A 55,901-nucleotide genomic window follows, 5' to 3' on the forward strand; every position below is an offset into this window, starting at 1 on the left:
TGAAGGTGATCGGCTATACCGATCTGCCGGGTCGCCTGCCGACCCAGTCTTCTCAGCTGTACGGCACCAACCTCGTCAACCTGCTGAAGCTGCTTTGCAAAGAGAAAGACGGCAACATCACCGTCGATTTTGACGACGTGGTGGTGCGCGGTGTGACCGTGGTGCGTGAAGGTGAAATTACCTGGCCTGCGCCGCCGATTCAGGTTTCGGCCCAGCCTCAGGCAGCGCCTAAAGCGGCGCCTGAGCCAAAAGAACCTGCCAAACCGGCTTCCCCGTGGCGCAAATACGCGATCATGGCGCTGGTGATTATTCTCTTCGGCTGGCTGGCTGACGTCGCGCCGAAAGAGTTCCTCGGCCACTTTACCGTCTTCGCGCTCTCCTGCGTCGTGGGCTACTACGTGGTGTGGAACGTCTCCCATGCGCTGCATACGCCGCTGATGTCGGTAACCAACGCCATCTCCGGGATCATCGTGGTGGGGGCGTTACTGCAGATTGGCCACGGCGGCTGGATCAGCTTCCTGAGCTTTATCGCGGTGCTGATCGCCAGTATCAATATTTTCGGTGGTTTCACCGTGACTCAGCGCATGCTGAAAATGTTTCGTAAAGGCTAAGGGGTAGCATATGTCTGGAGGATTAGTGACAGCCGCATACATTGTTGCTGCAATCCTGTTTATTTTCAGTCTGGCGGGGCTTTCCAAACACGAAACGTCTCAGCAGGGGAATAACTTTGGTATCGCCGGGATGGCGATTGCGCTGATTGCCACCATCTTCGGGCCGGATACTGGCAACGTAGCGTGGATCCTGGTGGCGATGATCATCGGCGGTGCGATTGGTATTCGCCTGGCGAAACGCGTTGAAATGACCGAGATGCCGGAGCTGGTGGCGATTCTGCACAGCTTTGTGGGGCTGGCCGCGGTGCTGGTGGGCTTCAACAGCTACCTTTACCACACGCCGGGTCTGGAACCGATTCTGGTGAATATTCACCTGACGGAAGTGTTCCTCGGTATCTTCATCGGTGCGGTCACCTTCACCGGCTCCATTGTCGCGTTCGGCAAGCTGCGCGGGAAGATTTCCTCTAAGCCGCTGATGCTGCCAAACCGTCATAAGCTGAACCTGGCTGCGCTGGTGGTGTCGTTTGTGCTGCTGGTGGTCTTCGTGCGTACCGAAAGCGTCGGTCTGCAGGTGCTGGCGTTGCTGGTGATGACCATCATCGCGCTGGCCTTTGGCTGGCATCTGGTGGCGTCGATCGGTGGTGCGGATATGCCAGTGGTGGTCTCCATGCTGAACTCCTACTCCGGTTGGGCGGCGGCGGCGGCGGGCTTTATGCTGAGTAACGACCTGCTGATCGTTACCGGTGCGCTGGTGGGTTCTTCGGGTGCGATCCTGTCTTACATCATGTGTAAGGCGATGAACCGCTCGTTCATCAGCGTCATTGCCGGTGGCTTTGGTTCTGACGGCTCGTCTACCGGTTCCGATGAGGAAGTGGGTGAGCACCGTGAGATCAGCGCGGAAGATACCGCCGAGATGCTGAAAAACTCGCACTCGGTCATTATCACCCCGGGCTACGGCATGGCGGTGGCGCAGGCGCAGTATCCGGTGGCGGAAATCACCGAGAAGCTGCGCGCGCGCGGCATCAAGGTTCGCTTTGGTATTCACCCGGTGGCGGGGCGTCTGCCAGGCCACATGAACGTGCTGCTGGCGGAGGCGAAAGTGCCTTACGACATCGTGCTGGAGATGGACGAGATCAACGATGATTTCGCCGACACCGACACCGTGCTGGTCATTGGCGCAAACGACACCGTTAACCCGGCGGCGCAGGACGATCCACGTAGCCCAATCGCCGGGATGCCGGTTCTGGAAGTGTGGAAGGCGCAGAACGTGATCGTGTTTAAACGTTCAATGAATACCGGCTATGCCGGGGTGCAGAACCCGCTGTTCTTCAAAGAGAACACCCACATGCTGTTTGGCGATGCCAAAGCCAGCGTGGATGCGATTCTGAAAGCGCTGTAAGTTGCGTTGAAACGAAAAACCGCCGAATCCGGCGGTTTTTTTATTGCCGGGTGGCGCTCACGCTTACCCGGCCTACGGTTTTGTAGGCCCGGCAAGCTTGCGCCGCCGGGCGTTAGGGGTCAATCGTCTTCCGGATCGTCGAGCTCAACCGGCGTCTGGTACTCATCCGGCTTGATAACCAGCAGGTCGCAGCGTAGATGGTCGATCACCTGCTCGGCGGTATTGCCGAGGAAGGCGGCAGAAATACCGGTACGGCCAATGGTACCCAGCACCACAATCCCCGCCTGCAGGTGTTCAGCCAGGTCCGGGATCACCTCTTCAGGCAGCCCTTTTTCCACGTGGGTCATTTTCTCATCGATGCTGAATTTCTGGCGCAGCGCTTTCATGGCCAGCAGATGCTGACCGCGGATCGCGTCGTTGTACACGCTCGGGTCAAATTCCGGCAGTTCAATGGCAATGTTAATCGGGGTGACCGGATAGGCGCCAACCAGATGCACTTCGGTATGATTGACCTGATCGGCAAGCTGGATAGTCTCCTTCACCAGCTTCTCGTTCAGCGAATTGTGGTAATCCTCTTCGCTGGCGAGGTTTACCGCCACAACGGCTTTCCCGCCTTCAGGCCAAGGCTGGTCTTTCACCATCCAGACCGGGCAAGGGCATTTACGCAGCAAATGCCAGTCGGTCGGGGTGAAGATCACGGATTCCAGCTTGTCGTGCTGGTGCGCCATCTTCAGCAGCAGATCGTGCCCACCGGCAACGACTTCCTGAATGATGGCTTCGAAAGGTCGGTTGTGCCAGACCACTTTAATATCAATGGGCACACCCGCTTCCAGGTAATACTTCGCCTGTTCGCGGATCCACGCGGTACGCTGGCTGATGACGCCCTGACGCATAGCGGTGCGCTCGTCAGGCGACAGAAGGGTGGTCATCTCATACGAGAAGTCATAGATCGGCAAAAACGCTTTGATTTTGCCACCAATCCGTTGATGTAAATACACAGCACGTCGTAATGCTGGCTGATCGTCCTGATTCGGATCGATTGCTACCAGCATGTTTTGATACTTGGCCATACAGGTCTCCTTACTACTGTCACCACAGTCTGTAATTAAAAGAGTAACCTATATATCCTGAATGAAACAGAGGGGAGGTTTTGCCAGATCAATAATTCATGAAAATTTATCAGAGGAAAAGCACCGTGGTCGTTACCGCAACAAACGCAATAAACAGCAGCACCATCACCGCTATCGCAAAGGTCGTGGAATCCTGAACGTAGGTTTTTTCCTCCCCCTTCATTGGGCCGACAAGCATGATCCAGATGAAGATAAAGGTCACGGAGGCAATCACGACTGAAACGAAAAACAAACTTTCTCTCAATTCATAACCTCAACGAGAACCTTTTGGGTGCTGTGTGGGGACGTGCTACGGTGAAAAGGTCAGATAAAGGACGGGGTGACAGGCCAGACCGCTAAATCAGGAAAATTTATCGGTCTGGCTGTATACGTATGGCGTTTACGCCACGTTGCGGGCGTGCCCGGCAAGAACGGCCAGCGCTTCACCGTTTTCAATAGTGATGTATTTACCCTTAACGGCCAGCATCCCGCTTTTCTGGAAACGACCCAGCAGACGGCTGATGGTTTCCACGGTCAGACCCAGGTAGTTACCGATATCGCCACGCGTCATGGTCAGACGGAATTCACGCGGCGAGAAGCCACGCTCGGCGAAGCGGCGGGAGAGGTTGTAGATAAACGCGGCCAGGCGCTCTTCTGCGTTCTTTTTAGAAAGCAGCAGAATCATGTCCTGATCGCCTTTGATCTCACCGCTCATCAGACGCATCATCTGCTGACGCAGGTTAGGCATCTTGCCGGACAGATCGTCCAGGGTTTCAAACGGAATTTCGCAAACCATCGAGGTTTCGAGTGCCTGAGCAAAGCTCGGGTGATGGCCCGTACCGATGGCATCAAAGCCTACCAGGTCACCTGCCAGATGGAAGCCGGTGATCTGCTCATCACCCTGCTCGGTGATGGTGTAGCTCTTGATGGTGCCAGAACGGATAGCATAGAGCGATTTCAGTTCGTCTCCCGCTTTAAACAGCGTCTGCCCTTTCTGAATAGGCTTTTTACGCTCGATGATATTATCAAGCTGATCGAGTTCATGCTCATTCAGGGTAAACGGGATACAGAGCTGGCTGATGCTGCAATCCTGGCAATGGATAGCACAACCGCCAGACTGAATGCGTCGTATAATTCGCTTTTCCGGGATCATAGGTTTGCTCAAGCCTTAATTGATATTGGTCAATTTTAACATCTTTTTGGTAAGTACGTAAGCCTGACAAACCCTCAATAAGGACAAGAGACGACAATGCGTCGCCATCTTCTTGAAATTCCACAGCTTGATTATGGATTTTTAGCCTAACCGGTAGAAAATTAAGCACAAAAAGCCTGGGAACTAGAGCAAAAGATACCCTTCGTGACGCAGTAACCACTCTTTTCGCTGCACGCCACCGGCATAGCCGGTCAGGGTACCGTTGCGGCCAATGACGCGATGGCAGGGCACCACGATGCTGACCGGATTAGAGCCGTTCGCGGCGCCTACGGCACGTGCGGCCCCAGCGCGACCTAACTGCTCCGCGAGCTGGCCGTAATGCATGACCTGTCCGCAGGGAATGGCCCGCAGCGCCTGCCACACTTCGCGCTGAAAAGGGGTGCCAGCCGTGGCGGTGGGCAGCGTGTCGATGATGCTGAGATCGCCTTCGAAGTACGCCGCTAGCTTGTCGCTCAGTCCACCCGGATTGGTGGCGCGGATACGTTCATACCCCTGTGAGCGGTAGTGAATCGCAAGCAGTTCTTCCATGCGGTCGCTGTGCTCTTCCCACTCAACGGCGCGCAGGCAAAACTGCTCGTCCGCGATCACCCACAGCGGGCCAAGCGGCGTCGCAATCTTGTCTTCGAGTAATCTCAGCATCCTCATTCCTTTAGTTCAGCCTCGGGTAAATCCCCGGTCCAATCGGCAGGCCGACAAGATACCATGCCACCAGCATCACCAGCCATACCCCTAAAAAGATAAGCGGGTAGGGTAAAACCAGCGAATAGTAGGTACCCAGTTTGGCCTCGGGTTTATAGCGCTGGAGGAAGCCCAAAAACAGCGGAACAAACGGCGAAACCGGCGCCAGCGGAATAACCGAGGAGTCGGCAATGCGGAACAGGATCTGGGCAAACGCCGGGTGGAATCCCAGCATCATAAACATCGGCACGAAGATCGGGGCCAGAATCGACCAGATGGCGGAGCCGCTGGCGATAAACATGCACAGCAGCGACGAAAGCAGCGCCAGGCCGACAAACGCCGGTACGCCGCTTAACCCGGCCGCCTCCAGCGCGTCGGTCAGGCCCACGGCCATAAACTTGCCCATGTTGCTCCAGTTAAACATCGCCACAAACTGGGCCAGCGGGAACACCATCACGATAAAGCCCGCCATCTCTTTCATCGGCTCGATCATCAGCTGCGGCAGATCGCCCTGGCGGCGAATTTTACCGGTGGCGATACCGTAGGCGAGCGAGACGACAAAGAAAAACAGAATAATCAGCGGCACGATGCCCTGAATAAACGGCGAGGGCAGGACGGTATGTTTAACCGGATCGCGCAATATGCCGTTTTCCGGCACCACCATCAGCGCCACCGCGGCAATAAACGCCAGCGAGACAATCCCCGCTACGCGCAGGCCGAAGCGCTGCTCTTTGCTCAGGGTTTCCAGCTTTTCATCACTGCGGCCTTCCCATTTACCCAGCCGCGGCTCGACGATCTTATCGGTAATCAGCCCGCCGACAATCGTCAGGACAATCACCGAGCTTGCCATAAAGTACCAGTTGTCGATCACGCTGACGTGCATGGCCGCATCAATGGTTTTCGCCGCCTCCGTACTGATGCCCGAGAGCAACACGTCGGTGGTCACGATCAGCAGGTTAGCGGTAAAACCGCAGCCCACCCCCGCAATCGCGGACAGCAGACCCGCCACGGGATGGCGCCCGACGGCGAGGAAGATCAGCGCCCCCATCGGCGGCATGATCACCAGCGCGGCGTCGGAGGAGATATGGCTGAAGAAGGCGATAAACAGCACCATGTAGCTCGCGTAGCGCGCGCTGACGTGAGAAGCCATCTTCACCATCAATGCAGGCAACAGGCCGACGCGTTCAGCCAGACCGGCGCCCAGCACCAGCGCCAGAATGGCACCGAGCGGGGCGAATCCACTGAAGTTTTTAATCACGTTGGGTAAAAACCAGTGCAGCCCTTCAATGCTCAGCAGGTTTTTCACCGCCACCAGGCTGCCGTCGGCCGGGCTGCGCACGCTGACGTCAAAGGCGGAGAGCACGGCGGTGGCGACCATCAAAATCACAATCAGATAGATAAAAAGCAGGAAAGGGTGCGGCACTTTATTGCCGATCCTTTCAACCCAGCCATAGAGCTTACCGGATGGGGAATGCGAAGGTATGGATGACATACTCATGGGCGTTCCTCGGGACTGTTGTGTTGTTGTGTTGTGTTTTTTTATTTTAAAGGTGACGGTGTCACGCCTCGTGGGATCGGACACACGTACGGTTTTTCTTCTATTTGTTGTTCGAACTCTTCACGGCATTTTTTCAGCAGCGCGGCGTCCTGAAGCAGATTGAGCGCGGTCGCGCCCATCACTTTCCCGGCCAGCAGCATGCCTTTGTGGGCAATAGAGGTTCGCCCCTGAGATACCAGTTGCCAGGTATGCAGCGGCGTGCCGACGGTAAAGCAGGGGCTGAAGCACTGGGCGACCGGCATTTTCCAGCTGACGTCACCCACGTCGGTTGAACCCGCCAGTACGTTGTCGGTGACGGCATAAGGCGCGACTTCATCCACCAGCAGCGTCGCCTGATGACGACGGGCAAAGGCTTTACCCGCTTCGCCACCCGTGGCGGCAATATTTTTCAGGCTGTTTTGCAAATCGTTGGGCGTCAGCGTGGCGCGGATCTCGCGGGCAAACTCTCGCTCTTCGTCGGTCCACTCCGGCGTGCCGTAGTGCTGCAGGGCACGATACATCGCCGCCTCAAGCGTGCGGTTCGGCAGGTAGCTGGAGCAGGCTTTATCAAAGCGGCATTCGACGGTGGTTTCGGTCATCATCGCCGCGCCCTGGGCAATTTTCTCGATGCGCTCGTAGATCTGTTGCGCATCCGCCATCTCCGGGGCGCGGATCAGGTACAGCACCTCGGCCTGCGCCTGCACGACGTTGGGCGAAATCCCGCCGGTATCGGTAATGGCGTAATGGACGCGCGCTTTCTCGATAATGTGTTCGTTAAGGAAGTTGGTGCCGGTGGTCATCAGCGTCACGGCGTCCAGCGCGCTGCGTCCCAGGTGAGGGGAGTTGGCCGCGTGCGCCGCCACGCCGTGAAAACGCCAGGCGGCCTGAATATTCGCCAGCGTGCTGACGTTAAACATCCCGGCAAAGGCTTCCGGGTGCCAGGTGACGGCGGCATCGACATCATCAAACAGCCCTTCGCGCACCATAAAGGTTTTCCCGGAGCCGCCTTCTTCACCGGGACAGCCGTAAAAACGCACCGTTCCGCTGCCACCGTGCTGCTCCAGCCAGCTTTTCACCGCCACCGCGCCCGCAAGTGCTGCGGTGCCTAAGAGGTTATGCCCGCAGCCGTGGCCGTTAGCCCCCGGCGTGGCGGTTTGCGCGGTCGCGCAGTGTGCCTGCTGGCTTAACCCGGCCAGCGCGTCGTACTCGCCCAGCAGGGCGATAACCGGTTTTCCGCTGCCGAAGCTGGCGATAAAGGCATTTGGAATACCGCCTGCCTCGCGGGTCAGCGTGAAGCCTTCGGCTTCCAGCTCGCTGGCCAGCCGTTCGGCGGACCAGACCTCTTCAAAGCGGGTTTCGGGGCGATCCCAGATCGCGTCGGCAATATCGGTTAACATCCGACATCGCGTATCGATCGCATCGGCAATAAAAGCGTAGTTCTCCTGCATTACACACCTCGCGTCCACGGGAAATTCAGCGCAGTTCGCGCCAGCGTTTCGATGGCGACAGGCATCACCTGCTCATCGAAGTCGAATTTTTCGTTGTGATGTCCGGCGCTCAAATCCGTGCCAAACACCATATAGGACGCCATGCCGCCGTTCTGCTGCACGCGGGCCATCATCAGCGTGGCGTCTTCGGATCCGGCCGGGGCTTTCACCTTATCGATGGCGTGAACAACCCCGGAAACCTGGCTCGCCTGTTCGCGCAGATAATCAACCCAGGCCGGCGTCGGCGCGCTGGAGGTGGCTGCCCCCATCAGGCGCATCTCCGCGCTCACGCCGTAGAGCGCCGCCGCGCCGGTAATCACCGCCTGCGCGCGTTCAAAGACATACTGATTAATCGCTTCGCTTTCACCGCGGGTTTCAACCTTCATCAGCGCATTCGCGGGGACCACGTTGCGTCCGCTGCCCGCCTGCATCACGCCGACGTTCACCCGGGATGCGCCGTCGCTGTGTGGGGCGATGCTGTGCAGGGCGAGGGCGGCCTGCGCGGCGGCGAGCAGAGCGTTACGACCGTCCTCCGGTTTACCGCCCGCGTGTGCGGCCACGCCGGTGAAGCTCACGTCGAACTTGGTGGTGGCCATAAAGTTATCGCTGCCGCAGATTACCGTACCGGCGGGGACGCCAGTACCAATATGGATAGCCGTGAAATAGTCCACGTCATCCAGCGCCCCGGCGGCAACCATGGCGCGCGCGCCGCGCGTTCCTTCTTCGGCAGGCTGGAAGATCAGCTTGATGGTGCCGTTCAGCCGGGCTTCATTCTGCTTAAGCACCTGTGCCAGCCCCAGACCAATGGTGGTGTGGCCGTCGTGTGCGCAGGCGTGCATCATTCCCGGATTGCAGGAGGCAAACCCGTCGCGGAACGGGCGATGGCTGTCGTCGAGCGCTTCGCTTAAATCAAGGGCGTCCATGTCAACGCGAAACGCCAGGGTTGGGCCAGGGCGGCCGGTATTCAGGGTGGCAACAATGCCGGTAAAGCCGCCTTCAAACGGCGCCAGCCATTTCTCAGGCGCGCCTTGCTTGCGCGCGCGGGCAAATTCTCGCGCCAGGGTCGCGTCATCGGGCAGCCCCATCCGGCTTTCGGCATCGACGACGTCGCGCCCCATCGCCAGCGCGTAACCCAGCGAGTCCAGGGTCTCCGCGACTTTCGCGGCGGTACGAAACTCTACCCAGCCGGATTCCGCAAAATGGTGAAAATCGCGACGCCACGCGCTCAACTGCGGGGTTAACGTCTGGATGTAGTGCGCCAGTGTGTCCATATCTGTTCCTGTCATCATTAAAATATGTGAACTGCTTCACGCTGTGATAGTTTTTACTTATCACTAACCGATTTTTCACAGTTTTAACCGTTCAGGAATTACCCTCGCACATCCCTTTCCAGTAAAGTAGATGACAGTTTCTTTACTCTGATAAACAACGGTTATCGGTCGGGCTATGTCATTTCAGGTTAAATTCCATCATCTCCGGGCGTTTGTTGAAGTTGCTCGTCAGGGCAGCATTCGCGGTGCCAGCAGGACGCTGAATCTTTCCCAGCCGGCATTGACCAAATCCATCAAAGAGCTGGAGGAGGGCATGGCGGCGCAGCTTTTCGTGCGCAGGAGTAAGGGCGTCGCGTTGACCGAATGCGGCGAGGGCTTTTACCAGCGCGCCCGCCTAATTCTGGAAGAGCTGCGCGCGGCGCAGGATGACATTCGTCAGCGGCAGGGGGAACAGGCCGGGCAGATCAACATCGGGATGGGGGCCAGCGTTTCGCGCAGCCTGATGCCCGCCGTCATCACCCGCTTTCATGCCCAACATCCGCAGGTCAAAGTGCGGATAATGGAAGGACAGCTGGTGTCGATGATTAACGAATTACGGCAGGGCGAACTGGACTTCACCATCAACACCTATTATCAGGGACCTTACGACCAGGAATTTACGTTTGAAAAACTCTTCGAGAAGCCGTTTGCGGTATTTTGTCGCGAAGGGCATCCGGCAACAGGGGCAACGTCGATTAATGAACTTCTGCATTATAACTGGACAATGCCGACGCCGCGGGGAAGTTATTATAAGCAGTTAGAAGAGGTATTTAGCCATCGCTCGCAAATACCGCGAATTGGTGTGGTCTGTGAAACCTTTTCCTCCTGTATTAGCCTGGTTGCGCAAAGTGATTTTCTAAGCATATTGCCGCAGGAGCTAGGGTGTGACCCGCTGCTGGCGCACCGCCTGGTCATGCTGCCGGTTATCGAATCGCTTCCAAAAGCAGCATATTATTTAATTCAGCGCCGCGATTCACGTCAGACGCCCCTGGCTGAATCATTAATTACACAGTTCAGGCGGGAAGCGAGGAAAATAATCGTGGCGTGAAAGTGAGATAATAAAAAAACAGGATCTGCCCGACATCAGACAGATCCTCCAGTACACACAGCAGTGCGTCCTTTCGCCAATCCTGAGTATTATATCCATGAAGCAGGTATATTTAGGTATAACACCTTTCCCGCAAAATGAAAGGATATTGAGTGTTTGATTTTACGAAAATTTAACACAAATCACTTATTTCATCTTTGCTGAAATTTTAGTTAAGTCATATTTAACTTTATTTTATAAATACTATATATATTCATCAGGTTAATATTTGTTGCGCATGACGGCCTGTAACGGTGATTGAGGCCTGTCTCGGGCGCAGGTATAGTACCGTCCTCAGTTGTAGCCGGAGGATATCCATGAACCCTGACGACAAATCCTTTTTTCTTGACGCCATGGAAGATGTCCAGCCGCTGAAGCGTGGCCCGGATATTCACTGGCAGCCCAGCCGCAATACGCGGACGCGCCAGGAGGTGGATAGTGAACAGCTGGATAACTTCCTGACGCTGGATTTTCTAGACCTTCTTCCCCTGGAAGAACCGCTGGCGTTCCAGCGCGAAGGGGTGCAGCAGGGCGTTATCGATAAGCTGCGCTCGGGTAAATATGCCCGCCAGGCCAGTTTAAACCTCCTGCGCCAGCCTGCCGAACGCTGCCGTCAGATGCTCTATTCTTTTATCTGCCAGGCCAGACGTGACGGGTTACGTAACCTGATTATTATTCACGGGAAAGGGCGGGAGCAGAACTCACATCCTAATGTGGTGCGCAGCTATCTGGCGCGCTGGTTAACCGAGTTCGAGGATGTACAGGCCTTCTGCGTGGCGCTGCCGCATCACGGCGGCAGCGGGGCATGCTACGTTTCACTGCGTAAATCTGATGAAGCAAAACAGGAGAACTGGGAGCGGCACGCCAAGCGCAGCCGCTAGCGGGCGATATTCTCGCCCGCCTGAAACTCAGAAGGTTTCCCAGTTGCTGTCGGTGGCGGCGTTTGCGGTTGCCGGGCGCAACAGCTGGGGCGTCTTCACGCTGGCCGGGCGCGGGGTGACCGCTTTTTCTTTTCCGTTCAGACGAAACGCGGCTACCGCCTGGCGCAGCTGTTCGGACTGATCTTCCAGCGCCGCTGCCGCCGTGGCGGACTCCTGCACCAACGCGGCGTTTTGCTGCGTCACGCTGTCCATCTGCGAAACGGCCAGGCTCACCTGCTCAATGCCGCGGCTCTGCTCGTCAGAGGCAGAGGAAATCTCGCCCATGATATCGGTCACGCGGGTCACGGCGGCGACGATTTCCTTCATGGTGGTGCCGGCCTCGCTAACCTGCTCAGAACCGGTATTCACGCGGCTGACGGAGTTTTCAATAAGTCCTTTGATCTCTTTCGCCGCCTGCGCGCTGCGGCTCGCCAGCGTACGGACCTCGCCCGCGACAACCGCAAAGCCACGCCCCTGTTCCCCGGCGCGTGCCGCTTCCACCGCGGCGTTAAGCGCCAGAATGTTCGTCTGGAACGCAATGCTGTCGATCACGCTGGTAATATGCGCAATTTGCTGCGAACTGTCGGCGATTTCGTTCATGGTGCGAACCACGTTATCCACGACGTGACCGCCGCGCGCGGCCGTTTCAGAGGCGTTTTTCGCCAGCAGCGTGGCCTGACGGGCGTTATCGGAGTTCTGTTTAACCGTCGCGGTCAGCTCTTCCATGCTGGCGGCGGTCTCTTCGAGCGAGGCGGCCTGCTGCTCGGTGCGGGCGGAAAGATCGTTACTTCCTGCGGCAATTTCGCCTGCGCCGGTGTAGATGGAATCGGTGCTTCCGCGCACGGCGCTGACGGTGGTTACCAGCGACTGCTGCATTTCATGCAGGCCTGCGGCCAGTTGACCCATCTCATTGCGGCCCGAGATAGCGATATCCTGCGTCAGGTCGCCCCCTGCAATGGCGCGAATATGGTTCATAATGGAGTGGAGTGGTTTTAACAGCAGGTGCTGTAAACCCTGCCAGATGACCACCAGTACCGCGATAACGGCCAGCAGAATGGCCGCCAGCGTCCACTGCATCTGCGTAAAGCTGCTCTGGTTCTCTTCGGTTGCGGCCTTCAGCAGGGTGTTGTTTTCGGCGCGCCAGCGGTTATAGACCGCTTCCATATCGTCCTGCGCCTGCTGCGCGTCCAGATCGCCATAGGCCTGATAGTTATCGGCGCGCAGATACTCAATCGATAAACGCATGACTTCGTGCATCTGGTTCCAGGATTTCTGCATCTCGTCGGTCAATGCCGCCTCCTGGCCCTTAACCTGCGGCAGTTTCTGCCACTCTTTGTTATAGGCTTCGGCTTTTGCCAGCGAGTCGCTTGCGGTGCCCAGCAGTTTATTGATCGCCGCAAGGGAAGCCGGGTCACGCTGGTTTTTCAGGTAGCGGATCGCCACGCGGGTGACGGTGACGCGCGTTTTCACCAGCGTGTTCACGCTGTCGCTCAGGCTTTCCTGCTGGGCGTTGAGCACGCCGGAGTTCTGGAAGTTATGGCGATCGTTGCTGACGGCAGAGTAGAACAACCCTCCCGTGACAACTTGCAGCAGACAGAATATGGTGAGGGCAAAGATAATACCGGTAATCACGTGCAGATTTTTCAGCATAGCGGTCGTCCGTTAGAGAAGATGCAGGGTTACTTCATTACTATCGTCGTAGAGAATGTAAACTTTAATTAACTCGCGCTTAACTAAAGGCTCCCAGAGGGAACCTGTTGTAAATCCGGATCATTTTTATGAGGAAGGTCAACATGAGCAGCATTGATAAAAGCGGGACATACGCGCTTGGGACGCGGACGGTGAAACGGTTGGGCTACGGCGCGATGCAGCTGGCCGGGCCGGGCGTCTTTGGGCCGCCGAAGGATAAGCAGGCCGCGCTGGACGTGTTACGCGAGGCCGTGGCGGCGGGGGTGAACCACATTGATACCAGTGATTTTTATGGCCCTCATGTCACCAACCAGCTGATCCGCGAGGCGCTTCATCCTTATCGGGACGATCTGACGATCGTCACCAAGATTGGTGCCCGTCGCAACGACAAAGGCGCCTGGCTGCCGGCCTTTTCCGCGCAGGAGCTGACGCAGGCGGTGCATGACAACCTGCGTAATCTGCAGCTGGACGTGCTGGACGTGGTGAATCTGCGGATCATGTTTAGCGCACACGGGCCGGCGGAAGGGTCGATTGCTGAACCGCTCTCCACCCTGGCAGAATTACAGCGGCAGGGTCTGGTGCGGCATATTGGCCTGAGCAACGTCACGGCCACCCAGGTCGCGGAAGCGCAGAAGATGGTGCCGGTGGTGTGCGTGCAGAACATGTACAACATTGTGAACCGGGGTGATGATGCGCTGGTGGATCTGCTCGCGCAGCAGGGGATTGCGTATGTGCCGTTCTTCCCACTGGGCGGCTTTACGCCGCTGCAATCGTCCGGGCTGAAGGCTGTGGCGGATTCACTGGGCGTCACGGCAATGCAGGTTGCGCTGGCATGGCTGCTGCAGCGTTCCCCGAATATCCTGCTGATCCCGGGCACCTCTTCCGTGGCGCATCTGCGGCAAAACCTCGCGGCGGGGGACCTGCAGCTGCCGCCTGACGCCCTGGAAACATTGAATACGCTGATGGACTGATCGTCACAGGCGCAAAGCCCGACATGTGCTTCCGGGCTTTGCGCGTTTTAAATCTTCTGACACTTCAACGCGTTTGGGTTCGCTTCCGGAAATGACCTTGATCCCTGGCCATAATCCGTAATACTGTATTTATATACAGTATCTGGCGAGAAAGGCATTATGGACACTCTCTTTTCTTATCATCCAAACCAATCTATTGAATTACCGTTGTTTGCAGAGCGTGTAGCCTGTGGTTTCCCCAGTCCGGCTCAGGATTATGTGGAGGATCGTCTCGATCTTAACCGGCTGGCAGTAAGACATCCCAGTGCGACCTATTTTATCAAGGTGAGTGGAGACTCCATGATTGGGGCGGGGATCGGCGACGGTGATCTGCTGGTGGTCGATCGTTCGTTAAATGCCGAACATGGGGACATCGTTGTGGCGTCGGTCGCCGGTGAGTTTACGGTGAAGGAGCTACAGACGCGCCCGGCTCTGAGACTTCTGCCGCATAATGCCCGCTATCAGCCGATTACCTTTCATTCCGAAGAGGAACTGCAGATCTTCGGCGTCGTTACCCACACGCTTAAAACGCATAAACATGTTCGCGCTGGTTGATGTGAACAGCTTCTATGCCTCCTGCGAGAAGGTATTCCGCCCCGATCTGGAGGGGAAGCCCATCGTGGTGGTGTCCAACAACGACGGCTGCATTATTTCACTGTCGCGGGAGGCAAAGCAGTTCGGCATAAAAATGGGTGAGCCCTATTTTAAATTCAAAGAAAAACGGTTTCCGGAACGGGTTTACGTCTTCAGTTCAAACTATGCGCTGTATGCCGACCTCAGCAGTCGGGTGATGCAGACGCTGACCGATCTCGCTCCGGCCATAGAAATTTACTCGATCGACGAGGCGTTCGTGAACGTTTCAGGGATCGGTAACTGCCTTGCACTGGAAGCGTTCGGACACCAGATGCGCACGCAGGTCTTTAAAAATACGGGCTTAACCGTTGGCGTCGGCATTGCCCCGACAAAAACGCTGGCGAAGCTGGCCAACTATGCGGCGAAACGCTGGGCCAGTACCGGCGGCGTGGTCGATCTGTCGGGCCGCGAGCGGCAGCGTAAACTGCTGGCAAAGGTTCCGGTAGAGGAGGTATGGGGCGTAGGGCGGCGCATCACGAAAAAACTGAACGCGATGGGGATTACCACGGCGCTGGAGCTGGCGGAGGCCTCCTCGTGGGTCATTCGCAAACATTTTAACGTGGTGCTGGAGCGTACGGCGCGCGAGCTTCGTGGCGAGCCCTGCCTTGACCTGGAAGAGTACACCCCCACGAAGCAGCAAATCATCTGTAGCCGTTCGTTTGGTCATCGCATTACGCAATATGAAGAGATGCACCAGGCGATTTGCGCCTATGCGGAACGCGCCGCAGAGAAACTGCGCGGCGAGCATCAATACTGTCGTTTTATCAGCGTGTTTGTGCGCACCAGCCCGCATGCGGACAACGAAATTTATTACGGTAATCAGGCTTCGGTCACCCTGATGACGCCCACCAATGACTCGCGGGATATCATCCGTGCCGCCACGGAGGCGCTGGGGCGGATATGGCTCGACGGGTATCGCTATATGAAGGCCGGGGTCATGCTGGCGGACTTTTTCAGCAGCGGTGTCGCTCAGCTTAATCTGTTTGACGACAATCGCCTGCGCGCCAACAGCGCGGCGCTGATGGAGATGATCGACAGCGTCAATCACTCCGGCAAAGGGAAGATATGGTTCGCCGGGCAGGGGATTGAGAAACCGTGGGCGATGAAGCGAGAGATGTTGTCACCGGCCTATACGACGCGGTACGCGGATTTACCGGTGGCGAGGTAAAAGGCGGTTATTTTGTGGCGTTGTGGGTCGCGATCTCAGGCAGTAATTGCTCAATCACGCTGACGACCTTTCTGACGCGCTGCGGAATAAAGCGGGCATCAGGATAAACGGCATAGAGGAAGCGATCGGGTAACCGCCAGTCGGGCAGCACCGGTACCAGCGTGCCCGCCTGCAGAGCCCTGGCCACGAGCGGTCGCTGCATGCCGCCGATACCGATGCCTGACTCCAGCGCCTGCAGCAGCGCCTCACTGGTGTTGGCACGGAAAACGGTATTCACGTTGACCTCGACCGTTTCCTCGTCAGACATCAGGCGCAGGGGCGCATCCAGCGGAATGCCGCTGAACCGTACGTGTGGCAGCGTCGCCAGTTCGCTGACCGCGTGTACCGCCTGAAAACCGGGAGCGGCAAACAGTGCAGCTTCAATACGCCCCAGCACGCGAGCCGCGTGCGCCTGCGGAGGCTCGCTGCTCAGCCGTATCGCGACATCCACGCCCTCCGCCACCAGATCGGCAAGGTGGTCATCCAGGGAAAGCATCAGCTGCAGTTCGGGATGCAGGCGCTGTAGCGCCAGCAGATGCGGCAAAATGATCTGCCCCAGGCCGCTCGGCAACTGGACATGGACGCGTCCCTGAACGCTATGATCGACAGGATGTAAACGCCTCTCCGCTTCCCCCATGGCGTCCAGCACGAGCTGCATATCACGCCGGTAGCGTTCCCCTTGTTCGGTCAGCTTCATCGTACGCGTCGTACGGTGCAGCAGTACCACACCCAGCGATTCCTCAAGCGCCGCGATCTGTTGACTGACGGCGGACTGCTTAATACCGGTCTGACGGGCAGCCGCTGAAAACGAGCCCGCTTCAGCGACGCGCAGAAAAGTAGAAATGGCATTGAGCTTATTATTCATTTAATGATTTTGCTTATAAGTGCCATCGGTTTCATGGGATATCTCCAGAAAAAATAATATATCACACTGCGTCTGTCACCCTTTCCGGAGAAATACCATGAATAATAGGCAGCAACACAACGTCGCCCTGGTCGCGGGCGCCAGCGGCATTGTCGGCAGACAGATGGTCAACACGCTCCTGCACCATCAGTGGCAGGTGATCGGCCTTAGCCGCCATGCCGGGTCGCATCCTGACGGCATTCCGATGGTCAAGATCGATTTACTGGATGAAAAGGACAGCGCCCGGGCGCTGCGCTCCCTGGACGGTACCACCCATCTCTTTTACAGCGCCTGGGCGAACGCGGCGAACTGGGAAGACATGGTTGAGCCGAACGTCACCATGCTGCGTAATCTGGTCAGCATCCTCGAAAAAACGGCACCTTTGCAGACGGTAAGCCTGATGCAGGGGTACAAGGTCTACGGCGCGCATCTGGGACCGTTTAAAACCCCGGCGCGCGAAAGCGATCCCGGCGTACCGGGTGCCGAATTTAACGCCGCGCAGCTTGCGTGGCTCAGCCAGTTTCAGCGGGGAAAGCGCTGGCACTGGAATGCCATCAGGCCGGGCGTGGTAGGGAGTGCGGTACCGGGCAATGCGATGAACCTTGCGCTGAGCATTGCCCTGTACGCCTCCCTGTGCAAGGCGCTGGGTTTACCGTTGCGTTTTCCCGGTTCGGAACAGACCTGGCACAGTATCGTTGACTATACCGACGCCGGGCTGCTGGCCGACGCCACTCTGTGGGCCGCCGCGTCACCTGCGGCACAGAATCAGGCGTTCAACGTGAATAATGGCGATATCTGGCGCTGGAGCGAGCTCTGGCCGCGCATCGCACACTGGTTTGACCTGGACTCTGCACCGCCGGTGAGGCTGTCATTTCATCAGCTGTTTACGGACTATCGCGGCGTATGGCGCGAGCTTGCCGGAGAGCGGCTGGTGGAAGCGGATATTCTGCAGCTGAGCGACGGGCGGTTTGCCGATTTTGTCTTTAGCTGGAACTACGACATGTTTGGTGACGGGAGCAAGCTGCGCAGGGCGGGCTTTACGCAAATGCAGGCGACCGATGAGATGTTTTTCCGCCTGTTTGCGCAACTGAGAGCCGCGCGGATTATTCCCTGAGAACACAGGGCGTCCTGATAACCGTCAGGACGCCGAGGACTTACTCAACCGTTAATGCATCGACAACCTCGGCCACGCTTTTCACGCTGTGGATATTCCCGATCCCCGTGCCGAGCGCGATATACCCTTCATCGGTATTATTTTCCAGCATGCCCAGGCGCAGGCCCCGTAATCCGCCCATCGCCTTGCCCAGCGCTTCGTTGCTTGCGCCCGCTTTATCCATCGCCGCCAGTTTTTCCGCCAGCTTGCCGGGAAGAGAACGATAGTAGTGGGGGACGGTGCGGAAAAGCAGCAGGTCCAGGCCGTTGGCGGCAACAATTTTCTCTTTGACCCCCTGCGGCACGCGGCTTTCTTCGGTACTGATAAAGACCGAACCGGCAAACACGCCTTCCGCCCCCAATGCATGCGCCGCTCTGGCGGTGCGATTATCGGTAATACCGCCCGCGGCCATCACCGGGACGTGCTTCACGGCGTCGGCAATCAGCGGCACGATGGAAAAGGTCCCCAGCGCCGTCGCGGGTAACGTCCCACCCTCGTCAAAACCGGTGGCGACGATGATGTCTGCCCCCATCTCTTCAGCCAGAAGGGTGTTTTCCGGCGTGGGATTGATGTCGCGGTAGATAATGGCAATACCCGCCTCTTTTAACTCACTAAACAGCGCGGGAATAATGCTGCCTTCCCCGTAGCCCGTATACACCACGGCCCTGACGCCTTCCTCTTTTACCACCTTAAGAATTGGCCCGGTCCAGACGTCATTAACGGCGGTGGGGATCAGGTTGACGCCGAAGGGTTTTTCGGTCAGCCGTTTGGTTTTACGAATTTCTTCCCGCATTTTTTCGGCGGTTGCTTCCGGCGTGGAGACCGCGGTATCGGCGGTTAACCCTGCGTTGGGACCCAGCACGCCGAGTCCTCCGGCATTGCTGACCGCGGCCACTAAACGGGCATCAGTAAGCCAGGATAACGGTCCCTGAATAACGGGCTTTTCGATACCCAGGATCTGACAGATACGGTTATTTTTCATAGCAGACTCTCCCTTACGTTTGAATGAGGGAGAGTGTAGAGAGTAAGATTGTTAGGAAAAATAGCCAGAAAGATTCATCACTGTTATAAGATCAATAACAATCATTTTCTCCCGCTCGCGGCAAGACATCCCTTATGCAAATAAACCTCTTTGAATCTATTCGGATTTTTATTGAAATTGTCGACTCGGGGAGCCTTACCCAGGCGGCAGAGAATCTGCAGGTCCATCGACCGGCAGTGACCAAAGCGCTGCAGCTTCTGGAACAACACAGCGGCACGCGGCTGCTGCAGCGCACAACGCGTCGGATTAGCCTGACGCCGGATGGGGAAGCGTTTTATCGCCGCAGTAAACCCCTGCTGGCGCAGGCGGATGAATTACTGGAGTCGTTTGGTACGGACCGTGCAATACACGGCCAGCTGCGAGTCGATATGCCTGTCTCTTTTGCAACGCTGCGGGTGATACCCAATCTGCCTGATTTTTATCGCCAGCATCCCGAGATCGAGATCATTCTGAGCAGCTCTGACCGCCGTCGGGATATGCTGCGGGATGGCCTGGACTGCGTGCTGCGGGTGGGCGAGCTGGACGATGGCGACTATATCGCGCGTAAAGTCGGGAACATTAAAATCACGACCTGTGCCAGCCCGGCCTGGCTGGCAAAACACGGTACGCCAGAAACGCTGGAGGATTTACGCAAGCATCAGGCCATCAACTGGATTAACAACAGCAGCAGGCACATTCAGCCGTGGACGTTTACCACGCCAGAGGGCGTCGCGGAGATCGCGCTACCCGGTAAGCTGGTGGTGGATAACTCCGAGGCCTACATCGCGGCAGGCCTGGCCGGGCTTGGGGTAATGCAGGGGATGAATCTCTTTCTCCAGCCTTACATTGACCGCGGCCTGCTGGTTGAGGTCTTGCCAGCCTATCGCTCGCCGGACCGCAAACTGTCACTGCTCTACCCACACCGCCATCTCTCCCGCAAGGTGCGGGTATTTACCGAGTGGCTGGAGAGTCTGGTGTGAAAGCGGCCAGCTCATGGCATAGCGCACCAATCTGCTCCACGGCATTGAGCAGGCGGGGCGTCGGTTCGTTTGCACAGTTTAGCCGCAGAAAGTGCGTGAGTTCTGCGCCAGGAGAAAACAGGGGACCGGGGCTGACGCCAATACCCCGCGCCAGCGCGCGACGATGCACCTCCAGCGCGTTGACTTGCGGAGGAAGTTCGACCCACAGCAGAAAACCAGCTGCGGGGACGTTTACGCGGGTACCGGGGGGGAAACTGGCCCCGACCTGCGCCACGACGGCGTCTATTCCCTCTGCGATCCGCCGCTTTAGCCGCCGCAGGTGACGGTCGTAGTCGCCGCTTGCCAGCATCTCGCTCGTCGCGGCTTCCAGTAGCGGCGCACCTGCCCACTCTCCGGCCATGCGGGCCTGCAAGACCTGCGTGTAATAGCGTCCGGCGGCAATCCAGCCGATTCGCCACCCCGGCGCAAGCGTTTTTGACAGGGAGCTGCAGTAAATCACATTCCCGCTCTGGTCGAAGGCTTTGCAGGCCGGAGGACGTTGCCCGTCACCGACCAGGTCACCGTAAACGTCGTCCTCAATCAGAGGAATACCGGCTTCTTCAAGCAAAGCAACCAGTTCCTGCTTGCGCGCGACGGGCATGCTGGCACCCAATGGGTTTTGCACGGTGGGCGAGGCCAGAACGGCCGCAGGACGGTGGCAGCGGATGGCGTCAGCCAGCGGTTCCAGTAACAGGCCTTCAGCAGGATCGGTGGGGATTTCTAAGGCCTTCAGGCCTAAATCCTCCAGCAGCAGGAGCGTGCCGAAGTAGGCGGGCTGCTCAATCGCCACCACATCACCTGGCTGACACACGGCCCGCAGGGCCAGGCGCAGCGCCTGTGTCGCGCCCGCGGTGATAATAAGATCGTCCGCGCCGAAGCGGGCTCCCCACTGCGCAGCGCGCGCGGCAATCTTACTTCGCAAGTCTGCTCTTCCCGGAGGCAGGCTGTAGCTCTGCCCATGCGCGTCCAGACGACGACCCGCGGAGTGCAACGCCCGCTGCAGCGCCTCCCCGGGCAGCCACGCGGGATCGGGCAGGGCGGCGCCCAGCGGGACAAGACGGGCTTCTGCACTGCTGAACAGCGAGCGGGCCACGGCGGACAGGGTGACGGGGACCGGGCCTGCCGGGGAACGCGCGGGCTCCGCACGCTGAGGCTGGCTGATCTGGCGAATGTAATAACCCGAACGCGGACGCGCAACGATCAGCCCCTCGGCCTCAAGGCAGCGAAGGGCCTCCAGCGCTGTCGGAAGGCTAACGTGCTCGCGCTCGGCCAGTTTTCGCGCGGAGATCATCCGGTCACCGGCTCGCAATGCTCCTGAAGAGAGCGTGAGGCGTAGACTCTCAGCAATCCGGCGATAGTGTGGTGAGGAGTTGGACGGGGCAGACATGGGTATCTGTTCAGGCTAATTTTCGATAAAACTGACTATACAGCCAATGATGCGCGCCATCTATAGTGTCCGGCATGTTCAGGACAAGGAGGCAATATGCACAGCGATAATTTCGACATTTCCTCGTATTTCAAACGCATAAACTACACCGGACCGGCGGCGGCCGATACGACCACCCTGCATGCGCTGATGCGTCATCAGCTCTTTTCCGTTCCCTTTGAAAATCTGGACGTGCAGGCGGGTAAAATTGTCTCGCTGGCGCCAGACGACATTGCCGATAAGGTGTTAAAGAAAGGGCGCGGCGGCTACTGCTATGAGGTGAACGGGCTTTTCGCCATGGCGCTGGAGGCACTCGGTATTCCTTACCGTTTCGTGGCGGCGCGTCCGATGTTCTACCCGGCACGGCGGCCAAAAACCCATATGGCGTTAATCGCTGAAGTGGAGAGCAGGCAGTGGCTTTGCGATCTCGGGTTCGGCAGCTACGGCATCCGCGCGCCAATGGCGCTGGACACGCTTGACGTGGATATCCCCCAGGATTTCGACACGTTTCGCCTGAGCCGCAGCGCAGAGGGTGAGTATCTGCTCGAGGCGAAGGTGGAAGGCGAATGGGCCCGACAATACGGCTTCGATCTCACGCCTCAGGAGTGGATTGATTTCGTCCCGGCCAACTACCTGAACTCCACGCACCCGGATGCGATCTTTGTGCAGAAGCGGGTGGTGGTGCAGCACAGCCCGGAAGGACGCCAGATTTTACTGGGCGATATGCTGAAAACCATCACGGCGAACGGCACTGAAACGCGGCGGCTGGCGGAGGATGAAATCCGCCATGTCCTGACAGACCGTTTTGCGCTCACCGCCGCGTAATCGGAGAAAAATGGGGACTCAGCCCGGCCCGTCGACTTCGGCTTTGCGCTGAGCCCCCCACTGTAACAGCAGGCTAAACGACGCGGGTAACACGGTCAGCGTCACCAGCGTCGCAGCCAGCAGCCCGCCGATGATGGCATAGGCCATTGGGCCCCAGAAGACCTGGTGAGAGATGGGGATCATCCCCAAAATGGCGGCACAGGCGGTCAGACAGATGGGTCTGGCCCTGTGCTCCGCGGCCGCCATAATCGCGGCATCATTTGCCATCCCCTGAGCAAGATTGCTGTCAACCTCGCTAATCAATATTACCGCGTTACGCACGATCATCCCCGCCAGGGCGATAACGCCCAGCAGCGCGACAAACCCCATCGGCGTTCCGCCAGGCAGCATAGCCAGCACGATCCCCGGTAAACCAAACGGGGCCATCAGGAGCGCCAGCAGCATCTGGGAATATCGCCGCAGCTGAAGCATCAGCAGCAACAGCATGATGACCAGCGTTACCGGAAGAACGGTAAAGACGGAGCTGTTCCCCTTATCCGATTCGGCAACCGCGCCGCCTTCTTCAATGCTGTAACCTGCGGGCAGGCTCGCGCGCAGTTTATCCACCGTCGGACGCAGCGCGGCGGATACCGCTTCAGCCCTCAGCCCCGGGGCGAGGTCGGTTTGCACCGTGATAAAGGGCACACGCTGCCGACGCCAGATGACCGGATCGTCCACGCCCCAAACCGGCGTTGCGACGGCGCTGAGCGGAATTTTGTTACCGTCATTCCCCTGAATCGTGAGTGAGGAGAGGGTGGCGGTGCTCTGGCGCGCGCTGTCCTCGGCCCTGAGCACCACGTCGACAAGACGGTCATTATCTCTTATGGACGTGACAACGCTGCCGGACCAGACGGTATTCAGCGTGCGGGCGAGGCTTTCTGACGATATTCCCGCCGCTCTGGCCGCCGTCTGATTTACCTCAAGGGTAATGACTCTCTCCGGCTCTCCGGCCGTCTGGTTAACGTCGCGTGAGAACGGGGAGCGGCCAATCGCGTCCGTGAGACGGTTCGCAAGCGCCCGAACCTGCAGATAATCCGGCCCGCTCACCCGGTATTTGATGGGCCAGCCGACGGGAGGCCCCAGCTCAAGAGGCGACACGCGCGTGATGATGTCGCTAAATTGCGTCGCCAGGATCGTGTTGAGCTGTGCGTGCAGACGATCCCGCGCCGCAAGATCCTTCGCGACCACAACCATCTGGGCGATATTTTCATTTTCCAGCAGCACGTCCATCGGCAGATAAAAACGGATGGCACCCGACCCGACGTAGGTCGAAAAGCGATCGATATTGCTGTTGTCGGCCAGCGCTTTTTCCAGCTTTTCCACCTCTCTGAGCGTTTCCGGCTGCGACGCGTTGGCCGGAAGCGTCAGGCTGACCAGCAACTCGGGCCGGTCCGAGGCGGGGAAAAACTCGCCCTGCATAAACGTCGTGCCATACGCTGACAGCCCCAGCGCGGCAAGCGCAATCAGTACGGTAGCGAGCCGGTGGCGGAGCGCCAGGCGTAAAAGCCGTCCATACCCGCGCGCGATCCTTCCCGGTCCTGCCGCGTGATGTCTGACTTTTTCCGGCAGCAGCCACGTGCCCGTTAGCGGCGAAAACAGGATCGCGACGGCCCAGGAACAGAGCAGGGCGATGAGCACCACCGCAAACAGGGAGAAGCAGTATTCACCGGCGCTGGAGGCCGCAAAACCAACGGGAATAAAACCGGCAATCATGACCAGAGTACCGGTGAGCATCGGGAAGGCCGTCGTTTTGAATGCATAGGAGGCCGCGTGTCTACGGGAATCCCCCGCTTCCAGCCGGGAGACCATCGTTTCGACGGCGATCATGGCGTCATCCACCAGCAGGCCCAGGGCAATGATCAGCGCCCCGAGCGAGATACGCTGAAGGCCAATACCGGCGAGCATCATGCCGACAAACGTCATGGCAAGCACCAGCGGAATGGCCGTCGCCACCACCAGTCCGGCCCGCAAACCCAGCGAGACAAATGAAACCGCCAGCACGATAACAACGGCTTCGATAAGTACCCGGATAAACCCGCTTACCGCGTCACTGACCACCGCTGACTGATCGGCGACTTTCACCATCTCGATACCGTGCGGCAGCCCGGCGCTGAGAGTCGCCATTTTTGCGTTCAGCGCAGCACCGAAACGCAGCATGTTGCCTGTCGGCGCCATCGACACCGCCAGACCGATAGCCGGTTTGCCGTTCACCCGGTAGGCCGGGGCCGGTGGCTCAGCGATTTCCCGAGTGACGGTGGCAATGTCGGTCAGCGGAATATAGCGATTGTTAACGTGCAGCGTGACGGCGCGTAAACTCTCTTCGGTGGTGAGCGCCCCGCTGACTTTTATCGCCATGTTCTCCTGCCCGGTACGCATCGTTCCTGCCGGGACAACGGCGTTTTGCGCCCGGAGGGCGTCGGCAACGTCCTGAATATCCAGCCCCATACCGGCCAGGCGCGCCGGAGAAAAGGCGAGAACCCACTGCTCCTGCTGTTCGCCCAGAAGGGTGGTTTTGCCCATATCCGGCAGAGACATGAGCTCGCGCCGTATTGTCTCTGCGCGATCCCGCACCTCCCGCAGCGTAAAACCTTCGGGAATAAAGGCGTAAATTGTGCCGAACGTGTCGTCAAACTCGTCATCCACGGCAGGACCCTGCACCCCTTCGGGCAGGGACGGCGCGATGTCCTGCATTTTTTTGCGAACCTGATACCAGATATCGGGCACGCTTTGCGGGGGCGTATCATCACGGAGGTTGACGTGGATAACGGTGCGTCCGGCACGGGTTTCACTTTCGAGATAGTCCAGCCAGGGCGTTTCCTGCAGCTTTTTTTCAAGCGTATCGGTCAGCAGGCGGGTGGTATCCGTCACGGAGGCTCCCGGCCACTGTGCGGAGACGACGGCCGTTTTAATGGTGAATGCCGGATCTTCGTTACGCGGCAGCTTTTCATAGCAGAACACGCCCATCGCAATCACCAGCAGCATGAAAAAGCTGACCATCTGCTGGTTCTTCAGCGCCCAGGCAGAGAGGTTAAATTTGGTTTCCGATCCTGTATTCATGGCTGAACCTCTCCGGCCATCACCAGCTCGCCGGATCGTAATGTGCTCACGCCCGCCGTAATCACCCTGTCGCCGGGCTCAAGGCCGGAGGCAATCATGGCGGAGGAGGCCGTATAGCCGACGGGCACCACCACGCGCAGCTGCGCCTGCGACCGCGGGGTAATGACGAAAACGGCCGGTTTGTTGCCGACGCGGGTCAGCGCCGACGCGGGAAGCGCGTACCCGTGCGGGGCGGCGGAGGGCAACGTCACGGTGACGCTGGCGCCCAGCGCCATGGTCTCCGGCGGGTTTTGCAGGGTAGCTCTGACGCGCCACGTGCGGGTCTGAGGATCGGCCTGCGGGGTGATATCCCGCAGTACGGCAGACGCCTGCACCGACGGGTCGCTGAGGAGGGAAACCTGCAAAACCGCTTTATCCAGAGACGGGATCGCATCGGGCGCGGCAATGTCAAACGCCACGTCGCGGACTTCCCCGGTCGCCAGCGTCAGCACGGACTGGCCGTCGCTGACAACCTGTCCCGCAGAGGCGCTCACAGCCGTGATGACGCCCGCTTGCGGCGCGATCAGGCGCGTCCAGCCGAGACTTTCGCGGGCATTTCGCCATGCGGCCTCGCTGCTTTTTAAGCGCGCGCGAGCGACAAGCCAGTCAGCCCGGGCGCTGTCGAGCTGCGTGCGGGCTATCGCGCCTGTTGGCATAAGCTTTTGCATGCGACTGACGTTAAGCGCGGCGACCTGCGCTGAGGCTTTCGCGCCTTCATAGTCGGCCGCGGCGCTGTCGAGCTGGTTTTGCCCGGTCGTATTATCAAGCGTGGCCAGCAGCTGTCCGGCAGTGACCCGGTCGCCAATATCAACGCTACGCGTCAGTATCCGGCCTCCGGTGCGAAAGCTCAGGGTCGTTTCATCGTGGGCATGGATCTCACCGGTTCTTTCCAGCGCGGGAAGGGAGTGGGCGGTGCCAACGACGACGTAGCGTACCTTACGCACTGGGTCAGGTTTGTTTTCGTGTTTATCACCGCAGCCGGTCAGCGGAAAAATCGCCAGCGCAAGCAGGGCCAGGGGAAGAAAATGCAGCCAGGAAAGGGTGCGCGCCACGCCGTACAAATGATGCAGGCAGTGGCGGAGGGAGAGAAAAAATTCGTCTGACATAACGCCGCTCCATAAAGGGAATGGCGTTATTAAATGCGCGCTACGTCGAGAAAGATTCGATGTTCTGTCAAGGCTTTATCAAGAGTGAAGATTTTCATTATCGGACGGATGCCAGGGCAACAAAATGCACACCGCGAGGCCGCCGGTTTCCGGTAATGACGCGCTAATCTCACCCCCATGTGCCTGGCAAATCGCCCGGGCGATGGACAAACCAAGGCCGCTGCCGCCGGAATGCCGCGCGCGGGACTGCTCCTCGCGGCTAAAGCGTTTAAACATTTCCGGTAAGAACTGGGGCGACACGCCCGGCCCGTCATCGGTGAATTCGAGGATGTAATGCCCGCTGGCGTAATGCAGTGCCACCTCAAGGTGGCCGCCTGCGCGTCCGTAACGTAGCGCATTTTCCATGAGGATGGTAACGACCTGCCCCATACGGAACGCATCGCCCCGGAAGGGGCTGGTGTGCGGGTTACGCAGCGTTATCCTGAAATGATGCGCATCCGCCTGGGGCATGATCCAGGCAGCCCGCTCCTGAATCAGCTCATCCAGACAGAACGGCTGGTCCTCCAGCACAAGGTTACCCGCGTCTGCCAAAGAGAGAAGGTGGAGTTCATCGGTGAGGCGGTTGAGGTGCTGGAGCTGTTTCATCACCATGCCCAGCTGCGCCGGGCTGGCATCAAACACGCCGTCTAGCATGCCCTGCAGACGCCCGATGGCGGCCGTCAGGGGCGAGCGCAGCTCATGCGCCATCGCGACGTGCGAGGCGCGGAGCTCTTTCTCATAGCGGGCGAGTTGTCCCGTCATAGAGTTAAAGTCGGTCGCAAAGCTGACCATTTCTGCCGGTGCATCTTTGATCAGCTCTGCCTGACGGCCAAACTGACCTTCGGCGACATCCTTTGCCGCATCGCGAAGTCGGCTGAACTGCAGTGCCAGCGGGCGGGCGTGTTTGAGCCCCATCACCACAATAAACGGGATCATCACCAGCACCAGCAGGGCCACCGTGACCCAGTCCGCTGAGGCGATGGACGGCGTGGAATAGCTCAGGCCCCACCAGGTGTCCACAATCGAGTGGAAGCGGGCCGGGTTGGCCTGCGGGTTCTGGCTGAGCATAAGAAACTCCTGCCGGATCGCTGGCGGCATCCTGCCCATGATCCAGTAGTTCTGGACCGCATAGCGCAGCCACATGCAGGTGGCAATGACGATCACGCTGCCGATGGCCAGCGCTAAAATGCGTGCGCAAATCCAGCGCCACAGAGAGGCGTGTCGGTTTTTTATCATGGCTGTCTGAACCTGTAACCCACGCCGCGCACGTTGATCAGCACGCCGGAAATACCCACCGCTTCGAGTTTTTTACGCAGGTTATAAATATGGGTGTCCACCACGCGCTCCAGCGCCTCGCTTTCCGGCAAACAGTGTTCCAGTAAATACTGGCGGGAGAACGGGTGCGCAGGCGAGCGCAGCAGCGTTGCCAGAAGCGAGAATTCCGTTGGCGTAAGATCGAGCATCACAGGCGCGTCGTCGCCGTTGTCCACGCACGCCACAATGGCGGCAACATCCACCGCCAGCGTTTGCCAGCGCAGGATCTTTTCCTCTGTCTCTTTTTTACTGCTGCGCCGCAGCACCGCCTGCACCCGTGCCACCACTTCGCCCGGATGATATGGCTTCACAACGTAATCATCGGCACCGTAACGCAGGGCGCCAATGCGATCGGGAGTATCTCCCATGGCCGTGACCATGATCACCGGCACATCGCTTTTACGACGCAGGCCCGCCAGCACCTCGGTGCCATTAAGTCCCGGCAGCATTACGTCCAGCAGGATGAGGTCGGGCTTCCACCGCTGCGCCATATCCAGCCCGGAAAGACCGTCCCCGGTGATGGTCACGTCGTAATTTTCACGCCGTAAATAGGCTTCGAGCACGCCAGCCGCGTCGGCGTCATCTTCAATAATCAGCACTCTTCTGGATAACATCCGTTCACCTTGACCATTTCTTAACACTATCCCGACGATTCATTGATTCAGCCAAATCATACTGCGCCAACATTGTATGGCTGTCCCTGTCTCAGGAGACGCCAGCGTCTGTAAGGAGAGCAGTATGATAGCGATAAAAAAAGTCCTGTATATGTCCGTCCCGCTTCTGATGGTCGTGGCATCCGCCGCGCAGGCGGATGATGGCACCGCGTCCGATTCCTTAACCGTCGGGCTGGGAGGGCAATATGCCCCGCGTTACTCAGGCTCAGACAAGCAGGTGTGGCAGGTGGTTCCAGTGCTGCAGGGACGCAAAGGCGCTTTCTTTGTTGATGCACAAAAAGGGGTGGGATATGACCTGCAAAACGACAGCGGTTGGTATTTCGAACATACGCTGGGCTACGACCCCGGAAGGGCTGATAAAAATTCTGGCTGGCGTGAGGGTGCAAACAACCTGAAAGGGATGGGGGACATTAATGCCACCCTGAATACCGGCCTTGCCGTGGGCTGGCAGGCCGCGCCATGGCTGAGCATGGAAGGCAAAGCGACGCTGCCGTTAACCGACAGTCAGGGGGCAAGCTATCAGGCCTCCGTTACGCTGATCCCGGTACAAAATAACCAGGATACGATAGCCTTTCAGTCTGCGGCCCTGTTTGGCGACAGCCGTTATATGAATACCTGGTATGGCGTCAGTGAGCAGCAGAGCCGCCGCACCGGCTATCGCCGCTATTCAGCGCCGGGTGGATTTTATGGCGTCGACACCAGCCTGACCTGGAGCCATCAGTTCGATGCTCACTGGGGAACTGTCCTCAGCGCGGACTATACCTGGCTTGGCGACCATGCCAATGAAAGTCCGATCGTGATGCGGCGCAATGAGGGGTCTGCAACCGCCGCTATCACCTGGACATTTTAAATTCGCGCCGCACGATGTGAGCGAGGGGGCGAGAGGATTACTTCTTCTTATCCATCATCGCCTTTAAATCGGCAAACGGGTTAAACGTGGCAACGCCCACGTCTTTTTGCGCGTCTTCCCCGGCCACCACGGTGGTGCCGTACTGATCTGCTTCGGTGTATTTCGAATGCTCGTGATCGTGGCAAAACAGGCACAACAGCTCCCAGTTGCTGCCATCTTCCGGGTTGTTGGTATGGTCGTGATCGATATGGTGAACCGTGAGTTCACGAAGATTGGAATAGACAAACTCGCGCGAACAGCGTCCACACACCCATGGATAGATTTTTAATGCTTTTTCGCGATAGCCGCTTTCCAGCCGCGCGTAGTTTTTGGGGATCAAAGCCATTGCCGGTTTTACCTGTCATAAAATAGTGAGCCAATATATCTCATCAGGCACTGTAAATGTATATACGCTTCCTCCGTTAGAGTGAGAATGTGCCTTCAAGCGTAATGACGCATTTTCCGCCGACGCGAACCACCGCCTTTCCTGAGGAGGCATCGTATCCCGTGAACAGTACGCTTGCTCGTCCCATATCGACCCCCTGACTGACTGTCAGGTCAAGCGTCGTTTTATCGCGGTGTAATGCCAGTAGCGCCGTAACAGCGGCGGTCGCGCTGCCTGTTGCAGGATCTTCCGTCATTCGGGGCGTAAACATGCGTGCTTGCACATCGCAGGGCGCATCGGAATCTGAATCCAGGGTATAGGCATAGAGTGAAACTGCACCGTCCAGCGGTAACGTCGCACGAAAACCCTGTAAATTGGGCACACATCGACGGAGCGCCTCGCGAGAGGCCAGCTCGGCTATCAGGAAGGGCAGACCCACCGACGCGACGACGGGCATATGTACCTCGGTACGGATATCTTCTGCGTTCAGGGACAAGCAGGCAGCCACGTTTTCCGGGCTAACTTCAGAGCGGCAGGAGAGTGCCTCTGGTACCAGGAGTTCTGCACCCGTCACCGTATCGTTGTCACGCAGCAGGCGCACGGGCACCAGGCCAGCGATTTCCTCGAAGTGCAGTGTATCAGGCAGGTGCTGATGATTCATCGCAGTGTGATGAGCGAGCACGTAGGCGGTACCCACATTCGGGTGCCCGGCGAAGGGGATCTCGCGCGAGGGCGTAAAAATTCGGACGCGTGCTGTATTGGATGGGTTGTCTGGCGGCAGCACAAACGTCGTTTCGCTGTAACCAAACTCAACGGCGACCTGCTGCATTTGTGCTTTACTCATGCCCTCCGCATCGAGTACGACGGCAACAGGATTACCCAGAAACGGCGTGTCAGTAAAAACATCCGCCACAACATAGCGTCTTTTCATTTTTTATCCAGTGTGAAAGGTCCCGACCTATAGTAGTAACGTTAATTCAAACGGATAACCAACGGGTTTTTACCTGAGGGACATGAAACTATTTCAATCAATTTATTTGAATCATTCCGTTAAATAAACGGCATTTATTCTTACCGGGTAATGCGTAAAGTGGACAGAACGCAATGCATTATCAGGACACAGGGTTATGAAAAAGATCGGGTTTTTATCGTTTGGTCACTGGACGCCTTCGCCGCAGTCCGGCACGCGCTCGGCGGCTGACACGCTGCTGCAGTCCATCGATTTAGCTGTGGCGGCTGAAGAGTTGGGGGCAGACGGCGCTTATTTCCGCGTGCATCACTTCGCGCGACAGCTTAGCTCGCCGTTCCCTCTGCTGGCCGCGATTGGCGCAAAAACGAAGACCATCGAAATCGGCACCGGCGTGATTGATATGCGCTATGAAAATCCGATGTACATGGCTGAAGATGCGGGCGCGGCGGACCTGATTTCCGGTGGTCGCCTGCAGTTGGGCATCAGCCGTGGCTCCCCGGAGCAGGTTATTGATGGCTGGCGTCATTTCGGCTATGTCCCGCAGGAAGGGGAAAACGAGTCGGATATGGCGCGTCGTCATACCGAGGTGCTGCTTGAGGTGCTGCGTGGGGAAGGGTTTGCCAAACCGAACCCGCAGCCCATGTTCCCGAATCCGCCGGGGCTGCTGCGTCTGGAGCCTTATTCAGAAGGGCTGCGCGAGCGTATCTGGTGGGGGGCGGGTTCCAATGCGACGGCCGTGTGGGCCGCAAAACTGGGCATGAACCTGCAAAGCTCAACGCTGAAGGACGATGAAACCGGTGAGCCGTTCCATATTCAGCAGGCAAAACAGATCCGCGCGTACCGTCAGGCCTGGAAAGAGGCGGGGCATACGCGTGAGCCGCGGGTGTCGGTCAGCCGCAGTATTTTTGCGCTGATGGACGACCGTGACCGGATGTATTTCGGGGCCAGCCGCAACGACAGCGATAGCGTGGGTTATCTTGATGAGAAAACGCGCGCCATCTTCGGGCGCAGCTATGCCGCGGAGCCGGACAAGCTGGTTGAACAACTGAAAAAGGACGAGGCGATTGCCGAGGCGGACACGCTCTTACTGACCGTGCCGAACCAGCTGGGTGTGGATTATAATGCGCACGTGATTGAGTCTATTCTCAAACATGTCGCGCCGGCAATGGGCTGGCGCGAGTAGTTCCGCTATCAGCCTTGAGATCGTAATGGAAAATCTGGCCCTCTGGTATCGCCGGTTTGGCGAGCCAGAATCTGTTTTGCAACCTGAAACCGCGCCGCCGGGCGGGCTTGCGCCGGGACAGCTCCGCGTGCGGATGCTGTTTTCTCCGGTCAATGCGTCCGATCTTATCCCCATCACCGGTGCCTATCGCCACAGAACCCCGTTACCGGCGGTCGCGGGGTATGAAGGTGTCGGTGTTGTCACCGAGGCGCCCGCCTCGTTTAAGCATCTGGTGGGCAAGCGCGTTCTGCCGCTGCGCGGTCAGGGCACCTGGCAGCGCTATGTGGAATGCCCGGCAGAGTATGCGATACCCGTTCCGGACACCGTCGACGCACATCTGGCCGCGCGGGCCTATATTAACCCGCTGGCGGCGCAGATGATGCTGACCCGCTACCCGCCGCGTGGAAAGCGAGTCTTGCTCACGGCTGCCGGATCGGATTGCGCCATTCTGCTGGGGCAGTGGGCGCGTCAGGCGGGGGCGGAAGCGGTGTATGGCATTCACCGTTCTGCCGTGCATGCTGAACGACTGGAGGCGATGGGCATCACGCCTGTCGCACAGCATGACGCAAACAGAATCGGCACCGTCGCTGCCCGTAGCGATATCGTCTACGATGCCACCGGCGGGCCGCTTGCGGAAACGATCCTCAGCGTGATGCCCGAGCAGGGCATGTTTGTCTGCTACGGGCTGCTCTCCGGGCAAACCTTCACACAGCAGCGGCCTGCGCCGCGCGTGGCGTGGTTCCATATCCGAAACGGTCTGAATGCGCTCAGCGTTGAGGCGTGGCGCGCGGAGTTCGATCGCATTTGGCTGAGGTTGCCCGACAGTGAGTACAGCGACGTTACGGTGTACCCGCTGGCGGAGTGGCGAAGGGCGCTCAGCGCTTATCGTGAAGGTGGAAGGACCCACAAGCCCCTCCTGTCGATGGCGGAATGACGGCTAGTGATGGCTCATATCGCTCAGCAGCACGGCGATACTTTGCCCGCCCGCCGTCTGCTCCAGACCAATCTTGACAATGATGGTGAGCGGAACGGAGAGCAGCATCCCAACGGGCCCGAGCAGCCAGCCCCAGAATATCAGGGACAAAAAGACCACCAGCGTGGACAGCCCCAGACCCCGGCCCATCATGCGGGGTTCCAGTATGTTACCGAACACCAGATTGATGACCAGGTATCCGGCCAGCAGGAGCAGCGCGTCATAAAGCCCGCTGAAAACCAGCACCTGAAGAATAGGGGGGATCGCCGCCAGCACGGAGCCGATGTTGGGAATGTAGTTAAGCGCAAACGCCAGTAACCCCCAGACGAACGCAAAGCGGACGTCCAGCGCCAGAAGCATCACCCAGACGACCACGCCCGTCACCAGGCTAATGGCCGTTTTCAGCACCAGATAGCGGGAGACGCTGTCCAGCGCGCGTTGAATCGCCCCCATTCCTTCGACCGGACGGACCATTATCTGCTGCAGCTTTGCAGGAAGCTGCGGCACCTCCAGCAGCATAAACACCACCGTTAAAAACAGCAGGAAAATGGAGGTCATGGCATTAGAAAGCTGAGCCAGCAGGCTGGTGACGATCGTCATCGCCGCATTGGGGTCGATATATTTCAGCAGTTCTTCAACCGAGACTTCGATACCCGCGCGCTGCAGCCAGGGTTCCAGCTGCAGCAGCGGTATTGCCAGCGAAGAGCGGTATTTCGGCAGCGTTCGCGCCAGTTCATTGAGCGAGGTTCCCAGATAAGCCACCAGCAGTACCATCGCCACAATAATGATGCTGATAAGCAGCGTGATGGCCAGCACGCGTGGGATGCGTAGCCGCGTCATGCGCTGCACCAGCGGGTTGAGGATCACCGCAATAAACAGGGCCAGAATAAAGGGCACAATAATGTCGGCGGCAAAGCGCACGCCTGTCAATATGATCACCAGCATGCCCAGCATGATGACAATTTTTAACCCGTTCAGGGTAATGATGGGTTTAGCCATGGTGACTCCGAAATTTTCTTTATATTTATAATAAAGGTGAAAGGCATTGCAATAAACTAACCAAAATCAAACGGAGTGGGTAAAGAATTGCAAAGACTTTGAGTAAAATCCTGGCTTATGGTACAAATTCGGTGTGTTTAACTACCGAGGACAATTTTCATCCGCAAAGACGAGAAGCAACAACGCGGATAATTGTAATTTTATGGACAATATGTTCAGGACGTACTCTTCAAACAATACTGCTGTATACTCCACCTCTTTCTGCCTGCTTTCTGGTGAGCAACACTGGCGCACCGCACTATAGTCATTTCTTCTGCCTGAGCTGGCGCTAAGCGCTTAGCTGACTGATTTCAATTCGTATTTTTGGGTTTGCTGCACGCAGCGGGCCACGATGGATTATATTCTCAAGCAGGAGAAAAACATGTTTTACTGGATTTTATTAGCCCTGGCTATTATCGCTGAAATTACCGGCACGCTGTCGATGAAGTGGGCTAGCGTCAGCGATGGCAACACCGGTTTTATTTTGATGCTGGTGATGATTTCGCTTTCGTATATTTTCCTCTCGTTTGCGGTGAAAAAAATTGCGCTGGGCGTCGCGTATGCCCTGTGGGAAGGGATCGGTATTTTGTTGATTACGCTGTTCAGCGTGCTGATATTTGACGAAACATTAACAACAATGAAGGTCGCCGGGTTAACGACGCTGGTCGCGGGTATTGTGCTGATTAAATCAGGTACCCGTAAGCCGTCTAAAGTGCAGAGGGAGCAGAACCATGCAACAGTTTGAGTGGGTTCATGCGGCCTGGCTGGGGTTCGCCATCGTGCTGGAAATTCTGGCGAACGTTCTGCTGAAATTCTCCGATGGTTTTCGTCGTAAATTCTACGGCCTGATGTCGATTGCCGCGGTTCTGGGGGCGTTCAGCGCGCTGTCCCAGGCGGTAAAAGGGATCGATCTTTCGGTCGCCTATGCGTTGTGGGGCGGTTTTGGTATCGCCGCGACGCTGGCTGCAGGCTGGGTGCTTTTCGGTCAGCGTTTAAATAACAAGGGCTGGATGGGACTCATCTTGCTGCTTGCAGGTATGATTATGATAAAACTTGCCTGACGTTCATAAAGCCATCCTTTACAGGCAGCGAAATTCGCTGCCTGTATTACGCTTAGAAAAGCAAAACCTTAAAGAGGATGGCTGATGTATCGCACATTAAGCTGGCGCAATATTCCCACCGCGAGAACGTTGTTTGCCATGGTCTTTATGGCGGGCATCGGCTTAATCATCTCCGTCGTCGCACTCCTCTATCTTTCCCTGCATCTTATCAGCACCAAAACCAATGAAATTGATGAACACCGCACGGCGCTCTCCGTGCAGGGGGCCATTCAGACATCGGTTAACCGCGTCTCCTCGCTGGTGCTGGATAACGCCGTCTGGGACGATGCGGTGCGGGAGGTCTACCGTCCCACGCTCGATACCGACTGGCTGTATAACACCTGGGGCGCCGGCTTTAAAATCAACAACCTCTATGATGGCACCTTCGTGCTTGATGAGCATTTCAATGTCATCTGGGGATCGTTTCAAAGTCAGCCTTTTCAGGAGACGAATCTGGATTTTTTCGGTAAGGGGCTGAAAGCCCTGATTGCTCAGCACGCGCGCGCCTTATCAAGCGATAAAAATATCTATGCCGGGATCAGCAAAACGCGAAGCGGCGTCGCCTTTGTGGGCATTGGGCTGATTCGCCCGATGGTTGGAAGATTACAGGTCACCGACGAAACGCGCCGCTATCTGGTGATCACCCGTCATCTGAACGCAAGAATCTTAGCCGACCTGGGGGCGACCTTTCAGATCGATAACCTGCACTTTACGCCGGAAAAAATTAACGAAATGAGTATGCCGCTGCGCAGTTCGGCAGGGGAGTTGCTGGGCTATCTTAACTGGCAGGCACGGCTTCCGGGGGCGCAGGCCGCCCGGGCGGCATCCTCTGATATCACGCAGATTGTTGTGCTGGCATCGGCCCTGATCCTACTCTTTATTCTGGTGAGCAGCGTGGGGCTGTACAAGCTTGCGCGGGGAGAAAGCCAGGCGCGTCTGGTGGCGAGAACGGACTGGCTAAGCCATCTGCCGAACCGACGAGCGCTCATCGAAGCGCTGGATCGGGTGAGTCTACGCGGGGATATCGACGTCAAAAGCGTGGTGTTTATCGATCTGGATGGTTTTAAAGACGTGAATGACATCTACGGCCACAGCGTGGGAGACGATCTCATTGTGGCGATTGCGAAAACGCTGAGTGAACGCGTGCCGCCAGGGGGAATGCTGGCGCGTATGGGCGGGGATGAGTTTGCCATGACCATCGGCGGTGATGAGGCAGAAACACAGGCCACCGCCTTTGCCGTTTCGGTGCTGGATTTTCTCACCACCCCGATTCAGCTGGGGGAACGCACGATCCATATCGGGGCCAGTATCGGTATCGCCAGCGGAACCCTGATTGAATGCACCAGCTCCGAGCTGTTTCGCCGCGCCGATATTGCCATGTACCATGCCAAAATGAGCGGGAAAGGGCGTATCACCCACTACGACGCCGAGCTGAACAGCGCCCGGGAGCGCAAGCTGGCGATTGAAAATCAGATCCGTAACGGTCTGGAGCGCGATGAGTTTGAGGTCTGGTATCAGCCGATTATTGACGCCCGCAGCCAGAAAATGAGCAGTGTCGAAGCGCTGGTCCGCTGGCCACGTCGCCCGGACGGGCCGCTGGGCCCGGATACCTTCATCGCCATTGCGGAGACCAGCGGTCTGATTTACAAGCTGGGCCAATTTGTGCTGCAGCGCGCCTGCCAGGATCTCCAGCCGTACGGTGACTTAACGCTTTCCGTTAACATTTCTCCCGCGCAATTCCGCGATCCCGCCTTCGAAGACAAAGTGGCCAGCGTGCTGGAGACCACTCATTTCCCTGCTAACCGACTGCAACTGGAGGTCACGGAGTCCTATGTGCTGGAAAACCCGGAGCGTGCCCGCATGGCGATAGCCAATCTTAAAGCGCTGGGCACCGCGGTGGCGCTGGATGACTTTGGCACTGGCTATTCCAGCATTGGCTATTTGCGGCGTTTTAACTTCGACACCATCAAGATTGATAAATCGCTGGCCGGGCTGGTGGACAACGATGAACAGGCGGCCGCGCTGGTAAGCGGCACGGTGCGGATCGCCAACGCGCTGGGGATGGCGGTGGTCGCCGAAGGGGTCGAGACCGAAAGACAAATGAAACTGCTGCGGCTGGCTGGCTGCGATCAACTGCAGGGTTTTTGGTTCAGCCAGCCGATGCCGATTGAGTCAATCAGGGCATTACATCAGGTCAGACGATGCTGATTTACTGCTGCGCCAGCGCTTCCAGCTTGTCGCGAAAACCGGTCACGGACAAGGCCCGGTTATCTGCGCGCCAGCGATCTTTCGCCGCCGGGGCAGAGCTCTGCACACCGATCAACTGCCAGCCGTTATCTGTTTTCAGCATCAGCGGTGAGCCACTGTCACCCGGTAACGTATCGCACTGGTGCGAGAGTACGCTGGTTTGCGCCCAGCCCGTCACAATACAGTCGGAGTGCGTGTAAAGCGTATCCAGATGGTCGACAGGATAGCCGGACTGCGTCACTTTCCGGTCGGCGGCTTTCAGCGCGGCGGTGAGGGCGTCTTTGTCGCCGTCAAATAACGGCAGCGGCGTAATGCCGGAAGGGGGATAGCGTAAAACGATGAGGCCAAAGTCCCATGAGGCGGCCGCCGGTGGCACGATCCAGCCGTCACCATCCGGTTTCAGGCGTTTGCCGAGAGACGGATCGACCCGGCCTTCAATGCCGTGAATTTCATAGCGCCAGGTGCCTTTTTGCGACACAAACCGCAAGGCAACCGCTTTATCCGGCTTGCCGTTTGGCGGCGTTAACAGACAGTGGCCTGCCGTCAGGGCAAGCTGTGGGGTAATCAGCGTCGCAGTACATAAGTTACCGCTGGCGGTTTCCAGTTGACCTATAGCATCCCAGGGCGCCTGGGTGGGATCGGCGACGCGCGTGCGATCGTCATGACCGAAAAAAAGCGTCTTTAGCTCTTTCGCGCTAATGGTGTCATCACCGCCATCATCCGCATGTGAGAATCCAGAAAAAAGACCAAACGTTCCCAGTAACAACACAACAGATTTACGCATATCACACTCTGGTGGGGGTAATTATGATTATTAAAAGTGAACCCTATGAAAATACTATAGACGGGACAGCGCTAAAGTGGGAGTAAAATCAGCGTGCTACAATCAGGAAAGATAAAAGTGGCTGGCGATGAGCGCGCATAAAATAAGCAGGATCAGAATCAGCTCAAACCGATAGCGTCGCAGCATACGCCCTCCGGATAAAAAAAACGGCGCGGAACCTGTTCCGGTTCGGCGCCGGTTTACCAACGTGCCCCGAAGGGCACGGTTTAGCTTGTACTCTTACGCAGCTGGCTGTGCAGCTGGTTTAGCAGCTTCGTGTTTTACTGCTTTTTTGTGATGCTTTTTAGCAGCCTGAGCTTTCTGTTCTACAGCCGGTTTAGCGGCTTTTTTGTGGTGGTGCTTTTTAGCAGCCTGCGCTTTCTGTTCTACAGCCGGTTTAGCGGCTTTTTTGTGGTGGTGCTTTTTAGCGGCCTGCGCTTTCTGCTCTACAGCCGGTTTAGCGGCTTTTTTGTGGTGCTTTTTGGCAGCCTGCGCTTTCTGCTCGGTTGATGCTGCGGTTGCAGGTGTAGCGGCTTCTTTTTTCGCTGCAGCTTTGTGGTGTTTCTTATGATGAACCGCTTTTGCTGGGGCAGCGGTGGTGGTTGCAGCAGGTGCGGCAGCCGGTGCAGCAGTTGCGGTAGTGTCAGCAGCAAATGCAGCAGAAGACAGACCCATAGCAGCGGCAACAACCAGAGCTAATACTTTATTCATTCTCATACCCTCGAATTTGGTTTTTCATTTAACCCCACTGCGGGGCCGTTGAAATAACTATATCCCTGTAAACTCGGGGTTTCCGTGAGTGATTGGTATCGGCGTGTAACCATATGTACATTGCCGGGGGGCTAGCACAGACGGCCCACTCTCCATTGAGGGAGAGGGCTGGGGTGAGGGGGAAAATACGGCTCTTTTACCTGAGATCCCTCATCCCCGGCCAAACAGATTACAAATAGCGGGAGGTCAGATGTTCGCGGAAGTAACGGATGTTCAGATCCTCGCCCGTCGCCTGGGTGATTAACTGCGACGTGCTGAAGCGACTGCCGTGCTGCCAGATGTTCTGACGCAGCCACTCAAAGAGTGCAGAAAAATCGCCCTCAGCGATGGAGGCCTGCAGGCCCGGAAGCGCCGTTTTAGCCGCATGGAACAACTGTGCGGCATACATGGCCCCCAGCGTATACGACGGGAAGTAGCCAAAACCGCCGTCGGTCCAGTGAATATCCTGCATACAGCCGTTGCGGTAGTTGTCTTTGGTGGATAACCCGAGCCAGGCCTGCATTTTCTCGTCCCACAGGGCAGGGATATCGTCCACTTCGATCTCGCCGTTGATCAGCGACCGCTCAATCTCATAGCGCAGCACCACGTGCGCCGGGTAGCTCACTTCGTCCGCATCGACGCGGATATAGCCCGGCTTCACGCGCTGGTTCCAGGCGATAAAGTTCTCTTCGCTGAACGCCGCCTGGCTGCCAAAGCGGGCATGCACCGCAGGGAGAAGATGCTTGAGGAAGGCTTCACTGCGTCCCAGTTGCATCTCGAAGAACAGGCTCTGAGATTCGTGGATCGCGGTTGAGCGGGCCAGCGCGATCGGCTGTCCTGCCCATGCGCGCGGCAGGTTTTGTTCGTAGCGCGCGTGTCCGGTTTCGTGGATCACGCCAAACAGCGCGCTGAGCAGTTCATCCTCGTCATAGCGCGTGGTGATGCGCACGTCCTCCGGTACGCCGCCGCAGAACGGGTGCGCGCTTACGTCGAGGCGACCGCTGTTAAAATCGAAGCCGAGCATCTTCATGGCTTCCAGGCCCAGCTCACGCTGTGTTGCCGTCGGGAAAGGCCCCTGAGGAGGAACAAACGATCGCTGAGCCTGCTTTTCCACGACGTTTGCCAGCAGGTCCGGCAGCCAGGACTTCATGTCGCCGAACAGCACGTCCAGACGGGCGCTGGTCATGTCGGGTTCAAAAATATCCAGCAACGCATCGTACGGCGTACAGCCTTTGGCTTCCGCCCGCAGGCGCGCCTCTTCACGGCTGAGTTTGACCACCTCTTTCAGGTTGGCGGAAAAACCCTGCCAGTCGTTGGCGGGACGCTGCGTGCGCCAGGCGTGTTCACACCTGCTGCCCGCCAGGGATTTGGCTTCCACCAGCGTTTCCGGCAGCAGCGAGGCCTGCTGATAGTGGCGCGTCATTTCCCGCAGGTTGGCCTGTTCGACGTCATTCAGATCTTCCCCTGCCGCCGCGGCTAACAGGTCGCCGACTTTTTTATCGGTCAGGAGCTGGTGCTGCAGGACGCTCATCTCCGCCAGCGCCTCACCTCGCGCGGCGCTGCCGCCGGGCGGCATCATGGTGAACATGTCCCAGCTGGCGATGGAGGAGAGGTGCGAGAAGCGGGAGAGACGCTGGAAGGTGCGGGTGAGTTGCTGATAAGATACGTTTTTCGTCATCGTTATTGTTCTCGTTCAGTTGGCGGTGTTCCAAAATAACAAACCTCTATAAGTTTGCACATATAGAGGTTTGTTTGCGCTTCATAGTCACACGTTTTAATACAACAGATCATCACTGAAAAGGGGTAACGGTCTCTCTCGTGACCAACGCGCATAAAGCATCAATGCACTGGTCACCGCATCTGGATTGAAGAAACGGATAAATTCTTTGAAGTCATCATGGGTAACGTCATCAGCGATATCCAGTACCTCAGAGAACTCCTCGAAGTCTTGCGGATTGTCTGCAGGGTTGTTCATTGCGTCAATCATGCGTTGATACTGATAACTCCCTCCACAATCTTCCGGTGGACACGCATTTTCACCGGCAAAACATTCGAAGAGCATGTCCGGATCCTCTGGCTTAAAGTCGCTGTCTTCAAGGAATAGCGTATGCTCCCAGTCATCACCAAAGTCATAAATATAGGTAAGCGTATTCTTTCTTTTTTTAAGTAATTCGCTCAGGCGAATTTCGCTTTCGTATTCATCTTCAGCAGAGGACGGGAGTTCGGTAAGGACGCGATTTTTGAAAGTAAACTGGTGAAGATGACTGTCATCCCAGCCCATCACGATTTGAATAACATCATGCAGGCGAACCAGCGAAATATCGGCTGGTACGGAAAATGTTCTCCAGATAGGGGGGGTTATGCCATTCAATGTAATTTTTAAGAGGTAAAATTTATTCATCCCTGTTTTCCTCCACCATAAAATTGACAATTAGCTTGTAAAAAAGTAATGGAAAAATTTCTTCATTTCAAACGCTGATGCAGGTTCCCCCCCACCAGCAGCGCCGCGCACAGCATTAGCGCGATAAACCCGCCCACGCCGTTCCAGCCGTAGTGATGCCAGAACACGCCGCCGAGCGTCCCGGCGATGCTGGACCCCAGGTAATAGCTAAACAGATAAAGAGACGATGCCTGACCTTTGGCGCGACGCGCGCGCGGGCCAATCCAGCTGCTGGCGACCGAGTGGGCGGCGAAGAACCCTGCAGAAAAGAGCAGCATGCCGGCAAAAATCAGCCACAGGGAGGAGAAGAGCGTCAGCAGCAGGCCGACCAGCATCACCGCCGTGAAGAACAGCAAGACCGGGCCGCGTCCATAGCGCGCGGTCATCGCCCCGGCCTTCGGTGAACTCCACGTACCGGTCAAATAAGCCACCGAGAGTAAACCGACAATAGCCTGGTTCAGATGCCACGGTGAGAGCATCAGGCGATAGCCAATATAGTTAAACAGCGTGACGAAGGCGCCCATCAGCAGGAAGCCGGTCAGGAACAGGCGCGGCAGCCCCTTGTCGCGCCAGTGCAGACGGAAGTTGATAAACAGCGTTTTCGGGCGCAGCGATGTCGGGCGGAAATGACGCGATTCCGGCAGAATTTTCCAGAACATCAGGGCAGATGCCAGCGCGAAACAGCCAATGACCGCCAGCGCAATCCGCCAGCTAAAGAAGTCCGTGAATACCCCGCTCAGCAGACGTCCGCTCATCCCGCCAATCGAGTTCCCGCTGATGTAAAGCCCCATAGAGAAGGCAACAAAGCTCGGGTGGATCTCCTCGCTGAGGTAGGTCATCCCGACCGCCGCCACGCCGCTGAGCGAAAGCCCGATCAGCGCGCGCATCACCAGAATGCCGTGCCAGCTGGTCATCATGGTTGAAAGTAACGTACAGACCGAGGCCAGCATCAGCGCGGTTACCATCACCGGTTTACGCCCAATGGCGTCGGAAAGAGGGCCGGTAAAGAGCAGGCCAATCGCCAGCATGCCGGTGGAAATGGAGAGTGAAACGCTGCTGCTGGCAGGCGATACGCCAAACTCATGGGAGAGCACGGGCAGGATCGGCTGAACGCAATAGAGCAGGGCGAAGGTGGCCAGACCGGCGGAGAAGAGCGCCAGCGTGACGCGCATAAATTGGGGGGTACCACGTTTAATGAACTGAACCGGCTGCGATGTTGCTGGTAAATCATTGATATCGCTTGCCGGATCGATATCAATGGCAGTTGTACGACTCACACAGTTTCCTTGCTTAAACATCCCCGTGATTTCTGGTGACGGGTATGACCACCTCTTCAGGGTAGGAAAATGTAAATATTCTGTCTAATATATTAATAATCTCAAATGATACGTTAGAAATATGAATATCGAGCTGCGTCATCTTCGCTACTTTGTCGCCGTCGCCGAAGAGTTGCATTTTGGCCGCGCGGCGGCACGACTGAATATCTCTCAACCCCCGTTAAGCCAGCAGATTCAGATCCTGGAGCAGCAGGTCGGCGCGCGCCTGCTGGCCCGCACCAACCGCAGCGTGAGCCTGACGGCGGCGGGCAAGCAATTTCTCATCGACAGCCGACAAATTCTGAGCATGGTTGAGGACGCCGCCGCTCGGGCAGAACGGCTGTATCTCGGGGAAACCGGAGAGTTGCGCATCGGGTTTACCTCGTCCGCGCCGTTTATCAGCGCCGTCTCGGAAACGCTGTCGTCATTCCGCCGCCATTTCCCGGATGTTCATATTCAGACGCGCGAGATCAATACCCGCGAGCAGATTGCGCCGCTAAATGAAGGTTCGCTGGATTTGGGGCTGATGCGTAATACCCAGCTGCCGGACTCGCTGGCGTGGGAGGTGATCCTGCGCGAGCCGCTGATGGCCATGATCCCACACGATCACCCGCTGGCGTCGCGTCCGACGGTGTCGCTGGCAGAGCTGGCAAAAGAGCCGTTTGTCTTTTTTGATCCGCAGGTCGGAACGGGTCTGTATGACGATATCCTGGGGCTGATGCGCCGCTACGATCTTGCCCCGGTCATTACCCAGGAAGTCGGGGAGGCGATGACCATTATCGGGCTGGTCGCCGCCGGGCTGGGCGTCTCTATTCTTCCGGCCTCCTTTAAACGGGTACAATTGCGCGAAATGCGCTGGGTGACCATCGCCGAAGAGGATGCCGTTTCAGAGATGTGGCTGGTCTGGGCAAAACATCGCGAACAGAGCCATGCCGCGCAGCGCTTCAAACAGCAGTTGATGAACGCCTCCGCCGGGGGGCATTTTCAGGGAAAAGTGGGCAAAAATGTGCAGTAAATCACATGGCTAAGTAAATATTTGACGGCAGCCATGCAAGTGCTTCACCATAGCCAACAGTTTATTTCGAAGCTCGAAAATAAGGGAGTACGAGGTGGTCGCTGATAGTCAGCCAGGGCACATTGATCAGATTAAGCAGACCAACGCTGGCGCGGTATATCGCCTGATCGATCAGCTTGGTCCGGTTTCGCGTATCGATCTTTCGCGCCTGGCACAGCTGGCACCCGCCAGTATCACCAAGATTGTCCGCGAGATGCTGGAAGCGCACCTGGTTCAGGAAACGGAAATTCAGGAGCCGGGCAGCCGTGGCCGTCCGGCAGTCGGGCTGGTGGTGGAAACGGAAGCCTGGCACTACCTGTCGCTGCGCATCAGCCGCGGCGAGATCTTCCTTGCGCTGCGCGATCTGAGCAGCAAGCTGGTGGTAGAGGACCGTCTTGAACTGCCGCTCAACGCCGAGGAATCGCTCCTCGAGGCGATTGTCTCGCACATCGATCGCTTCTTTATCCGCCATCAGCAGCGGCTTGAACGCTTAACGGCGATTGCCATCACCATGCCGGGCATTATTGATACCGAAAATGGTATTGTCCACCGCATGCCGTTTTATGACGATGTCAAAGAGATGCCGCTGGGAGAGGTGCTGAAAAACCATACTGGCGTACCGGTCTACATTCAGCATGACATCAGCGCCTGGACGATGGCGGAGGCGCTGTTTGGCGCGTCCCGCGGCGCGCGGGATGTGATTCAGGTGGTTATCGATCATAACGTCGGGGCGGGGGTGATCACCGACGGACGTCTTCTCCACGCCGGAAGCAGCAGCCTGGTTGAAATTGGCCACACCCAGGTCGACCCGTACGGCAAGCGCTGCTACTGCGGCAACCACGGCTGTCTGGAGACCATTGCCAGCGTGGAAAGCGTGCTGGAGCTGGCGCAGGTCAGGCTCAGCCAGTCCATGAGCTCCTCGCTGCACGGACAACCCTTAACGGTGGATTCTCTCTGCGCCGCCGCGCGTCAGGGCGATCTGCTGGCGAAGGACATTATTACCGGGGTGGGAAATAACGTTGGCCGCATTCTGGCGATTATGGTGAACCTCTTCAACCCGCAAAAAATCCTCATTGGCTCACCGCTCAGCCAGGCGGCGGAGATCCTCTTCCCGGCGATTACGGCCTGTATTCAGCAGCAGTCGCTTCCCGCCTACAGCCGGAATATTGCGGTGGAAAGCACCCAGTTTTCCAATCAGGGCACGATGGCCGGCGCGGCGCTGGTCAAAGATGCCATGTATAACGGCTCGCTGTTGATCCGCCTGTTACAGGGTTAACTCTTTTCCGCAGATGTAAGAAAAATTGCGCTATCTCAAGCCGGGTAGCGCACGCATCCCGTAGACTTCCTCCACTGAATTATTTACCTGGTTTATATTTTCGAAGCATACCCAAGAGGTGGAGTGAGTCATGCTTAAGCGTTTCTTTGTTACTGGTACTGATACCTCTGTCGGCAAGACCGTCGTATCCCGCGCATTGCTGCAGGCGCTGGCAGCAAGCGGTAAACGCGTTGCAGGGTACAAACCGGTCGCAAAAGGGAGTAAAGAGACGCCAGAGGGATTGCGTAATAAAGACGCCCTGGTGCTGCAAAGCGTCTCGTCACTGGAGTTGCCTTATCATGCGGTCAATCCCATCGCGTTAAGCGAAGAGGAGAGCAGCGTGGCGCACAGCGGCCTGATTAATTATCCCCTGTTGTCCGACGGCCTGGCGAACCTGAGCGAGAAGGTCGATCACGTGGTGGTCGAAGGGACGGGCGGCTGGCGCAGCCTGATGAACGACCTGCGCCCGCTGTCGGAATGGGTGGTGCAGGAACAGCTTCCGGTAGTGATGGTGGTGGGGATCCAGGAAGGGTGCATCAACCACGCGCTGCTGACGGCGCAGGCGATTGCCAATGACGGCCTGCCGCTGATGGGCTGGGTGGCCAACCGCATCAACCCTGGCCTCGCGCACTATGCGGAGATCATCGACGTGCTGAGCGCTAAACTGCCCGGACCGCTGGTGGGTGAGCTGCCTTATCTGCCTCGCGCCGAGCAGCGCGAGCTAGCGCAGTACATCGATCTCTCTGCCCTCGGTGGCGTGTTGACCGTAGACAGAGTCGTGGCGTAACGTCCGCGACAGCACGGACGCCAGCACGCAGGCGACCAGCAAACCGGGCAGTAAAAAATACTGTCCGGTCATTTCACAGACCATCAGCGCCGACATAATGGGCGCATGCGTGGTCGCGGCGAGTAGCGTTGCCATCCCTGCCAGCCCCAGCAAAATTGCCGTCTCAGAACCCGGCAGCCACAGCGCGAAAAGCTGTGCAAACAGCATGCCTGTCGCCATGCCGACAAACAGTGTCGGCGTGAACACCCCGCCCGGTGCGCCCGACCCGCTGCTCGCCAGCACCGCCAGCAGCTTACAGATGAAGACGCCCGCAATGACCGACAGCAGCGGCGGCGCGAGCAGAAAAGCCTGCACCACGCTGTAGCCGTTCCCCCATACCTTCGGCGTCAGAAGAGACAGCAGCCCGACGATCGCACCGCCGAGCGCCAGCTGCCACGGCGGCGAAAGTTTGAGGCGCAGGAAAAGACCGTGGCTGAACGCCATCAGCCACATCAGCAGCGGCCCGCAGAGACCCGCCACCAGCCCCATCGCGGCCAGCAGGGCATAATCGGCCGCGGTGAGGATGCCGCTCAAATGGACCGCGTAGAGCGTGCCGGCACCCGGTGCCAGGAGCTGCGTGGTGAGAAGCGCCACCACCGCCGCGATAACCACGGGCCCGAGCGAGGCCAGCATCAGGGTGCCAAACAGAATCTCCGCAATGAAAAGGCTTCCGGCTAACGGAGCATGGTAGGCGCTGGCCATCCCGGCCGCGGCGCCGCAGGCGATCCATAACTTCCATTCAGATTTGGGCGTAAATCGCCGGGCAAAAAAGGAGGCGGCGAGGGCGGCAAGCAGGATCATCGCCCCTTCACGCCCGATGGCGCTTCCGCTGGCGACGACCAGCAGTGAGGCAAGGGATTTCACCAGGCTGGCGCCGTAATCAAACTGGCCGTCGCCGGTCTCCAGCGCTTCCATATAATCGGTAGGGGCATGAGGCCGCTGGGCAGTCAGCCGTTGCCATCCCCAGAGCAACAGTCCGGCAGCCAGCCCGCCCAGCGCGGGCGTCAGCGCGCGCCGCCAGGGCGAGAGCGAGGCGGCGGCATTCACCAGGCTGCCGCTGTCGTTGCTGAGAAGCAGCCACTCCAGCAGGTACATGCTGTGGCGGAACACCGCAACGGCCAGCGCGGCCAGCACGCCGGTGACGGTGGCAATCAGCAGTCGGCGAAACATCGCGCGGATGTCGGGGTACGTATGAAGACGTTGCATGGGTCGCGAGTAAACGGGGACGATACAATATTGTGGCGGGAAATCGCGGGGTTAGCAAAAGGAATGCGTGCGAAAAAGCCGGGCAATGCCCGGCCTGAAAGATTAACTGTCGCTATGAATATTCAGCGCCCGGCGCGTACGCCCTGAACTGAGATACTCGGCAATATAGTCCTGAGAAATCTCGCCGTTGTAGCGACCGTCCTCATCCACGATCGGCATCCAACTGGTGTTGCTCTCATACAGGCGTGACAGGACCACGCGCAGATTGTCTTCCGCTTTGCCGGTCATGCGGAACGGATGCAGGATGTCGGCGCAGGTTCCGCTGGCGTTACGCGCTTCGCGACGCTTCACAAAGCCCAGCGGTTTGCCGTGTTCGTCAACTACGGTAATCGCGCGAATATCGTTATCATCCATGGTCGCAAAGGCTTCAGGGAGCGGAGTAGAGCCCCGCACCGTAATGGTCGGTTGCTGGTCGGTGACGTCGCCCGCCGAGACCAGCAGCAGGCGCTTCAGCGTGCGGTCCTGACCGACAAACGAGCCGACAAACTCGTTCGCCGGTTTCGCCAGCAGTTCGTCCGGGCTGGCGCACTGCACGATTTTCCCCTGACGGAACACCGCAATACGGTCGCCGAGCTTCAGGGCTTCGTCGATATCGTGGCTCACCAGCATGACGGTTTTTTTCAGCTTGCGCTGCATCTCCAGGAACTGGTTCTGGATCACCTCGCGGTTGATCGGGTCCACCGCGCCGAAGGGTTCATCCATCAGCAGTACCGGAGGATCCGCCGCCAGGGCGCGGATCACGCCGATGCGCTGCTGTTGGCCGCCGGACATCTCACGCGGATAGCGATTCAGGAACTTATGCGGATCCAGCGCCACCATATCCATCAGCTCTTCGGCGCGGGTTTTACAGCGCGCTTTATCCCAGCCCAGCATGCGCGGCACGACGGTAATGTTCTCCTCGATGGTCATGTTCGGGAACAGGCCAATCTGCTGGATCACGTAGCCGATGTTGCGGCGCAGGGTGACGGTGTCCATCCCGCTGGTGTCTTCGCCGTTAATCAGGATCGTCCCGCTGCTTGGGGTAATGAGGCGGTTAATCATCTTCAGGGTGGTGGTCTTCCCGCAGCCGGAGGGGCCGAGCAGGACGCACATTTCCCCTTCGGGTACGTTCAGGTTGACGTTGTCGACGGCCTTAAAGGTCTGGCCGTGCTTCTGTGAAAAGTGTTTGGTGAGATTTTGCAGTTTTATCATTATCGAATCCCCTTTGGAGTCAGAACCACCTGCAGACGGTGCAGCAGCCAGTCGAGCACAATCGCTAAAAGACAAATCATCAGCGCGCCCGCGATCAACATGCGGATATCACTTCCGCCGATGCCGTTGAGCAGCAGCAGGCCCAGACCGCCCGCGCCGATCACCGCGGCAATCGCCATCACGCCGATGTTCATCACCACGGCGGTGCGGATCCCGCCGAAAATCACCGGCAGCGCCATCGGGATTTCGACCCAGCGCAGGCGCTGCCAGAAGGTCATGCCGATGCCGCGTCCGGCTTCACGCAGGCCCGGCGGCAGGCTGTCGAGCGCCGTATGGGTGTTACGCACAATCGGCAGCAGCGAGTAGAGAAACACCGCCGTGATCGCGGGCAGGGCGCCAATCCCCTGACCGATCAGCGAAAAGAGCGGGATCATCAGGCCAAACAGCGCAATTGACGGAATGGTCAGCACGATGGTGGCAATCCCCAGCACCGGCGTTGCCAGCCACTTGTGGCGAACAATCAGAATGCCCAGCGGTACGCCGATGAGAATGGCTAAGCCCACGGCCAGCGCCACCAGCCACAGATGCTGCAGCGTCAGGGTTAACAGGTAGTCCCAGTTGTCCAGAATGTAGTGAATCGTCTCCATAGCGCCTCCTACAGCAGCTGTTTGCTACGCAGGAAATCACGGGCGACCTGCTGCGGTGACTGATGGTCGATATCCACCTTCTTGTTCAGTTCGGTGATAACGTCGTTGTTGAGCTGGGCAGAGAGGGTGTTGAGCGCCTCTTCAAGGCCCGGATTGGCCTCCAGCGTGTCCTTACGGACCACCGGGGTGACCGCATAGCTCGGGAAGAAGCCTTTATCGTCTTCCAGCACCTTGAGGTCGAAGCCTTTCACGCGCCCGTCGGTGGTATAAATCAGCCCTGCGTCGACGAAGCCGTCACGCACCGCGTTATAGACCAGTCCGGGGTCCATCTGACGGATCTGCGGGCGGTCCAGGTCCATCTTATAGGCGGCCTGAAGCGGCTTCATGCCGTCGCTGCGCCCGGCAAATTCAAGGTCTAAGCCCAGCAGCCAGTTTTTGTCCGGGTTGGTTTTACGGATCTGCTCAATCTTCGCCACCATGTCCGACATGGTGTTGATATGTTCCGCCTCGGCGCGCTTGCGCTGCATGGCGAACGCATAGGTGTTGTTCATGTCGGCGGGCTTGAGCCAGACCAGACCGTGCTTCGCGTCCAGGCGTTTCACCGTCTCGTAAGATTCCTCTGGCGACATGCGCTTGTTGATGTGGTTAAAGATGATTAATGACGTGCCGGTGTACTCCCAGGTCATATCAATCTGTTTGTTGATCATCGCGTTACGGGAAATCACCGTGGCGATATTGGTTTGCGGCTGAACCTGGAATCCTTTCTTTTGCAGGTACTGCACGGTCATCGCCGAGAGAATATGCTGCTCGGTAAAGCTCTTGGTTGCCAGAATCAGCGGGGCCGCCATCGTCTGGCTGGTGAACAGCACCGCTGCACACAGCGCCGTCAGGCCGGAAAACAGTCTCATAAAAGCTCCTTGTTATTGTTATCGAGCGAGATGGGGACTCATCACGCGACCCAGCGCCGCCAGCAGGGTATCGAGGATCAGGGCGAACAGGGCGGTGGCCGCCGCGCCGAGGATCAGGGTCGGGAAATCGTTCAGGTAAATGCCGGGGAAAATCAGCTCGCCGTAGCTGCTGGCACCAATCAGGAACGCCAGCGGTGCGGTACCGACGTTAATGGCGGTGGCGATGCGGATCCCTGAGAGCATAACCGGCCAGGCGGCAGGCAGCTCAACCTGGCGCAGACGCTGCCATTTGGTCATCCCGATGCCGTTTGCCGCTTCCAGCAGCGACGGCGGGACCGAGCACAGCCCGGCATAGGTATTACGCACGATCGGCAACAGCGAGGCGAGGAACAGGGCGATGATGGCGGGCGTATCGCCGATGCCGATCACCACCATCGCCAGGGCCAGCACGGCCAGCGGTGGCAGCGTATTGCCGACGTTGAAGATTTGCATCACATATTCAGCGATACCCCGCGCGGCCGGGCGGCTCAGCAGAATACCCGCCGGAATACCCACCAGCAGGGCAAAGAACATTGATGAGAAAACCAGAATCATATGCTGTTGCCCGAGATAGATCAGATCAACCTGTCGCGCTTTGATGGTCTCCAGCCCGATCCCCCAGACGAGGAGGGCGAGAACCACGATAATCGCGCCGACAAACAGCAGCGAACGTTTGAGTAATAGGTGCATTGCGGTGTGTCTCCCTGTGCGCATGCGTTATAGCAACCACCGGTTGCCTGTTGTTATGCCATGTTTCGGCAGGGGTAGATGACCTATAGCAAGCGTTTGGGAAGGGTTCCAGCGAAGGGGGAAAATCAGTAACCCTATGAAACTAGTGGCAACCTCAGGTCAGGCCTTATGGCGTAAGGCCTCATTGTGGGGCGGGCAGAATAGTCCTAAAGAAGAGATTTGAATGTGACGTTGTCACGAATAATACACCGCATTCCCGGTGACGCGGCGCCGTAATTACGCTGCACCGGGCTCTTTTGATTTCCACTCTTGCCAGATGTTCTCGAGTCCCTTCCGGTATGACGTAACGGTGAACGCAGGGAAATGCTCTTTAAACTTCGTCGAATCAAACAGGTTGTCAGCCTCGTACCGGGGCAACAGCTCGCGCATTTCGCGCGCGCCTTGCGAAAACAGCGCCGTCGCGGCGAAGGCCAACTTGCCGAGGACGGAGTAGTCCGCTGGCTGTCCAAAGACCTCACAGGCGAGAGTGACGAACTGCTGGTACGTCAGCCTTTCATCGCAGCAGGGCAAGTGCCACGTCTGCCCGTAGGCCTCAGGGGTATTGCCCAGCAGAGCGAGCGCGCGACTGGCATCCGGCGTCCAGATGAGGGTGCGAAGCGTGTCGTCACGCACCGGAACGCGCGGACGCTTATGCTGCTTCAGCCTGTCGATAATGAGCGTATTGGTGAAGCTCTGCGTTTTCTCAGGCCCGTAAAACTCCGGCGCCCGACCGATGAGGACGGGAATGTCGCCCCGTTGCATTTCGTCAAGCACCCGGTTTGCCATCAGGGCGCGCACGTGGCCTTTCCGCCCCCGGGGCGCAAAGCGCGTCTCTTCGGTTTGCGGCACGTTACTCTGGGGGTACATATAGGTGTTGTCGAAATAGACGAATTTTGCCCCCGCCTTACGCGTGGCCTCCAGGGCATTGTCCAGCATGGTCGGAAAATGACGCTCCCACAGCGCGGAATCAGGCGGCAGACCGGCGGTAAAATAGACCGTATCGCTACCGTTAATCGCCACCTGCGTCTGCTGCGCATCCAGGAGATCGGCTGCAACCGTGCTATCGCTGGCGTTGACTTTCTGCGGATGGCGGCTGACCAGCCTGATTTCGTCGGTATATTCGCGTTTAAGCTCGCGGGCAAGTTCACGGGCAATTTGCCCGCTGGCGCCCAGAATAGTGTGCATTTTAGCTCCTGATGAGATGACGATCCGGTTGACCGCATAAAAAGTTTAAGCTTAAAGTTAACTTTAAGGTCAATATGCCAGAGCGGACGAAATGAAAATTGGCGAGCTGTCGAAAATGACGGGAATTACCCCGTCGCGCATTCGATTTTATGAGGCGGAAGGCTTACTGCCGCGACCCGTCAGGCAGGGGAACGGGTACCGTACCTATTCCGCTGATGCGGTTGCGCTGCTGAACATTATCGACAATGCACAACGGACCGGGTTCACCCTTGAGCAAATACGGCGCTTCTTGCCGCAGCCGCAACAGCGCTGGGATCATGAGGGACTGATCCAGTCCCTGAAGACACGCATTGCTGAAATAGAGGCGATGCAGAAGCAGCTGGAGGAAAACCGAAGGGAGCTGCTGGACCTGGTCACGAGTATCACCCACAGGCCGGAGGGCATCACCTGTGATGACAACATGCAGCGCCTGCTGGGGCAGTTGCAACCCTCAGACGCCAGCGCGAACCCGTCGAACCCGCGACGAGACGGTGATAATTGAGACGGTGGCGACAACCGCGAGCATCAACCCCAGCGCCAGCATGGCGTTGAAGCCAATCCATCTGAACAGCAGCAGCCCCGCAATACCGCCCGTAATGAAGGAAAACAGGGTGGTTAAGTGGGTTGTTAGCTGACTTTTTTGCGCCGCCGTATCTTTGGAGTAATCCCTGCGCAGCATCGCCACCATTACGGAGGCCAGGGAAATCCCCGCGTCCGTTAGCGTGCCGGTAATGTGCGTCGATCTTACCCGTCCGCCGGAAAGCTGTGTGGAGGTGGAATTATGAATGCCCATCAGAAAGCAGAGAAAAAGAATAATCTCGCGATTGCTGGTGAGCGCATGGAAATACATTTCGTAGAAGGAAACGCCGGTCAGTAATATCCCCTCGACAAAAAGGATCTGGCAAAAAACCAGCCTGACGTTATGGATAATTCCCCATATCACAATCGTGCGCGCAATAATGGCGCCAGCCACAAAAGAGAGAATTATCGAGCCGAAGAAAATAATATCGCTCAGATCGGTAGAAGAAACTTCGCTGGATAATTGTGAGGTGTTGCCGGTCATGTGTGAGGGGAAAAAGCCAAATGCCCCGAGGGCGATGGCGTTCAGCAAACCTGCTGAGGTCGCCAGCCAGAGAGCAAGCCGGCGATCCTCCTGATGCGTTCGTTCTTTCTTGAGTTTAATCAGCAAGAATACCTCCGGGTTGAGCTTTGCCTGACTATTCAGGCTAGCAAAGCGGTGCAACGGGCTGTCCAGGATATGGCTTAATTATTATTCCCTCTGACGACAATCAGGGTTTCGTAATTAAAAAAACAGCCTCGTTGCGGTATTCATTCAGGCATTAAGTTTTACACCATGCCGTTATTGCCGTGACGCAAAAATGCCGGACGCTGGTTAAGGCGATCGAACCAGGCCTCAATGGCGGGCACGACTGGCTTATCAAACGGCGTCATTTTCCAGCGATTCACCGACAGCCCAAGCACCACGTCCGCAAGGGTAAACGTCTCGCCCGCCGCAAAGGCCCCGGTGCGCTGCAGCTGTTGTTCCAGAATGGTGATGCAGTGGTTCCACTCTTTGATTCCTGCCGCAATGCGCTCAGGGTCGTTAAAGTCCGGGTTTTTACGCCCAAGCGCCGGGAAGACATAGCGCCAGGCGTTGTTAAATTCAGTGGCCTGCCAGTCCATCCAGCGCTCAACGTTGGCGCAGGCCTGCGGTTCTGCGGGCAGCAGATCGTGACGTTCGGCCTTGCGCGCCAGATAACGGCAGATGGAATTGGACTCCCACAGCACGAAATCACCATCTATTAGCACCGGCACCATGGCGTTGGGGTTCAGGGCGCGGAAGGCATCCGTTTCCGTCGAGGCAAAACCGCTGCCGTAATCTTCCTGCTGATAAGCGATGCCCGCTTCTTCGCAGGTCCAGAGCACTTTTCGAACGTTGATGGAGGTGGTTTTGCCGAGGATGCTGATCATTGCGCAGGTGTCCTTTAATGGATGTTATTGTTTAAAAACAATACACGAACGGTGAAGAAAAGCGTCAAAAAATCCTCCGGCGCGTTATTTGTGAAGACGCGAAAGCAGAAACGTCAGCGTTGCCGCACAGATGAGCACGATGCCACTCAGGGCAAACGTGCTCTGCCAGCTGTAACGATCGAACGCTATACCGCCCGCCGTTGAACCGAGCGCAATGGCGAGCTGGATCACCGCCACCATCAGTCCACCGCCGGCTTCAGCATCCTTCGGCAGCGTTCGCGCAATCCACGTCCACCACCCCGTCGGCGCTGATGTTGCCAGCATCCCCCATAGGCCTGACAGCAGGGCCACAATCCACACGTTATGCCCGGCGAGAATCAACGCGACTGCGATGGCTGCCATCAGTAGAGGGATCGCGATCAGCGTTATGTAAAACGCGGCATTAAGCACCAGGGCAACGAAAAGGGTGCCCACAAAACCTGCAACGCCCATGGTGAGCAAAATCAGCGACAGCCCGGCTCCGCTCACCCGGGTGACGGTTTCAAGGAACGGGCGCAGATAGGTAAACAGCGCAAACTGCCCCATAAAGAACAGGCCGCAGGCCAGCAGACCAACGGAAGCGGCAGGCTGGCGGAATAACCGAAAAACACTTCCTCGTGATGTACCGTTTTTACGCGCGTTCATGTCAGGCAGGCTTAAACACTGCCAGATGAACGCGACTATCGCCACGGGCACCAGACAAAGAAATGCGCCGCGCCAGCCAATAGTGGCCCCAAGATAGCTGCCAAGCGGGGCGGCCACCACCGTTGCCAGCGCGTTACCACCGTTGAAAATGGCCAGCGCGCGCGCAACCTTATGCGGCGGAACAAGGCGAATGGCCGTTGCGGCAGACATGGACCAGAACCCGCCTATAGCGATACCGATCAGCGCGCGGCCTGTCATGTAAACCAGATAGTTTGGGGCGAAAGCGATAATCATCCCCGAGAGCGCCATCAGGAGCGTCATGCCCAGAAGAAGGTGTTTGCGGTTTATATTCCCGGCAAGCCGGGAAAGGAAGAGGCTGGTCAGCACCGCCAGCGCGCCGGAGATGGCGATCCCCTGGCCAGCGAGACCCTCCGTAACGCCCAAATCTCTGGCAAGGGGGGTAAGCAGGCTGACGGGCATAAATTCCGAGGCAATCAGGACAAATACGCACAGGGTCATGGCAAAAACGCCACTCCAGTGTGCATGCTCTGTGTTCTGTGATGTGGTGCGGCTCAGTGTAGACATAGTCAGATTTCACAAAGAGCCACCCGTACAGGGCGGGTGGCGTAGAGGTTTATTTCAGGTTGGTTTTGAAGAACTGCTCAAACTGGCCGAAGGGGATCTTCCCGGCAGCATTATCGTAGAGATCGACATGGTTTGCGCCCGGAACAATCACCAGTTCCTTCTGCTTGCTGCCGACCGCTTTAAACGCATCTTCAGCAAAGTAGCGGGAGTGTGCCTTTTCACCGGTTACGATAAGCGTTGGGATAGTAATTTCCCCGCCGTAGCTCAGCAGCGGCATATTCATAAATGATAATGGCGTAGTCGCGGTCCACGCGCCGGTGGAGTTGACGGAGCGCGCATGGAAGCCGCGCGGCATACGGTAGTAGTCAAAGAACTCTTTGAGTACCGGATTCGGGTTGTCAGGTAACGCCTCCGGCAGAATACGTTCAGCTGCCGTCACCTTGCCGTTCTCATCGACATAAAGGTCATGGCCGCCGTGCGCGAAGGTACCGTTCTCAGCATCTTTCCAGCGCTGTGCGTTCAGATACTGCAGAACGGCACGGCGGTCAGACGTTGAATAGCGATCTTTCCCGTCGCCCACGCCGTGGCCCATCGCCCGGCTCATGTCATACATCACGCTGGTGGCGACCGCCTTCACGCGGGTGTCCATGGATGCTGCGTTGAGCGCCATACCGCCCCAGCCGCAGATGCCGAGAATACCAATGCGGTTACGATCAACCTCTTTCTGCAACCCGAGGAAGTCCACCGCCGCGCTAAAGTCTTCGGTGTTGATATCCGGAGACGCTACGTTGCGCGGCTGGCCA

General features: G+C 57.7%; 53 protein-coding genes (2 of these 53 only partly in view). 20 read left to right on the forward strand and 33 right to left on the reverse strand.

Annotated elements, in window-relative coordinates; all coding sequences use genetic code 11:
• Together pntA and pntB are read left to right on the forward strand one after the other, a co-directional pair.
• Positions 1–611 carry the 3' portion of a Re/Si-specific NAD(P)(+) transhydrogenase subunit alpha gene (gene pntA / locus ABFV38_RS09790; RefSeq protein ID WP_348959279.1) on the forward strand. It extends 919 nt beyond the left edge of the window, so the window shows 611 of its 1,530 coding nt (coding positions 920–1,530); the start codon falls outside the window, past its left edge; its stop codon occupies positions 609–611.
• Between the two features lie 10 nt (positions 612–621).
• Positions 622–2,010 (forward strand): Re/Si-specific NAD(P)(+) transhydrogenase subunit beta, encoded by a 1,389-nt coding sequence (gene pntB / locus ABFV38_RS09795; protein WP_021241158.1) that lies wholly within the window; start codon positions 622–624, stop codon positions 2,008–2,010.
• Positions 2,011–2,129: 119 nt separating this feature from the next.
• Here pntB and uspE read toward each other — a convergent pair whose 3' ends face one another.
• The 7 genes from uspE to ABFV38_RS09830 all read right to left on the reverse strand — a co-directional run bounded on the left by uspE (position 2,130) and on the right by ABFV38_RS09830 (position 9,305).
• The gene (gene uspE / locus ABFV38_RS09800; protein WP_032640084.1) at positions 2,130–3,080 is read right to left on the reverse strand and encodes a universal stress protein UspE; all 951 of its coding nucleotides are present in this window, start codon (positions 3,078–3,080) and stop codon (positions 2,130–2,132) included.
• Between the two features lie 109 nt (positions 3,081–3,189).
• On the reverse strand, positions 3,190–3,372 hold the full coding sequence (locus tag ABFV38_RS09805; RefSeq protein ID WP_223540366.1) for a hypothetical protein: 183 nt from the start codon (positions 3,370–3,372) through the stop codon (positions 3,190–3,192).
• A gap of 147 nt (positions 3,373–3,519) precedes the next feature.
• Entirely contained in the window at positions 3,520–4,272 is a 753-nt protein-coding gene (gene fnr, locus ABFV38_RS09810) for a fumarate/nitrate reduction transcriptional regulator Fnr (protein WP_006174991.1), read from the reverse strand.
• 183 nt (positions 4,273–4,455) lie between these two features.
• The gene (gene ogt / locus ABFV38_RS09815) at positions 4,456–4,971 is read right to left on the reverse strand and encodes a methylated-DNA--[protein]-cysteine S-methyltransferase (RefSeq protein ID WP_048222832.1); all 516 of its coding nucleotides are present in this window, start codon (positions 4,969–4,971) and stop codon (positions 4,456–4,458) included.
• A 10-nt stretch (positions 4,972–4,981) separates the two neighbouring features.
• Positions 4,982–6,508, reverse strand: a complete 1,527-nt coding sequence (abgT, locus tag ABFV38_RS09820; RefSeq protein WP_045910351.1) for a p-aminobenzoyl-glutamate transporter — start codon at positions 6,506–6,508, stop codon at positions 4,982–4,984.
• Positions 6,509–6,549: 41 nt separating this feature from the next.
• A complete protein-coding gene (locus ABFV38_RS09825; RefSeq protein WP_348959282.1) occupies positions 6,550–7,995 on the reverse strand; it encodes a M20 family metallopeptidase in 1,446 nt (481 codons plus the stop codon).
• Positions 7,995–9,305 (reverse strand): M20 family metallo-hydrolase, encoded by a 1,311-nt coding sequence (locus tag ABFV38_RS09830; RefSeq protein ID WP_104948729.1) that lies wholly within the window; start codon positions 9,303–9,305, stop codon positions 7,995–7,997. Before ABFV38_RS09830 ends, ABFV38_RS09825 begins: the two co-directional genes overlap by 1 nt.
• A gap of 175 nt (positions 9,306–9,480) precedes the next feature.
• Between ABFV38_RS09830 and ABFV38_RS09835 the strand changes: the two genes are divergently transcribed.
• Positions 9,481–10,392, forward strand: coding sequence for a LysR family transcriptional regulator (locus ABFV38_RS09835; RefSeq protein WP_262752754.1), 912 nt, complete (start codon positions 9,481–9,483; stop codon positions 10,390–10,392).
• Positions 10,393–10,748: 356 nt separating this feature from the next.
• Positions 10,749–11,312 carry a DNA endonuclease SmrA gene (smrA, locus tag ABFV38_RS09840; protein WP_045910355.1) on the forward strand — a complete coding sequence of 188 codons (564 nt, stop codon included), beginning with the start codon at positions 10,749–10,751 and terminating at the stop codon, positions 11,310–11,312.
• A 27-nt stretch (positions 11,313–11,339) separates the two neighbouring features.
• Here smrA and ABFV38_RS09845 read toward each other — a convergent pair whose 3' ends face one another.
• Positions 11,340–13,001, reverse strand: coding sequence for a methyl-accepting chemotaxis protein (locus ABFV38_RS09845; RefSeq protein ID WP_048030711.1), 1,662 nt, complete (start codon positions 12,999–13,001; stop codon positions 11,340–11,342).
• Positions 13,002–13,144: 143 nt separating this feature from the next.
• Here ABFV38_RS09845 and ABFV38_RS09850 point away from each other — a divergent pair, with 143 nt between their 5' ends.
• From ABFV38_RS09850 to umuC, 3 genes are all read left to right on the forward strand, one after another.
• Entirely contained in the window at positions 13,145–14,011 is an 867-nt protein-coding gene (locus tag ABFV38_RS09850) for an aldo/keto reductase family oxidoreductase (RefSeq protein WP_348959283.1), read from the forward strand.
• Between the two features lie 159 nt (positions 14,012–14,170).
• Positions 14,171–14,605, forward strand: a complete 435-nt coding sequence (gene umuD, locus ABFV38_RS09855) for a translesion error-prone DNA polymerase V autoproteolytic subunit (protein ID WP_196346211.1) — start codon at positions 14,171–14,173, stop codon at positions 14,603–14,605.
• Positions 14,589–15,851 (forward strand): translesion error-prone DNA polymerase V subunit UmuC, encoded by a 1,263-nt coding sequence (gene umuC / locus ABFV38_RS09860; protein ID WP_045910358.1) that lies wholly within the window; start codon positions 14,589–14,591, stop codon positions 15,849–15,851. The genes umuD and umuC overlap by 17 nt, the downstream gene beginning before the upstream one ends.
• A gap of 7 nt (positions 15,852–15,858) precedes the next feature.
• Here the strand turns inward: umuC and ABFV38_RS09865 are convergent, their stop codons facing one another.
• Positions 15,859–16,755 (reverse strand): LysR family transcriptional regulator, encoded by an 897-nt coding sequence (locus tag ABFV38_RS09865; RefSeq protein WP_348959284.1) that lies wholly within the window; start codon positions 16,753–16,755, stop codon positions 15,859–15,861.
• 97 nt (positions 16,756–16,852) lie between these two features.
• On the opposite strand from ABFV38_RS09865, the gene ABFV38_RS09870 reads away from it, so the two are divergent.
• The gene (locus tag ABFV38_RS09870; RefSeq protein WP_348959285.1) at positions 16,853–17,908 is read left to right on the forward strand and encodes an SDR family oxidoreductase; all 1,056 of its coding nucleotides are present in this window, start codon (positions 16,853–16,855) and stop codon (positions 17,906–17,908) included.
• A 40-nt stretch (positions 17,909–17,948) separates the two neighbouring features.
• Here the strand turns inward: ABFV38_RS09870 and ABFV38_RS09875 are convergent, their stop codons facing one another.
• Positions 17,949–18,929 carry a nitronate monooxygenase gene (locus ABFV38_RS09875; RefSeq protein WP_248221253.1) on the reverse strand — a complete coding sequence of 327 codons (981 nt, stop codon included), beginning with the start codon at positions 18,927–18,929 and terminating at the stop codon, positions 17,949–17,951.
• A gap of 134 nt (positions 18,930–19,063) precedes the next feature.
• Here ABFV38_RS09875 and ABFV38_RS09880 point away from each other — a divergent pair, with 134 nt between their 5' ends.
• The gene (locus ABFV38_RS09880; RefSeq protein ID WP_262820602.1) at positions 19,064–19,948 is read left to right on the forward strand and encodes a LysR family transcriptional regulator; all 885 of its coding nucleotides are present in this window, start codon (positions 19,064–19,066) and stop codon (positions 19,946–19,948) included.
• On the opposite strand, the gene ABFV38_RS09885 is transcribed toward ABFV38_RS09880, so the two are convergent.
• A complete protein-coding gene (locus tag ABFV38_RS09885; protein ID WP_348959286.1) occupies positions 19,920–21,374 on the reverse strand; it encodes a PLP-dependent aminotransferase family protein in 1,455 nt (484 codons plus the stop codon). The genes ABFV38_RS09880 and ABFV38_RS09885 overlap by 29 nt on opposite strands.
• Before the next feature lie 96 nt (positions 21,375–21,470).
• On the opposite strand from ABFV38_RS09885, the gene ABFV38_RS09890 reads away from it, so the two are divergent.
• Complete coding sequence (locus ABFV38_RS09890; protein ID WP_196352371.1) at positions 21,471–22,238, forward strand: arylamine N-acetyltransferase; 768 nt, start codon at positions 21,471–21,473, stop codon at positions 22,236–22,238.
• A gap of 18 nt (positions 22,239–22,256) precedes the next feature.
• Here ABFV38_RS09890 and ABFV38_RS09895 read toward each other — a convergent pair whose 3' ends face one another.
• From ABFV38_RS09895 to ABFV38_RS09910, 4 genes are all read right to left on the reverse strand, one after another.
• Entirely contained in the window at positions 22,257–25,334 is a 3,078-nt protein-coding gene (locus ABFV38_RS09895; protein ID WP_348959287.1) for an efflux RND transporter permease subunit, read from the reverse strand.
• Positions 25,331–26,479, reverse strand: coding sequence for an efflux RND transporter periplasmic adaptor subunit (locus ABFV38_RS09900; RefSeq protein WP_348959288.1), 1,149 nt, complete (start codon positions 26,477–26,479; stop codon positions 25,331–25,333). The genes ABFV38_RS09895 and ABFV38_RS09900 overlap by 4 nt, the downstream gene beginning before the upstream one ends.
• A 78-nt stretch (positions 26,480–26,557) precedes the next feature.
• Positions 26,558–27,754, reverse strand: coding sequence for an ATP-binding protein (locus ABFV38_RS09905; RefSeq protein WP_348959289.1), 1,197 nt, complete (start codon positions 27,752–27,754; stop codon positions 26,558–26,560).
• A complete protein-coding gene (locus ABFV38_RS09910) occupies positions 27,751–28,446 on the reverse strand; it encodes a response regulator (RefSeq protein ID WP_008500520.1) in 696 nt (231 codons plus the stop codon). The genes ABFV38_RS09905 and ABFV38_RS09910 overlap by 4 nt, the downstream gene beginning before the upstream one ends.
• Before the next feature lie 124 nt (positions 28,447–28,570).
• On the opposite strand from ABFV38_RS09910, the gene ABFV38_RS09915 reads away from it, so the two are divergent.
• Complete coding sequence (locus tag ABFV38_RS09915) at positions 28,571–29,356, forward strand: MipA/OmpV family protein (protein WP_196352367.1); 786 nt, start codon at positions 28,571–28,573, stop codon at positions 29,354–29,356.
• A 37-nt stretch (positions 29,357–29,393) separates the two neighbouring features.
• Here ABFV38_RS09915 and yajD read toward each other — a convergent pair whose 3' ends face one another.
• Both yajD and ABFV38_RS09925 read right to left on the reverse strand, forming a co-directional pair.
• Positions 29,394–29,741, reverse strand: coding sequence for an HNH nuclease YajD (yajD, locus tag ABFV38_RS09920; RefSeq protein ID WP_003857471.1), 348 nt, complete (start codon positions 29,739–29,741; stop codon positions 29,394–29,396).
• Positions 29,742–29,817: 76 nt separating this feature from the next.
• Complete coding sequence (locus ABFV38_RS09925) at positions 29,818–30,711, reverse strand: PhzF family phenazine biosynthesis protein (protein WP_348959290.1); 894 nt, start codon at positions 30,709–30,711, stop codon at positions 29,818–29,820.
• Positions 30,712–30,907: 196 nt separating this feature from the next.
• Here ABFV38_RS09925 and ABFV38_RS09930 point away from each other — a divergent pair, with 196 nt between their 5' ends.
• Positions 30,908–31,933, forward strand: a complete 1,026-nt coding sequence (locus ABFV38_RS09930) for an LLM class flavin-dependent oxidoreductase (RefSeq protein ID WP_032651088.1) — start codon at positions 30,908–30,910, stop codon at positions 31,931–31,933.
• A 25-nt stretch (positions 31,934–31,958) separates the two neighbouring features.
• The gene (locus tag ABFV38_RS09935; RefSeq protein ID WP_348959291.1) at positions 31,959–32,906 is read left to right on the forward strand and encodes a zinc-dependent alcohol dehydrogenase family protein; all 948 of its coding nucleotides are present in this window, start codon (positions 31,959–31,961) and stop codon (positions 32,904–32,906) included.
• 3 nt (positions 32,907–32,909) lie between these two features.
• Here ABFV38_RS09935 and ABFV38_RS09940 read toward each other — a convergent pair whose 3' ends face one another.
• Positions 32,910–33,944: an AI-2E family transporter gene (locus tag ABFV38_RS09940; RefSeq protein ID WP_348959292.1), complete on the reverse strand. Its 1,035-nt coding sequence runs from the start codon at positions 33,942–33,944 to the stop codon at positions 32,910–32,912.
• Positions 33,945–34,365: 421 nt separating this feature from the next.
• Between ABFV38_RS09940 and mdtJ the strand changes: the two genes are divergently transcribed.
• From mdtJ to ABFV38_RS09955, 3 genes are all read left to right on the forward strand, one after another.
• Complete coding sequence (gene mdtJ, locus ABFV38_RS09945) at positions 34,366–34,728, forward strand: multidrug/spermidine efflux SMR transporter subunit MdtJ (protein WP_348959293.1); 363 nt, start codon at positions 34,366–34,368, stop codon at positions 34,726–34,728.
• Positions 34,715–35,044: a multidrug/spermidine efflux SMR transporter subunit MdtI gene (gene mdtI, locus ABFV38_RS09950; protein ID WP_045910373.1), complete on the forward strand. Its 330-nt coding sequence runs from the start codon at positions 34,715–34,717 to the stop codon at positions 35,042–35,044. Before mdtJ ends, mdtI begins: the two co-directional genes overlap by 14 nt.
• 84 nt (positions 35,045–35,128) lie before the next feature.
• Entirely contained in the window at positions 35,129–37,291 is a 2,163-nt protein-coding gene (locus ABFV38_RS09955; RefSeq protein ID WP_167213008.1) for a bifunctional diguanylate cyclase/phosphodiesterase, read from the forward strand.
• A gap of 1 nt (position 37,292) precedes the next feature.
• Here ABFV38_RS09955 and ABFV38_RS09960 read toward each other — a convergent pair whose 3' ends face one another.
• From ABFV38_RS09960 to ABFV38_RS09980, 5 genes are all read right to left on the reverse strand, one after another.
• A complete protein-coding gene (locus ABFV38_RS09960) occupies positions 37,293–38,114 on the reverse strand; it encodes a serine protease (RefSeq protein ID WP_045910375.1) in 822 nt (273 codons plus the stop codon).
• 279 nt (positions 38,115–38,393) lie between these two features.
• Positions 38,394–38,864, reverse strand: coding sequence for an acid resistance repetitive basic protein Asr (asr, locus tag ABFV38_RS09965; RefSeq protein ID WP_348959294.1), 471 nt, complete (start codon positions 38,862–38,864; stop codon positions 38,394–38,396).
• Between the two features lie 229 nt (positions 38,865–39,093).
• Positions 39,094–40,581 carry a carboxypeptidase M32 gene (locus ABFV38_RS09970; RefSeq protein ID WP_348959295.1) on the reverse strand — a complete coding sequence of 496 codons (1,488 nt, stop codon included), beginning with the start codon at positions 40,579–40,581 and terminating at the stop codon, positions 39,094–39,096.
• A 96-nt stretch (positions 40,582–40,677) separates the two neighbouring features.
• Positions 40,678–41,304 (reverse strand): plasmid pRiA4b ORF-3 family protein, encoded by a 627-nt coding sequence (locus ABFV38_RS09975; protein WP_348959296.1) that lies wholly within the window; start codon positions 41,302–41,304, stop codon positions 40,678–40,680.
• Positions 41,305–41,366: 62 nt separating this feature from the next.
• A complete protein-coding gene (locus ABFV38_RS09980) occupies positions 41,367–42,620 on the reverse strand; it encodes an MFS transporter (RefSeq protein ID WP_348959297.1) in 1,254 nt (417 codons plus the stop codon).
• A 121-nt stretch (positions 42,621–42,741) separates the two neighbouring features.
• Between ABFV38_RS09980 and ABFV38_RS09985 the strand changes: the two genes are divergently transcribed.
• From ABFV38_RS09985 to bioD, 3 genes are all read left to right on the forward strand, one after another.
• The gene (locus ABFV38_RS09985) at positions 42,742–43,674 is read left to right on the forward strand and encodes a LysR family transcriptional regulator (RefSeq protein ID WP_348959298.1); all 933 of its coding nucleotides are present in this window, start codon (positions 42,742–42,744) and stop codon (positions 43,672–43,674) included.
• 94 nt (positions 43,675–43,768) lie between these two features.
• A complete protein-coding gene (gene mlc, locus ABFV38_RS09990) occupies positions 43,769–44,989 on the forward strand; it encodes a sugar metabolism global transcriptional regulator Mlc (RefSeq protein ID WP_045910384.1) in 1,221 nt (406 codons plus the stop codon).
• Positions 44,990–45,119: 130 nt separating this feature from the next.
• A complete protein-coding gene (gene bioD, locus ABFV38_RS09995) occupies positions 45,120–45,815 on the forward strand; it encodes a dethiobiotin synthase (protein ID WP_045910385.1) in 696 nt (231 codons plus the stop codon).
• Here bioD and clcB read toward each other — a convergent pair.
• The 6 genes from clcB to ABFV38_RS10025 all read right to left on the reverse strand — a co-directional run bounded on the left by clcB (position 45,750) and on the right by ABFV38_RS10025 (position 51,819).
• Positions 45,750–47,060 (reverse strand): voltage-gated ClC-type chloride channel ClcB, encoded by a 1,311-nt coding sequence (clcB, locus tag ABFV38_RS10000; protein ID WP_126534425.1) that lies wholly within the window; start codon positions 47,058–47,060, stop codon positions 45,750–45,752. The genes bioD and clcB overlap by 66 nt on opposite strands.
• A gap of 102 nt (positions 47,061–47,162) precedes the next feature.
• Positions 47,163–48,311 (reverse strand): osmoprotectant ABC transporter ATP-binding protein OsmV, encoded by a 1,149-nt coding sequence (gene osmV, locus ABFV38_RS10005; protein ID WP_063621500.1) that lies wholly within the window; start codon positions 48,309–48,311, stop codon positions 47,163–47,165.
• Positions 48,311–48,958, reverse strand: coding sequence for an osmoprotectant ABC transporter permease OsmW (gene osmW, locus ABFV38_RS10010; RefSeq protein ID WP_014169860.1), 648 nt, complete (start codon positions 48,956–48,958; stop codon positions 48,311–48,313). Before osmW ends, osmV begins: the two co-directional genes overlap by 1 nt.
• Positions 48,959–48,966: 8 nt before the next feature.
• A complete protein-coding gene (gene osmX, locus ABFV38_RS10015) occupies positions 48,967–49,866 on the reverse strand; it encodes an osmoprotectant ABC transporter substrate-binding protein OsmX (RefSeq protein ID WP_063621501.1) in 900 nt (299 codons plus the stop codon).
• An 18-nt stretch (positions 49,867–49,884) separates the two neighbouring features.
• Positions 49,885–50,595 carry an osmoprotectant ABC transporter permease OsmY gene (gene osmY, locus ABFV38_RS10020; RefSeq protein WP_348959299.1) on the reverse strand — a complete coding sequence of 237 codons (711 nt, stop codon included), beginning with the start codon at positions 50,593–50,595 and terminating at the stop codon, positions 49,885–49,887.
• A gap of 276 nt (positions 50,596–50,871) precedes the next feature.
• Positions 50,872–51,819, reverse strand: coding sequence for an NAD-dependent epimerase/dehydratase family protein (locus ABFV38_RS10025; protein WP_045910389.1), 948 nt, complete (start codon positions 51,817–51,819; stop codon positions 50,872–50,874).
• 91 nt (positions 51,820–51,910) lie between these two features.
• Between ABFV38_RS10025 and ABFV38_RS10030 the strand changes: the two genes are divergently transcribed.
• Entirely contained in the window at positions 51,911–52,360 is a 450-nt protein-coding gene (locus tag ABFV38_RS10030; protein ID WP_045910390.1) for a MerR family transcriptional regulator, read from the forward strand.
• Here the strand turns inward: ABFV38_RS10030 and ABFV38_RS10035 are convergent.
• From ABFV38_RS10035 to ABFV38_RS10050, 4 genes are all read right to left on the reverse strand, one after another.
• A complete protein-coding gene (locus ABFV38_RS10035) occupies positions 52,310–53,047 on the reverse strand; it encodes a YoaK family protein (RefSeq protein ID WP_348959300.1) in 738 nt (245 codons plus the stop codon). The two genes, ABFV38_RS10030 and ABFV38_RS10035, sit on opposite strands and share 51 nt — an antisense overlap.
• A gap of 158 nt (positions 53,048–53,205) precedes the next feature.
• Positions 53,206–53,829, reverse strand: a complete 624-nt coding sequence (locus ABFV38_RS10040) for a glutathione S-transferase family protein (RefSeq protein WP_348959301.1) — start codon at positions 53,827–53,829, stop codon at positions 53,206–53,208.
• An 84-nt stretch (positions 53,830–53,913) separates the two neighbouring features.
• Positions 53,914–55,098 carry an MFS transporter gene (locus ABFV38_RS10045; protein WP_348959302.1) on the reverse strand — a complete coding sequence of 395 codons (1,185 nt, stop codon included), beginning with the start codon at positions 55,096–55,098 and terminating at the stop codon, positions 53,914–53,916.
• Between the two features lie 49 nt (positions 55,099–55,147).
• Positions 55,148–55,901, reverse strand: the 3' portion of a protein-coding gene (locus ABFV38_RS10050) for an alpha/beta hydrolase (RefSeq protein WP_348959303.1). The gene runs 374 nt beyond the window's last position; 754 of the gene's 1,128 nt are visible here — the last part of the coding sequence; its start codon lies beyond the right edge, outside the window; it ends in the stop codon at positions 55,148–55,150.

It is taken from the genome of Enterobacter cloacae complex sp. Mu1197 (genome assembly GCF_040059225.1).
In the GTDB taxonomy this organism is placed as follows: Bacteria; Pseudomonadota; Gammaproteobacteria; order Enterobacterales; family Enterobacteriaceae; genus Enterobacter; species Enterobacter quasiroggenkampii.

Excerpts from the sequence above, each read along its gene's own strand:
- ABFV38_RS10040 (WP_348959301.1), bottom strand. The coding sequence starts at position 53,829 with ATGATCAGCATCCTCGGCAAAACCACCTCCATCAACGTTCGAAAAGTG.
- ABFV38_RS09925 (WP_348959290.1), bottom strand. The coding sequence starts at position 30,711 with ATGAAAAGACGCTATGTTGTGGCGGATGTTTTTACTGACACGCCGTTT.
- ABFV38_RS09880 (WP_262820602.1), top strand. The coding sequence starts at position 19,064 with ATGCAAATAAACCTCTTTGAATCTATTCGGATTTTTATTGAAATTGTC.
- asr (WP_348959294.1), bottom strand. The coding sequence starts at position 38,864 with ATGAATAAAGTATTAGCTCTGGTTGTTGCCGCTGCTATGGGTCTGTCT.
- osmY (WP_348959299.1), bottom strand. The coding sequence starts at position 50,595 with ATGCACCTATTACTCAAACGTTCGCTGCTGTTTGTCGGCGCGATTATC.
- ABFV38_RS09825 (WP_348959282.1), bottom strand. The coding sequence starts at position 7,995 with ATGCAGGAGAACTACGCTTTTATTGCCGATGCGATCGATACGCGATGT.
- mdtI (WP_045910373.1), top strand. The coding sequence starts at position 34,715 with ATGCAACAGTTTGAGTGGGTTCATGCGGCCTGGCTGGGGTTCGCCATC.
- ABFV38_RS09955 (WP_167213008.1), top strand. The coding sequence starts at position 35,129 with ATGTATCGCACATTAAGCTGGCGCAATATTCCCACCGCGAGAACGTTG.
- osmV (WP_063621500.1), bottom strand. The coding sequence starts at position 48,311 with ATGATAAAACTGCAAAATCTCACCAAACACTTTTCACAGAAGCACGGC.
- ABFV38_RS09830 (WP_104948729.1), bottom strand. The coding sequence starts at position 9,305 with ATGGACACACTGGCGCACTACATCCAGACGTTAACCCCGCAGTTGAGC.
- osmW (WP_014169860.1), bottom strand. The coding sequence starts at position 48,958 with ATGGAGACGATTCACTACATTCTGGACAACTGGGACTACCTGTTAACC.
- osmX (WP_063621501.1), bottom strand. The coding sequence starts at position 49,866 with ATGAGACTGTTTTCCGGCCTGACGGCGCTGTGTGCAGCGGTGCTGTTC.
- ABFV38_RS09870 (WP_348959285.1), top strand. The coding sequence starts at position 16,853 with ATGAATAATAGGCAGCAACACAACGTCGCCCTGGTCGCGGGCGCCAGC.
- fnr (WP_006174991.1), bottom strand. The coding sequence starts at position 4,272 with ATGATCCCGGAAAAGCGAATTATACGACGCATTCAGTCTGGCGGTTGT.
- ABFV38_RS09915 (WP_196352367.1), top strand. The coding sequence starts at position 28,571 with ATGATAGCGATAAAAAAAGTCCTGTATATGTCCGTCCCGCTTCTGATG.
- ABFV38_RS09910 (WP_008500520.1), bottom strand. The coding sequence starts at position 28,446 with ATGTTATCCAGAAGAGTGCTGATTATTGAAGATGACGCCGACGCGGCT.
- ABFV38_RS09935 (WP_348959291.1), top strand. The coding sequence starts at position 31,959 with ATGGAAAATCTGGCCCTCTGGTATCGCCGGTTTGGCGAGCCAGAATCT.
- ABFV38_RS09850 (WP_348959283.1), top strand. The coding sequence starts at position 13,145 with ATGAGCAGCATTGATAAAAGCGGGACATACGCGCTTGGGACGCGGACG.
- uspE (WP_032640084.1), bottom strand. The coding sequence starts at position 3,080 with ATGGCCAAGTATCAAAACATGCTGGTAGCAATCGATCCGAATCAGGAC.
- ABFV38_RS09865 (WP_348959284.1), bottom strand. The coding sequence starts at position 16,755 with ATGAATAATAAGCTCAATGCCATTTCTACTTTTCTGCGCGTCGCTGAA.
- ABFV38_RS09845 (WP_048030711.1), bottom strand. The coding sequence starts at position 13,001 with ATGCTGAAAAATCTGCACGTGATTACCGGTATTATCTTTGCCCTCACC.
- umuD (WP_196346211.1), top strand. The coding sequence starts at position 14,171 with ATGGACACTCTCTTTTCTTATCATCCAAACCAATCTATTGAATTACCG.
- ABFV38_RS09905 (WP_348959289.1), bottom strand. The coding sequence starts at position 27,754 with ATGATAAAAAACCGACACGCCTCTCTGTGGCGCTGGATTTGCGCACGC.
- abgT (WP_045910351.1), bottom strand. The coding sequence starts at position 6,508 with ATGAGTATGTCATCCATACCTTCGCATTCCCCATCCGGTAAGCTCTAT.
- ABFV38_RS09890 (WP_196352371.1), top strand. The coding sequence starts at position 21,471 with ATGCACAGCGATAATTTCGACATTTCCTCGTATTTCAAACGCATAAAC.
- ABFV38_RS09900 (WP_348959288.1), bottom strand. The coding sequence starts at position 26,479 with ATGTCAGACGAATTTTTTCTCTCCCTCCGCCACTGCCTGCATCATTTG.
- ABFV38_RS09930 (WP_032651088.1), top strand. The coding sequence starts at position 30,908 with ATGAAAAAGATCGGGTTTTTATCGTTTGGTCACTGGACGCCTTCGCCG.
- ogt (WP_048222832.1), bottom strand. The coding sequence starts at position 4,971 with ATGCTGAGATTACTCGAAGACAAGATTGCGACGCCGCTTGGCCCGCTG.
- pntB (WP_021241158.1), top strand. The coding sequence starts at position 622 with ATGTCTGGAGGATTAGTGACAGCCGCATACATTGTTGCTGCAATCCTG.
- ABFV38_RS09895 (WP_348959287.1), bottom strand. The coding sequence starts at position 25,334 with ATGAATACAGGATCGGAAACCAAATTTAACCTCTCTGCCTGGGCGCTG.
- umuC (WP_045910358.1), top strand. The coding sequence starts at position 14,589 with ATGTTCGCGCTGGTTGATGTGAACAGCTTCTATGCCTCCTGCGAGAAG.
- ABFV38_RS09875 (WP_248221253.1), bottom strand. The coding sequence starts at position 18,929 with ATGAAAAATAACCGTATCTGTCAGATCCTGGGTATCGAAAAGCCCGTT.
- ABFV38_RS09885 (WP_348959286.1), bottom strand. The coding sequence starts at position 21,374 with ATGTCTGCCCCGTCCAACTCCTCACCACACTATCGCCGGATTGCTGAG.
- ABFV38_RS09940 (WP_348959292.1), bottom strand. The coding sequence starts at position 33,944 with ATGGCTAAACCCATCATTACCCTGAACGGGTTAAAAATTGTCATCATG.
- mdtJ (WP_348959293.1), top strand. The coding sequence starts at position 34,366 with ATGTTTTACTGGATTTTATTAGCCCTGGCTATTATCGCTGAAATTACC.
- yajD (WP_003857471.1), bottom strand. The coding sequence starts at position 29,741 with ATGGCTTTGATCCCCAAAAACTACGCGCGGCTGGAAAGCGGCTATCGC.
- ABFV38_RS09970 (WP_348959295.1), bottom strand. The coding sequence starts at position 40,581 with ATGACGAAAAACGTATCTTATCAGCAACTCACCCGCACCTTCCAGCGT.
- smrA (WP_045910355.1), top strand. The coding sequence starts at position 10,749 with ATGAACCCTGACGACAAATCCTTTTTTCTTGACGCCATGGAAGATGTC.
- ABFV38_RS09835 (WP_262752754.1), top strand. The coding sequence starts at position 9,481 with ATGTCATTTCAGGTTAAATTCCATCATCTCCGGGCGTTTGTTGAAGTT.
- ABFV38_RS09975 (WP_348959296.1), bottom strand. The coding sequence starts at position 41,304 with ATGAATAAATTTTACCTCTTAAAAATTACATTGAATGGCATAACCCCC.
- ABFV38_RS10025 (WP_045910389.1), bottom strand. The coding sequence starts at position 51,819 with ATGCACACTATTCTGGGCGCCAGCGGGCAAATTGCCCGTGAACTTGCC.
- bioD (WP_045910385.1), top strand. The coding sequence starts at position 45,120 with ATGCTTAAGCGTTTCTTTGTTACTGGTACTGATACCTCTGTCGGCAAG.
- clcB (WP_126534425.1), bottom strand. The coding sequence starts at position 47,060 with ATGCAACGTCTTCATACGTACCCCGACATCCGCGCGATGTTTCGCCGA.
- ABFV38_RS09960 (WP_045910375.1), bottom strand. The coding sequence starts at position 38,114 with ATGCGTAAATCTGTTGTGTTGTTACTGGGAACGTTTGGTCTTTTTTCT.
- ABFV38_RS09985 (WP_348959298.1), top strand. The coding sequence starts at position 42,742 with ATGAATATCGAGCTGCGTCATCTTCGCTACTTTGTCGCCGTCGCCGAA.
- ABFV38_RS10030 (WP_045910390.1), top strand. The coding sequence starts at position 51,911 with ATGAAAATTGGCGAGCTGTCGAAAATGACGGGAATTACCCCGTCGCGC.
- ABFV38_RS10045 (WP_348959302.1), bottom strand. The coding sequence starts at position 55,098 with ATGTCTACACTGAGCCGCACCACATCACAGAACACAGAGCATGCACAC.